We start from the raw sequence: 57671 nt of genomic DNA, 5'->3' as shown, positions 1-57671 counted from the left end.
TGTGTCTGGGTGATCACCACAATTGGTGTGGCCGTGCCGCTGGTAATATAATTGCCGACATCCACTTGTTTCAGGCCAACTCTGCCGGAGATAGGCGCGGTAATACGGCTATACGTCAGTTGCAACTTGGCGCTGTCGATAGCGCCCTGATCGGCTTTCACACTGCCCTCGCTCTGGCGTACCAGCGAAGATTGCGTATCCAGTTCCTGTTGCGAAATCAAGCCAGTTTTGGACAATTTCTGATAACGGGCCAGATCACGACGGGCGTTATCCAGCGTGGCCTGATCTTTTGCCAACTGCCCCTGAGCCTGCGTCAGTTGGACTTCGTAAGGGCGGGGGTCGATCTCTGCCAGTAAGTCGCCAGCCTTGACCTGCTGCCCTTCGGTGAAATGAAGGGCCATCAATTCACCATCAACTCGGCTGGTTACCGTGACAGTATTGGCGGCAATGACCGTCCCTAAGCCAGTGAGATAACGTGGTACTTCCTGCTCGGTTGCGGTTGCGGCTTGCACCGGTGCCAGCGGCATATTACGGCGGCTACCATGGCTAGTGTCCTGACCGCGGGCACTCTGCTGAGCGCCTGAGGTGCTATCAGAAGTGGTACTGAAGTAGTGCCAACCAAGCACCGCAACAATGATCGCCACCACTACCCCCACGAATACGAATAATCGGGAAGTGCGTTTGGATTGAGATTTCATGATGGCGAAGCGTCCTTTTTTATCGTGACTATCTGCACCACATGGGCGCAGTATCTGAGTTTTCGGATATGTTACTAGTTTAACGGGCAATTACCGGATAAAAATGGAGGAAATATGAAAGTAGTGTCAGGGTTTGTCTGACCCGCTTTACAAACGGCATGAAGGGAGAAGATAACGATAAGTCTATACCAATTTTTGGCTATTTCTCGGCAAAGACCTGAATATTATTTGTGCTGGATGAAGAGCGGAGAATGTACTGAAAATTTGCCCGCCGCTAGTCTTTGAAACGCAACATGCGGATATTTTCCTCAGTACCCTAGATCAAGTTCTGAGTGAGTTAACTGTGCACTAACGTTATTTTTTAATTAACAACTGATTGGAGGGATGTTCGGGGAGGAAACACCTCTCAGTGCGAGATAACTCACTGAGAGGTGAACAGAAGGGGGCGATTTATCGGTACAGGGTTTGGGCCCAACGGGCCAATCCGGCGGTTACCGAGCCGAAATCGTTCCCACCCACCAACGGGATCCCAGGCAATTGTTGCTGTAGCGCGGCACGCAGTAACGGAGAGCGGGCGCTACCGCCAGTCAGGTAAATAACATCGGGTTTGACATGGCTGGTGGCCAGTGCCAGGCTGACTTGCTCTTGAATGCGTTGTAGCGGTGGACTAATCGCTTCGGCCAGTTGCTGCTGGCTGATGATTTGGCCCAATTCGGCTTCAACAAAATCCAATGTTGTAGCAACCTGCTCTTGCTCAGACAGCGCAATTTTGCTCTCTTCTGCGGCACGAACCAAGCGGTAGCTCAGGCGCTGTTGATATACTTTCAGCAGCCGTTCAACTTGCTGTGGGTTAGCGGCATCACGGATAAGGTCACGCAGGAAACGGCCATTAACTGTGCTGTAGAAGTCGCTTTGTGCCGGGACATCATTGGTGGCAACCGCATTCCAATAAGGTAGGGACGGCATGGCGATCCCTTTCTCGGTTTCGCCGCCCATCCCAAACAGTGGCATCAATTGTTTGAAGGCCAGCATGATGTCGAGATCGTTACCCCCAACACGGCAGCCGCTATGCCCCAACAGGCTCTGTTGGCGATCAGCCAGACCTTGCCACTTTGGCCCCATCAATAATACTGAACAGTCGGTGGTACCCCCGCCGATATCCACGACCAGTACGGTTTTTTCTTCCGTTAATGTCGCTTCGAAATCCAGACCCGCAGCAACCGGTTCAAACTGGAAGGCGATATCACGGAAACCGGCACGTTGTGCGGCACGTAATAAAATCCCTTCCGCCTGCCGGTTAGCCTCTTCACCACCGGAACCCTGAAAGTTTACCGGGCGGCCAATGACCGTTTGACTGATTTCTGATGCCAGAACGGATTCTGCCTGACGCTTGATGTGAAACATCATGGCGCAGACTAAATCTTCAAACAGTGCCAGTTGCTGAGGTCTCAGGCCATTAGCGCCTAAAAAGGATTTTGGCGACTTTACAAAGTAAACCTCTTCGGGGTCTTCGATGTATTGAGCAAGGGCCGAGAGGCCGAACATCAGGCTATCGGCAGTGACCGGAATATCTTCTTCGCGATTGAACGCGATGGCCCGACGTAATAGTTGTTGGTTTTCGCCGCTACCCGTTGGTACTTGCCAGTGACGATGTAGACACTCACTCACGGCTTCGCGTGTTGGTGCACACAACATAGAAGGTAAATAGACGTCGTTATTTTCCAACGCCAGCAACTTGGGAGCATCATCCCGCATCACGGCAACTGAGCAGTTTGCTGTGCCGTAGTCAAATCCAATGAACATCAATTGCTCCCCAGGCCAAATAAAGGGGGGCGACTTTACCCCAGAGTGAACACGGGAGCAAGCGGATCGCTATCCAAATCAGGGCAGCGACCAGCCTACGGATTAAGGGGACTCCGATCATGGTGTAGGCAGAGAATGTCACTAGACTAAAAATAGGGTGGCGAGACCTAAAAAGATGAAGAATCCACCGGTATCAGTGATGGCGGTGATCATGACACTGGAACCAATCGCCGGGTCACGGCCTAAACGGGCCATGGTCATAGGGATGATTACGCCCATTACCGCCGCCATTAATAGATTGAGCATCATGGCTAACGTCATCACTGCCCCCATTGCTGGGTCGCCATACAGCAGGTAGGTGACAAGGCCCATAATCCCTCCCCAGACCAGGCCATTAATCAATGCCACCCCTAATTCTCTTAACATCAGGAAGGAGACACTACCTTGTTGAATATGGTGTAAAGCCAATGCGCGAACAATCATGGTAATGGTCTGATTGCCGGTATTACCGCCGATACCGGCGACAATCGGCATTAACGCCGCCAGCGCCACTAATTGTGAAATTGTATCTTCAAATAAGCCGATGACCCTGGAGGCCACAAATGCAGTACAAAGATTAATCGCCAGCCATGACCAGCGGGTGCGTACAGCGCGGCCTACCGGGGAGAACACATCCTCTTCCGGGCTTAACCCCCCCATGCGCCGTAGCGTGGTATCACTTTCTTCATTAACCACGTCAACAATCTCTTCGATGGTCAGGCGACCCATCAGCTTACCTTTAGCATCAATAACGGCGGCGCTGATTAAGTCATAACGTTCAAAGGCACCCGCAGCATCTTCGGCTTTCTGCTCTGGTTGGAACGTAGTCGGATTTTGATCCATCACCTCAGAAACCAAGGTGTTCGGTGCATTGAGCAGAATTGATGTCAGGGGTAATTCGCCGAGTAACGTATTTTTGCGATCAATAACAAACAGTTTATCTGTGGCGTCAGGGATACGTTTCCGATAGCGCAAATAGCGTTGCACGGTCGCCAGCGTAATATCCTTGCGGACGGTGACCAGCTCAAAATCCATCATTTGGCCGACACTGTCACGGCCATACTGAATCACTTCACGAACTCTGGCCCGTTGATCCGGATCCAATGAGGTCAGCAAGCGACCCATCAGGTTACGCGGTAAATATTCGGCCAGATAAGCCTGTTCATCCACATGCAAGGTGCGCATGGCTTTTAACAGATCTTTATCGCTCATCTCTTTGATCAGGGTATCCCACACGGTCTCAGAGACTTCAACCAGCGTTTGGCCGCGCTTCTCATTTTTAACCAAGCGCCAGAGCGCCAAACGTTCGTCGTTGGGCAATGCTTCCAGTAAATCGGCGAGATCCGCTGCATGTAGGTCATCGAGCAAGGTTTTTATTTCTGCGGTTTGGTCCAGCAGTTGTTCATCACTGAGATTTTCCCGCTCTTCCTGACGGCCCAAAATACCGTCAACCAATGCTCGATTATTTAATAAGAGGGAGAGTATTCTTTCGCGTATTTCGGCCAGTTTTTTAGTGTTGATTTTGGCATTCTTTTTGGCAGCGGCAGAAAGCGACACTGGAATAATAGGCACGGGCATAATGTGTCCTTGGATCTAAACATTCTAAGGGCGTAGGGGGGGCACCAAATCTACGGGCTAAGGTCTGTTTGATGCGGGCCAGGAGGCTCGCCCTCCACCGACAGCTCGACTTGTTGAGGCTGACGTTCTTGGTGATGGGAAATCGACGCGATTGCCGCATACAATAGGCGGCCAAACAGAATGAGAAAACTCACCAGCAAGATAATTTTCGTCAATTGAGTTGAAGGTCTTCTTCGCATAGTCTTTGTTTTATCGCTTAGCAATGATCGTTTAACTGCTGATCGTTTTAACGACGAATGATTTAACCGCTCATGCTGTCAATTGACGTACCGGGTGATGACAACCGCCCGGTGCGCGATTTGATAAGAGTCGAATCACTCTTTAGGGGCCACTTCCGCAGCTTCATCCGGCTCTTCTTCAATAATCAGCTTCCACCCCACAACATCATCCCAGTAGGCCTGTTCACGTTCGAAATCCAGTTGTACCAGGCTATTTTGCGTCAAATAACCCTGTGGAAAACGCAATGTCCAGTGACTGTCGTCGGTTATCAACCGCAGGCTTTCTGGTGTGGTGGTGGATTGGCGTTGATTATTCAGCAATGTGCTCAGACGTAATAATTGAATTAATGGCAAATAGTATTTCTTCTTGAATAAATTCAGGCGTGGCAATTCATCCAATTTGATAGCTTTACGGTGCATTCGGACCAACGTTGCCAACAGGGTTTGCTGCTCCTGATTGAAGCCCGGTAAATTCGTATTTTGCAAAATATAGGCCGAATGACGATGCATGCCGCTGTGATTAATGCTCAGGCCAACTTCATGCAGCATCGCCGCCCATTTCAATAATGCTTCCAGTTGGGGCTGCACCAGCTTGGTATTTTGTGCCAACCACTGGGTATACAGTTGCTCCGTGGTTTCCAGCACCCGACGGGCTTGTTCACGATCAATATTGTAGTGGTCTGCCAAACTCTTGGCGGTACGTTGACGGATATCCTGATGGCGGAAGCGGCCTTCCATTTCATACAGCACACCTTCACGTAGCGCACCGTCAGATAAACGTAATGTTTTGATGGCTAATGCGTCGAATACGCCACAGAGAATAGCCAGCCCCGGAACAAATACAGATTGGCGATCCTCCGAAAGCCCCGGCAGGCTCAGGGCTGAAAATTGCTTGAATTGCAGGACATTTTCAACCAGCATTTCCAGCCGTTCAGGCGTGATCAAACCGTCTTTTTCACCCATTTCAACCAAGACTTCATAGGTGGCTTTAATGGTGCCAGACGCACCCAGCGCATATTGCCAGCCTTGGATCCGGTATTGCCATGCCAGATTTTCCAACTTTTGTGCGGCGGCCAGACGCGCACGCCTGAAATTATTCTTGCTGATTTCACCACCAGGGAAAAACTGTTGAGCAAAACTGACGCAGCCCATACGGCGGCTCTCTACCAGCAATGGCTCAAAGTCTTCGCCAATCACCATTTCTGTCGACCCGCCACCGATGTCGATAACCAGCTTGCGGCCCTTCTCCGGTTGGGTGTGTTCAACGCCCATAAAAATCAGGCGCGCCTCTTCCTGGCCCGAGATAATTTCAATGGGATAAGGGATAACCTCAGCGGCACGTTTGAGGAATGTCTCTGCGTTGGCCGCTTGCCGCAGGGAGTGAGTCCCGACGATACACACGTTATCTGGGGAGAACCCCTGTAAACGTTCAGCAAACAGGGCCAGACAGGCCAGACCACGTTCGATAGCCTCTTCACTGAGCATATTATTGCTATCCAGGCCATCGGCCAGATGCACGCGTTGTTTCAGACGTCCTAAAACTTGCAAAGCGCCGTTGACGATACGGGCAATGACCATATGGAAACTGTTAGAGCCAAGATCGATGGCGGCAATTTCCTGCGGTTTGGTAGTCGAATTATTGGTTAGCGGCATAGTGTTAGGTCTACTGCTCCGGTTGTTCCAGTGCTTTTAAATAATCATAGATAGCAATCTGTGCACGTACCTTGCGCCGGTTTCCACGCGGTACATAACGATTACTCAGCTCTTTATCAATATAACGGGCTTTGACGGTGTCGTTGAATAATATCTCTAAGATATCCAGCACCCGCTGCTTCAATTTTGGATCCAACAACGAAACGGCTACTTCAATTCGGTAGTCAATATTACGGGTCATCCAGTCCGCAGAGGAGAGATAAACCAGCTTGTCGCCTTTATTCTCAAAAACGTACACACGATCATGCTCTAAAAAGCGATCAACAATACTGGTGACCTGAATATTATCGCTGATACCCGGCATATTCGGGATTAATGAACACATGCCGCGCACCAATAGACGTATTTTGACGCCAGCACTGGAGGCGCTATATAACCTATCTACCAGACCTTTATCCACTAAATTATTTATTTTTAGGGTAATACCCGCACTTTCACCGGCCTGTGCGTGGATAATTTCCTGATCAATCAACTGATATAACATTAAGCGCGAATTCTGTGGTGAAACCATCAGATTATCGAACTTAACCGGGCGATAGGGATTTTCAATAAAGTTAAATACCCGGCGCACTTCATTGGTAATCCGGGAATCTGCCGTTAGCAACGAATAGTCGGTATAAATTCTGGCGGTCTTCTCGTTAAAATTGCCGGTGCCAATATGGGCATAACGCACGATTTCATCATTCTCAAGGCGAGAAATCAGGAAAAGCTTGGCATGAATTTTGAGGCCTGGCGCAGAGAAAATAACGTGTACTCCGGCCGCTGTCAGACTTTTAGCCCAATGAATATTGGCCTCTTCATCAAAGCGAGCCTGCAACTCCACGACTACCGTTACCTTTTTGCCGTTATGAGCGGCATGGATCATCGATTCGATAATGCGCGAATCTTTGGCAACCCGATAAATATTGATTTTAATCGCCAATACGCTTGGGTCGAACGAGGCTTGCCGTAATAACTCCAGCACATGTTCAAAGGTATGATACGGGTAGTACAGCAGCACATCCTGTTCGCGGATGGCATCAAAACCGTTACGGAATTTATCAAACCAGACATGGCGCAGGCGTGGCATTGGCCGGTTAACCAGATTACTTTTACCTACATTGGGGAAGTTGATAAAGTCTTTAAAATTATGGTAACGACCACCGGCGATCACGGAATCATCGTTAGATATACCCAATTTATTACGCAGGAGTTCGACCATTTCATCGGGCATATCCCGCTGGTAAACAAAACGCACGGGTTCGGCTGTCAGACGTTGTTTTAGGCTGGATGACATCAATTCCAAGAGGCTTGATTCCATCTCGGTCACCAAATCATATTCGGCATCCCGCGTCATTTTCATTGAATACGCATTCAGCGCATCATAATCAAAGAAGCCTTTAAATATTTCATCCAGACAGAAGCGCAATATATTATCAAGTAATATCATTGGCTTGCGACGGCGAGGTGCTTCAGGCGGTAAATTAACAAAGCGCGGTACTTTATCTGATGGAATTTCCAGCAGGGCATAGGCAATATCCTGTCCGCGAATAATTTCTACCGCCAGATAGGTATAATCATCTTTTAAAAACTGAACCAGATTGGTGTCATGGTTAATCAGGATCGGTGTAATGTGTTGACGCAGATGCTGTTTAAAATATTGCTTCAGCCAAATTTGCTGATTCTCGGAAATTTGCCGCTCATTCACCAAAAAGATTTGATTACGGGCCATTTCCAGTAACAGGTCATTATAAAGCCCATCAAATTCTTGATCGGCTTTCACCACTTTGCTCTGAATTTTTTTCAGCAAATGGCGGGACGTCACGGCAGAGCCTTGCTCTTCGTTAATAAGAATACGCCGTTTCAGATCGGCGAAACGGACTTTATAAAACTCGTCCAGATTATTGGAGTAAATGCCAAGAAATCGCATCCGCTCAATAAGCGGGTTGCTCTTATCCGCCGCTTCCTGCAATACCCGCTCATTAAAAGATAACCAACTGAGTTCTTTTTCGGTATAGAGCTTTTCCTGACCCATTGCAACTCCATTAAGATTATTGTGGGAGTATTTAGTGTCCGTAAACATTATTGCGAAAAATTGACAAAAAAGTCCAACAGATATCATTAGTTAACATTGTCATGCAAACGCCACAAAACTGACATAAGATGCTCGGTCATTTGAACAGCTTATTTGAACAACTTATTTGAACAGATAGCTTGAAACGGTAGCATGTAAATGCCTGACAGATTAATCACGGGCAGTAACCATTGACGGAATATGGTGTAAGGCATGAGGCAATTAAACATTATGCGGCGAACAAGCATAGCGGCACCATCAGGGAGAGATAAGCGTCGGGCTTTTATTGATCGTTGGGTGCGCATGATAGTCACCAGTGGTGGTTTGCTGGTATTACTGACACTGATGCTGATATTTGTCTACTTATTGTATGCCGTATTGCCATTATTTAAACCTGTTTCTATCAGTTTGGATAATCAATTCGTGGTGAAGCGCAATGCGCCGGCGCTAGCACTGGGAATGGATATTCAAGGAAAAATAGCTTATCGCATTGATAATCAAGGTAAAGGTTCGTTTATCCTCCTTGGTGGACAAGGGAATGCGCCTGCTGGCAGTGTCATCAATGAACAGGCATTATCCGCGCCGCCAGTCTCATGGAGCCGTGCCATCGGCGGGCGGCCTTTATATGGTGCGGGTCTGAGTAATGGCCGCTTCATTTTGCTACAACCCGATTTTTCTGCCACCCCGCCTGGCTGGCAATTTCCATTGGACGATCAACCACGTGCGCTCGATATACAAGGCAAGCGCTTGCTGCATCTGGCGCTGGCAGAGCCGCAACCACAGCAGTTTTCCGTTGCTGCCATTACCGATGATAGCCGCTTGTTGGTGGGGCAATTCACCACGCAGGGGCAGCAGATAACCACTCTTGGCGCGGTGCCCGCCACTGTCGATCAACTGTTGCTAGCGCCAGATGGCCGCTTACTCTATGTGCTATCGGGCAATCAAGTACATATTTACCAACGGGTTAATGCGCAATTAGAGAGTGAAAAACTCGCGAGTGACCCACCAGATTCCGGCTGGCAGTTACGCGAAGTGGTTTCTCTGGTGGGTGAAAAGGAAGCGCTCAGTGGGCCTTTAACGCTCTCCTTATTGGCTGGAGGGAAATCGCTGTTGGTGCAATCACCTGATGGTGTGGTGACACAATGGTTTGATGTGCGAAAGGGGCAAAGCTCACAGTTCCATTTGACGCGGATCCACAGTTTTACACCAGCAAGTCAGGGGGTCCTCACCGCTGAGAACACCCGCCGGGTCTTTGCTTTGCTCTCGCCACAAGGTGAGTTATCACTTTTCACCAGCATCCAGTCACCGCCGTTACTGCAATCTACGTTGGTCGAAGGTATTAGCCATGCAGATTTTTCGCCGTGGGGCGATAGCCTGTTAGTGGAGAATTCCGCCGGGTGGTCGGTTTATCGGCTGGATAATCGTTACCCAGATATCACCTGGCGTGGCCTGTGGCAGCAATTGTGGTATGAAAACTACCCAGAACCAGCCTATGTATGGCAATCCAGTTCTGCCGAAGAGAGCTATCAGGCCAAATTTAGCCTGATACCGATTGTCTTCGGTACCTTAAAGGCAGCCGTTTATGCCATGTTATTCGCGGTGCCGTTGGCACTGGCGGGGGCCATTTACACGGCATATTTTATGTCTGCGGGTTTGCGGCGAGTGGTTAAACCGACCATTGAGATGATGGGAGCATTCCCCACGGTGGTTATCGGTTTAATTGCGGGGATCTGGCTGGCGCCGGTGATTGAACGTTATCTGGCGGGGATTTTGTTATTGCCGTTGCTACTGGCGCTGGCGATTTTATTGTGTGGTTGGGGCAGCGCTCGCCTGTCGGCTAAGACACAATGGCCATTGCCTGCAGGCTGGGATGTGATTGTATTGCTGCCGGTGATCTTACTGACCGGATGGCTGGCCCTGTGGTTGGGGCCATCATTGGCGGTGTGGACGCTGGGCCAACCGTTGCATGAGTGGCTGGGGGATGATTACGATCAGCGCAATGCGCTGGTGGTGGGCGTGGCAATGGGGTTCGCTTTGATCCCTATAATTTTCTCTTTGGCAGAGGATGCGCTGTTCAGTGTGCCCCCGTCATTAAGTCAAGGTTCGTTGGCATTGGGGGCAACCCCCTGGCAAACATTGCTTCACGTGGTATTGCCTTCAGCCTACGCCGGTATTTTCTCTGCGGTGATGATAGGTTTTGGCCGTGCGGTGGGTGAGACCATGATTGTGCTGATGGCAACCGGCAACTCGCCAATTATTGATGGCAGCATTTTCCAAGGGTTACGGGCGATGGCGGCCAACATAGCCATTGAGATGCCGGAAGCGGTGGTCGGCAGTGGGCACTACCGGGTGCTATTCCTGACGGCATTGGTCTTGTTCTGCTTTACGTTTTTGGTGAACACGCTGGCAGAAACGGTTCGCCTGCGGCTGCGTGAACGCTATCAAATGGAGCGGACAGCGTGATGAAAATAGGGTCTATAAAAACAAGTTATAAATATAGGTTTTATAAGCAAATGGGTTTTATAAACAAATGAGTTTTATAGACAAATGGGTTAAATCTGGCTCGCCGTGGATCTGGCTAACTGCGGCGTCAGTCAGTATTAGCTTGCTGGCGCTGATTGGCGTCATTTTGTTGCTGGCAGGGCAGGGGATGCGTTATTTCTGGCCCAGTCCGGTCTACCAATTTGAGTTGAAACAAGCCGCTGCCGGCCCGGTAAGACTGGTGGGGGAAATTTATCGGCAACAATCTCTACCGCGGCAGCAATTAGAACAGGCCGGGATTACCCTACCGCTAAATACGGGTGATTCAGTCACTCGCTTACTGATCAAGGCAGGTAACCGTGAGGTTCAGGGGCAGGATTTTTATACCTTGTTGGAGAGTGATATTCAACAGCGCAGCCTGCCTAAGGGGCTATTGGCTCTGGACCGCCATAACAATGGCATGGCGTACGGTTTACTCGCCGGTATGTTGGATAACGGGCAGCCATTAGTTGGCGATAACCTAAGACAAGAGCTGCAAAAACGCATTCCTATCGTGCAGGCGCTGGTTAGGCAAGCTAATGATATTCAGTTCCGTCAAATGAGTATGCTCAATCAACAATTTGAAGCATTGCGGTTACAAAAGAAGCGGCTGCAAATCGCCGGAGATTTAGACAGCAAATCGCAGGATCGTATTGCCGCAGAGCTGGGGGAATTACAACGTCGTCACCAGACTCTTATCGATAAACTGCGGAGCTTACAAACGGAAAAACACCGCTATACACTCTTGTGGCAAGATATGAATGAGCAAATACACTCACTGCCACTGAGTGAAATTAACCAGGCCTGGTATCCCAACGACATGAGTTTCGGGCAGAAGTTGCGGCACTGGGCGGCACAAACTAAGAAATTTTTGACCGAGAATCCGTACAATGCGAGTTCGGAAGGCGGTGTTTTTCCCGCTATTTTCGGTACGGTACTGATGGTTATTTTAATGTCTATCGTGGTGATGCCATTAGGGGTGATCGCAGCGGTTTATCTGCATGAATACGCTGGGAAAAACTGGTTGACTCGCCTGATCCGTATCTCCGTGGTGAACCTGGCTGGGGTACCCTCCATTGTGTATGGGGTATTTGGTCTGGGGTTCTTTGTTTATCTGATAGGTGGTTCGCTGGATAAGCTCTTTTATGCCGAGTCATTGCCTAATCCAACATTTGGTACACCGGGTGTGCTGTGGGCGGCGTTAACGCTGGCTTTATTGACGTTACCGGTGGTGATTGTTGCTACCGAAGAAGGGCTGGCTCGCATTCCAACCAGTTTGCGGCAAGGGTCACAGGCTTTGGGGGCCAGCAAGGCTGAGACACTGTGGCACATCGTGCTACCGATGGCGGCACCTGCGATGCTCACTGGGCTGATTTTAGCCGTCGCCCGGGCCGCGGGGGAGACTGCACCTCTGATGTTAGTGGGGGTGGTTAAATCCGCCCCGGTATTACCGGTCGATGGTATTTTCCCCTTCCTACATTTGGAGCGTAAATTCATGCATCTAAGCTTCCAGATCTATGATATGGCGTTCCAAAGCCCGAATGTGGAAGCGGCCCGCCCATTGGTTTTTGCCACCGCGCTGCTACTGGTGATCATTGTCGTTGGCCTTAATTTAGCCGCGATGGGGATTCGTCACCATCTGCGTGAGAAGTACCGTGGCTTAATGTTGTAATTGGATTCTTAACCTGCAGGACATGATATGGGACTTTTGACGCCGAATTCTTTGCCGCTACTTGATGTACAGCATTTGACTGATGAGCAAACTGCACTGGCGGTCGAGAGGCTCAATTTATTTTATGGCGATAAGCAGGTACTGCATGACATCTCATTCTGTGTCCCCAAGCATCGGGTCACGGCGTTGATTGGCCCTTCAGGTTGTGGTAAATCCACGTTGTTACGCTGCTTTAACCGGATGAATGACCTGCTGGATAACTGCCATTCTGAAGGAGAGATCCGGCTGGGTGATGAAATTATCACCGATAAAACCACCGATGTCGCCACATTACGTCGCCGAGTTGGTATGGTCTTTCAACGGCCTAACCCATTTCCTAAATCCATTTATGAGAATGTGGTATACGGTTTACGCCTACAAGGGGTCCGTGACCGGCGGGTCCTTGACGATGCGGTTGAGCGTTCGCTACGGGCGGCGGCGTTATGGCATGAAGTGAAGGATAGGTTGCGGGAAAATGCGTTTCGCCTCTCCAGCGGCCAGCAGCAACGGTTAGTCATCGCCAGAGCGATTGCCATTGAACCAGAAGTATTATTGCTGGATGAACCGACTTCCGCTTTAGACCCGATATCGACGCTAACCATTGAAGAGCTGATTACGACCTTGAAGCAGCAATACACGGTGGTATTAGTGACCCACAATATGCAACAGGCCGCGCGAGTTTCAGATTACACGGCGTTTATTCATCAGGGGCGTTTGGTGGAATATAACAATACCGATGCGTTATTCACCTCGCCACATCAGCGTCAGACGGAAGATTATATTACCGGCCGCTATGGTTAATAGAGTGCTGAATGAGGTTGGTTGTTCTGACGTGAGTTGTCCTGACGCTGGCTGTTACAAAACCAGTCATTACAAAATAAGGTATTTACTCAGACTGCTGACAAACCCCGATGACTCAATCTTGAACGGTGAGGATAGGCAGAGGAGTAAAGCGTCCGCGCCAAGGATGGCGCGGCTCGAGCCTACATGGATGTATTTACGGCGTCTTTACGATCTGCCTGTTCTCTCCGTCGCGGGCACTTTGTCAATAACCTCGTATTTACTGGATTTATCTTTCACGATTTAAGTTTCCATTTTTTATGTCGTTTGTTATGAGTGACTATTGAATGGAAACGTTAAGTGAAAGAACTACTGATAACCCAACCCGATTTTATGGAGACGTTTAGCTGTGTTGGTGCGGCTTGCCGTGAACACTGCTGCAAAGGCGTGAGTATTACGCTCGATAAAAACCGTTATCAGAGATACATCAAAAGCCCCTACTCCGATATTAAGCGTATCGCCATAAGCCATATTTCTGTTACTCAAGACAGCCTGGCATCCTGGGCTAATATCAACCCAGATAATCAGGGGAATTGCCCTTTTCTTGATGAGCAGCGTTTATGCCAAATTTATAAGCACACCGGTATTAATGCGTTGAGTACCTCTTGTGCCACGTATCCTCGCGTTGAGCATATTTATAAAAATCAAAAAATTAAAAGTATGTCGCTCTCCTGCCCAGAAGTGACTCGACAGGTATTATTTTCAGCAGATGCGTTAACACTGCGTTTTTCTATTATCAATCAATATGATTATTTTAAGGCGTCTGAGATTGTGACGGAGGAGCGGTTGGCTAATCGTGCCTGTGCGGCGCTAGCAATGAATCAACAGGACAATATTGAAGAAAATCTTTGGGCAATAAATCAATTTTTGCAGAGCTATCAGGCTTTCAATGGCATTAATAAAATTAAAATGGCTGAAATCGATAGCCTGCGTGACGAATTAATCAATGCCATGGTGGCAGGTGTTGCAGCGAACGAGTTACAGGCGGTTGTTCCTGATGCTGGCCCCGTTAAGGAATTATTGGCTTGCCTACGGCATTTTATGATGCAATTGCCTGATATCCGCGGTAAAAAAATGCTCGCTAATTATGCACATCCGGCACTGGCCTGTTTCACCGATGCGTATGCTGAACCGCAATGGAAAAATGCCTGGTCTCAACATGCATTGCCTTTTTTCTTACAGCACACGTCGGTATTGCGTAATTACATTCTCTATCGTATTCATCATGACCAATTGGCGATGGGTAACGAACTACCGGTGACCGCTGCATTTAATTTAGTAGCAATTGATTATTTTTATCTGAAAGTACTCATCAGTACTTACGCCACTAAAAACGGGCAACTGACGGAGGATGACGTCATTGATATTATTTATTCTTACCATGCCTGCCGTGAGTCAACAGATAGCTCGAGCCAACAGTTTAAACAGGAACTGACGGCTTTAGCGATGAGAGATGATTTTCCGTTGTTGTCTTTGCTGGCACTCAGTAAGTGATTCGGGTAATTGAACATAGCCAATGCATATATAGCTTGATGTATGACGGGTATAACGGGGAGAAAACAATTGGGGCCATATGACCCCAACGTATTAAGCATTTTTTATCGATGGTGTTTTATATTTAGCCAAATATTGTGGTTGGAAAATACACATACGGATAACAGTACGGTATTCACCATTGATAAAGAACTCTTGCTTCAATTCGCCTTCGATTTCAAAGCCTAATTTGCTGTAGATATGAATGGCTTTCTCATTTTCTTTATCCACAATCAGATAAAGTTTGTACAAATTCAGTACCGAAAAACCATACTCCATCGCTAATTTAGCCGCGGCACCGGCGTAGCCTCTACCTTGATGGGTTGGATCGATAATGATCTGAAATTCAGCGCGGCGGTGAATATGATTAATCTCAACTAATTCGACCAGGCCAATTTTTGTTCCCTGACTTTCAATAATAAAGCGGCGCTCACTTTGGTCATGGATATGTTTATCATACAGATCACACAACTCAACAAAGGCTTCATAAGGTTCTTCAAACCAATAGCGCATAATGCTGGCATTATTATCTAACTGATGAACAAACGGCAGATCTTCCCGTTCCAGTGGGCGCAATCTGACGCTGCTAGTGGTAGACATGTTGACTCCTCAGTGGCGGCAGCAATCGCTGTCGCCAGAATTATAACCTCAGCGCCAGTTTTGGGCGATTATATACAGGCAAAAACGCGAATATTAGATCGACATCACTTTTAATTAATGAGCATCCCCAACGTTATTGGAGAGTTGTAGGCAGCTGGTCACTGAGAGACAAATTAGTCGGGAAGCCGTTTGAACAGTATTTATGCTGCTTCAAGTACGAAGGGAAGGTTATTCGGCAGCATAACCCTGCAACGGCAAACGCTCCCCATCCAGCCAGGCCGCGTTGTCGTGCATTGCCAGGCGGCCATCGGTAAACCAACTGACAACCAATGGGTAAATGCTGTGCTCTTGGGTTTGCACCCGCTCCACCACATCTTCTTCGCTGTCATCGCTGAAAATCGGCACTTTGGCTTGCAGGATCACCGGGCCGCCATCCAACTCTTCGGTAACAAAATGCACAGAAGTACCATGCTCTTGATCACCGTTTTCGAGTGCCTGGCGGTGGGTATGCAGCCCTGGATATTTGGGCAACAGTGAGGGGTGAATATTCAACATTCGGCCAGCGTAGTGTTTAACAAACTCTGGACTGAGAATGCGCATATAACCTGCGAGGACCAATAAATCAGGTTGATATTGGTCGATGGCCTGTGCCAAAGCCAGATCAAAACTGGCGCGGTCAGTAAAGGCCTTGGCATCCAGTGCATGATGAGGGATCCCCGCGGATTCAGCACGTTTCAAACCATAAGCTGCAGGATTATTGCTGAATACAGCGCAGATCTTGCCAGAGATACGCCCTTGCTGCTGGGCATCGATGAGTGCTTGTAAATTACTTCCCTGGCCTGAAACTAATACGACAATTTTTTTCATATACCCTTCGTACTTGAAGCTGCAGGGGTGTTAGCTACGTTCACTTACCCGAATTACTTACCCGGATCATCGATAAGCCTCGCAGAGGCGAGGCCCACTTGCCGAACAACCCGATTAATCAGCAATATTACGGATTAATGATAACCTGCTCAGCACCCTCAGTTGCCGCAGCAATCACACCTATTTTCCAGGCTTTTTCGCCTGAGGCTGTCAACAGCTCAACCGCTTTATCGGCCAGTTCTGCAGGCAACACAACAACCATACCGACGCCACAGTTAAAGGTGCGATACATCTCGTGGCGGCTGACATTGCCAGCTTGTTGCAGCCAACTGAATACTGCTGGCCACTGCCAACTGGCTTCGTCGATAACGGCTTGCATGCCTTGCGGTAACACGCGCGGGATATTTTCCCAGAAGCCACCACCGGTCAGATGAGCAATGGCGTGGATATCTAATTGTTCAATCAGGCTGAGGATTGATTTCACATAGATTTTGGTCGGTTCTAGCAAATGATCGGCCAGAGATTTGCCTTCCAACGAGGTCTGTTCTGGATTGGTGTTACTGACTTCCAGAATTTTGCGGACTAATGAATAACCGTTGGAGTGTGGGCCGCTAGCGCCTAAGGCGACCAATACATCACCGGGTGTCACTTTACTGCCATCGATGATTTCAGATTTCTCTACGACACCCACACAGAAGCCAGCAACGTCATAATCATCGCCGTGGTACATGCCCGGCATTTCTGCGGTTTCACCGCCAACCAACGCACAACCCGATTGTTTACAGCCTTCGGCAATCCCGGTAATCACACTGGCTGCAGTATCCACATCCAGCTTACCGGTTGCAAAGTAGTCGAGGAAGAACAGCGGCTCTGCGCCCTGGACCACCAGATCGTTGACACACATCGCGACTAAATCGATACCGATAGTATCGTGACGTTTCAGGTCCATCGCCAGACGCAACTTGGTACCGACGCCATCCGTACCCGAAACCAGAATAGGTTCACGGTATTTTTGCGGCAACGCGCACAGGGCACCGAACCCTCCTAATCCGCCCATGACTTCTGGTCGACGGGTTTGTTTAACCACACCTTTTATGCGATCAACAAGGTCATTGCCGGCATCAATATCTACACCTGCGTCTTTATAACTGAGAGAGGTTTTGTTGGTCACTGCGAGGTCCCCACGGCGGTTGTCTGTTTGAGCTTATACCCGTAATACGTCAAGCTACATGTGCATTGGCTATGTGTAATCACCCGAATCACTTACTGGTTGTTGATCTTAAAATAAGTTGTTGACCTTAAAATAAGTCGTTGACCTTAAAATAAATAGACTCATCGGGATTATATTGCTTGCCGCCTTCCCGCAACTCGAATTATTTAGGGTGCAGGAAGAAAACGCGACAATTCTAACAGCGCAGGCAAACGTTTGCGAGTGGCTTGTGATATCACCCTGATTTTTAGCATTCTTGGCGTACAATTGATTCTCTATTGATCTGAATCAGGCTATTCATTATGGCGTTCAAAAAGAAAGGCGGTATAATCTCGCGATTTTTTTGGCCGTCGACCGCCTAACCAGGAGAAAAATAATGAAGATCGTTGAGGTGAAGCACCCGCTAGTAAAACATAAACTTGGTTTGATGCGTGAGAATGATATCAGCACAAAACGTTTTCGCGAATTGGCTTCCGAGGTGGGGAGTTTGCTGACTTACGTAGCAACCGCAGATCTGGAAACTGAAACAGTGACCATCGAAGGTTGGAATGGGCCGGTTGAAATAGAACAGATTAAAGGTAAGAAAATTACAGTGGTGCCAATTCTGCGTGCTGGTCTGGGGATGATGGAAGGGGTGCTGGAAAATGTACCCAGTGCGCGTATCAGCGTGGTAGGGGTGTATCGCGATGAAGAGACGCTGAAACCGGTACCGTATTTCCAGAAGTTAGTTTCCAATATCAACGAACGCATGGCATTAGTGGTTGACCCAATGTTGGCCACCGGTGGCTCTATGATTGCCACTATCGATTTGCTAAAGAAAGCAGGCTGCCAGAGCATCAAGGTATTGGTGTTGGTTGCGGCACCAGAAGGTATCAAGGCGCTGGAAGAAGCGCATCCGGACGTTGAATTGTACACCGCCTCCATCGATCAGGGTCTGAATGAACACGGTTATATTATCCCTGGCTTGGGTGATGCCGGGGATAAGATTTTCGGAACTAAATAACGATGATAGCCGACGCGAAAGTCGGCTTTTTTTTGAATTTTTTGTATGACCATTTTTATACCCCAAAGTCGTTGGCATCACTGTGGCTAATATTGCGGCAACGCCAAGCCCATAGGGTACATAACGCTAAACAAGACAACGCTAAACAAGACAGCGCTAAACAAGACAACACAATATAACCATGATTAAGAGGATCGAAATAATGAGCCGTCGCACCATTGGTGTTAGCGAGCGCCCACCGCTGCTTCAGACAATTCCCCTGAGTTTTCAACATTTATTCGCTATGTTTGGTGCCACAGTTTTAGTTCCTATTCTGTTTAAAATTAATCCGGCGACTGTGCTGTTGTTCAATGGCATTGGTACTTTGCTCTATTTATTTATCTGTAAGGGCAAAATTCCAGCGTATTTGGGTTCCAGTTTTGCTTTTATCTCACCGGTATTGCTGTTGTTGCCGCTGGGGTATGAAGTTGCGTTAGGCGGTTTTATCATGTGTGGCCTGCTGTTCTGTCTGGTGGCGCTGATTGTAAAAAAAGCGGGGACCGGGTGGTTGGATGTCATCTTCCCACCGGCAGCTATGGGGGCGATTGTCGCGGTTATCGGCCTGGAGTTGGCTGGGGTTGCTGCGGGTATGGCGGGGCTGCTGCCTGCTGAGGGCGTAACGGCAGATTCAACGACCATCACCATTTCACTGGTGACCTTAGGGGTAACCATTCTGGGCTCGGTGCTGTTCCGCGGCTTCTTCGCGATTATCCCTATTTTGATTGGTGTGTTGGTGGGCTATACCTTGTCATTCGTTATGGGGGTGGTTGATCTAACACCGATTCGTGATGCACATTGGTTCGCGTTGCCCACTTTCTATACTCCACGTTTTGAGTGGTTTGCCATTTTAACCATTTTACCTGCGGCGTTAGTGGTGATTGCCGAACATGTTGGGCATTTAGTGGTAACGGCCAATATCGTGAAAAAAGATCTGATCCGCGATCCGGGCCTGCACCGCTCCATGTTTGCCAACGGGATTTCTACGGTGATTTCGGGTTTCTTCGGTTCCACACCCAATACCACTTACGGTGAGAATATCGGTGTTATGGCGATCACCAAGGTTTACAGTACTTGGGTGATTGGCGGCGCTGCTATTCTGGCGATTATGCTGTCCTGTGTGGGTAAACTGGCGGCGGCGATCCAAGCCGTACCGGTACCCGTCATGGGCGGTGTTTCTCTACTGTTGTATGGTGTCATTGGGGCGTCGGGTATTCGTGTACTGATCGAGTCAAAAGTTGACTATAACAAAGCACAAAACCTGATTTTAACCTCGGTTATTCTGATCATCGGGGTGAGCGGTGCGAAAGTGAATATCGGCGCAACAGAATTGAAAGGCATGGCGTTAGCGACCGTGGTCGGTATCGGTCTTAGCCTGTTGTTCAAAGTGATCAGCTTGATTCGCACGGAAGAAGAAATTATTGATGCGCAGGACGAAAAGCCCACGCACTGATTTAAGTCTGTGTTGGCACGATCCCAGTTGTATCAATAATATGCTTGTTGCATAAATAATATCTAGCCGTATAAAAACCAGATAGGGCTGAACTGCGATCGCCAGTTCAGCCCATTTCTCACCAAATTCAGGTTTTTATGTTGTTATAAATTTTTGTGGTAAACTCATCACGTTTTCCCGCCCGTTTTGTTGGTTGAGGTGCTTCTGAATACGCCGGCACAGCTTTCACTGCCACTTTATCTTCCCGATGATGAAACTTTTGCCAGTTTTTATCCAGGGGAGAACCCATCCCTGTTAGCAGCGATCCAATCCGCCGTTCATCAGCCTCATGGCAGTTATATCTATTTCTGGTCGCGAGAAGGCGGTGGACGTAGCCATTTGTTACATGCCGCTTGTGCTGAGCTATCGCAGCAAGGTGAGGCGGTGGGGTATGTTCCGCTGGATAAACGCGCTTACTTCATACCTGAAGTGTTAGAGGGGATGGAGCAATTGGCACTGGTCTGCATTGATAATATTGAGTGTATTGCAGGTGACGAGCAGTGGGAAATGGCGATGTTCAATCTCTATAACCGCATTGTAGAAACGGGCCGTACCCGTTTATTAATCACCGGCGATCGCCCACCGCGTCAACTCAATCTTGGCTTGCCGGATCTGGCCTCGCGTCTGGATTGGGGGCAGATTTATAAATTGCAGCCGCTGTCAGACGATGAAAAATTGCAGGCTTTGCAGTTACGCGCCAAATTACGTGGTTTTGAATTACCAGAAGATGTTGGCCGCTTTTTACTTAAGCGGTTAGACCGAGAAATGCGCACTTTATTTATGACGTTGGATCAACTTGATCGGGCCTCAATTACTGCACAACGTAAACTTACCATCCCATTTGTTAAAGAAATTCTTAGTCTTTAACTATGCCCTTGGTCATTGGTGCTACCGCCCTGTTTGTATCCATTAATACTTGACCCATTAATGTTCGCTACTCGGCCCATATATGGCCTCGCCACTGCGAGGCCACTGCCAGCCGCGTTTAAATCTGCTCCCGGTAATTTTTGCCATTCGTTTGCTACTTAACTGTAACACCAATGACTTTGGGTATAGGTCGCGATCACTTCAATATCTCAAGCACTTGCTCTGGTGGGCGGCCAATGCGGGCTTTTCCCTGAGCAACCACGATAGGGCGTTCAATAAGCTTTGGATTATCCTCCATGGCTTGTAATAACTGATTTTGCGTCAGCCCACTGGCATCCAAGTTCAGTGTCTTGTAGAGATCTTCTTTGGTACGCATTAACTGGCGTGCGTCACTGAAGCCCAGTTGCTGCAGCAATTCCTTTAACTTTTCCACTGAGGGCGGGGTATCTAAATACAGCACGACCTGCGGTGTAATACCTTGCTGCTCTACCAATGCGAGTGTTTCCCGGCTCTTGGAGCAGCGTGGATTGTGATAAATAGTGACATCTTTCATGATAACTTTCCTTGCTGTGATCCTCTTAGCTAGCCTGCTGTTTATCAACAGGCTAGGTGCTATTTGCCAATAGACCGCTTGCCAAGCAATATTGCCCCGATCAGGACTTCTGATATTTACGAAAACGCTCGTTTAACTGCCGTAACTGGTCAATACGAGCATCATAACGGGCTTGTTCCAGGCTGCCTAACTTCACCCGCGCACTGGCATCGCTGAGTAAGCCAATGGCCTGTGTCAACTTGCCGCTCAACGCCAGACTCTCCGCCCGCGCCGCCAGTTCTTGATCGCGTAAACCTTGTGTGGCCGTTGCTTGTGCTAATAGATCCCAGCCATTCGGGTCATTCGGATAGGCAAAAGTATAACGATGTAGCAGTTTGATGGCTGCTGCCGGTTGCCCCCCCTGAACATAGGCGTTAGCCAGATTCAGTTGCAGTACCGGCTCATCATTCTGTTTTACCATCGCATTTTGTAAACGTGCGATGGCGGCAGCTGATTTATTCTGCCCCAGATCGATATCCGTCATGAGATCGAGGAACCAAATATTGCCGGGTTGCTGCGTCAGTAGAGGTTGTAGCAAGTTACGGGCTTCATCATATTTTTTTGCCTGATAAAGCTGGACTGCCTGACCGTATTTTGCCGCCAGTTGCTCACGTACCGTGCCTTTACTTAACTTATCCAGCAACTCAGGGGTCAGGCTATTTTCATCCGCGCCGTACATACCCAAAATACGCATTTTGGCAAAGAGATAATCTTGCGATGAGGCGATAGGGTGCGGTTTCATCTGATTTGCGCGGTTACGGGCATCAGATAAACGGCTGTCTGGTAAGGGGTGAGTCAATAACATTTCGGGTGGTTTAGAGACATATCGTGACTGATCGGCTAGTTTTTGCAGAAAATTAGGCATGGCTTGCGGATCAAACCCAGAACGTTGTAATACCTGAATACCAATTCGGTCAGCTTCTTGCTCATTGCCTTGAGTAAAACTGATAATGCCCTGCTGAGCGCCAGCCAATGTTCCACTTAACCCTGCCATGCCTGCTTGTGGGCTGGCCATTGTCAGCAGAATTGATCCTAACACTCCCACCCAGGTTAGTGGGGCGAGCCGTTGTTGTTCTTCCATCGCTCTGGCTAAATGGCGCTGAGTGACGTGAGAAATCTCATGGGCTAATACGGATGCCAACTCGCTTTCGTTATCGGTATAACGGAATAGCGCAGAGTGAAGCACCACGTTACCGCCAAAAAAGGCGAAGGCATTAATCTGATCGTTATTCACCAGATAGAAATGGAATGGGGTGCGCACTGAGTTAGCGTTGGCAACCAACCTGTTACCCAGTGTATTGATGTACTGTGTCAATAGGGGGTCATAAATCAACGGTGCGCTGGCACGCATTTGGCGGACATAAAAGTCCCCCATTGCCATTTCCTGATCAATACTGAGAGTGGCACCTGCCGAGGTACCTATATCGGGTAGTAGGTCTTGGGTTTCAGCTCCAGCAGATATTGGCCCGGTGAGCAGCAAGCTACTGAGTAGTGTGGTGATCACTGTCTTACTTAACCGACTTGTCATAAACGAGACTGCCCCTGCTATTGTAATGACAATTAGACTCCGTAATGTGTAAGAGTTCTTCTTCCTTGCGCAGCTCTCCAGTACAATCATCACGAAAGCGAGTTAGATCACAAAAATATGTTCAAATACGTCAAAGGCTAAGCTCATCATCCGTTGTTGAGGCTCACCACTATCTTAGCCAGCCTTTAGTTATAAAGAAATAATTATAAAGGAATGGTGATTAAGGGCGCTGATGGTAACACCTTACCTTCGGGTTCTGCCCCTGCTTGCCGGGGGGTTAAAGGGATCCGCCAATTTGTGGATTTCTCATCGTATTTAAGGAGCCATTTCGGATGCTAGAGCTGTTGTTACAATGGTATCGCCGTCGTTTTACTGATCCGCAGGTCATTACGTTACTGGTTATCTTACTGGCGGGTTTCTGTATTCTCTACTTCTTCAGCGGTATTTTAGCGCCTTTGCTAGCTGCTATTGTTCTGGCTTATTTATTAGAGTGGCCAACTGCCCGCTTGCAGCGTATTGGTTGTTCACGATCCTGGGCGGCCAGTATCGTCTTTGTGATATTTGTTAGTATCATGCTGTTAGCGGTATTTGTCGTGGCACCAACGGCTTGGCAGCAAGGGATTAATCTGGCGTCAGATATGCCAAAGATGATCAATAAATTCAATGATTTTGCTCATACATTACCGGCTCGTTATCCGGCACTGGTCGATGCTGGTATTGTCGATATGATGGCAGAAAATCTACGCAGTAAAATGTCGGGTCTCGGCGACTCCGTGGTTAAATTTTCCCTGGCCTCTTTGATTGGCTTGCTGACATTGGCTATTTATCTGATTTTGGTCCCATTGATGCTGTTCTTCTTACTAAAAGATAAAGAACAGATGCTCAATGCGGTGCGCCGTGTTTTGCCGCGTAACCGTGGTTTGGCCGGGCAGGTATGGGTGGAGATGAACCAACAGATTACTAACTATATTCGTGGCAAAGTGCTGGAAATGGTGATTGTGGGCATTGCCACTTATCTAGTGTTCTTTATCATGGGGATGAATTACGCCCTACTATTGGCGGTACTGGTGGGGTTCTCGGTGCTGATTCCTTATATTGGTGCAGTGATTGTCACCATCCCTGTGGTGTTGGTCGCATTGTTCCAATGGGGTATAGGGGCTGATTTTTGGACGCTTTTTGTTGCCTATTTAGTGGTGCAAGGGCTGGATGGCAACTTGTTGGTCCCCGTGCTGTTCTCTGAAGCCGTTAATCTGCATCCGCTAGTGATTATTCTGTCAGTGATCATTTTTGGCGGTATGTGGGGTTTCTGGGGCGTATTTTTTGCTATTCCGCTGGCAACGTTGGTCAAAGCGGTTATCCATGCCTGGCCAGAAGAATTCATTCCTGACGCGGATTAGTAAATACGTTGATAACAAAGTCCTGGCTTCTTGGTCGGGACTTTGAACTCATAGAAACAGGCTAAAAAAAATCTGCTCTGCAACAATATCAACTCTGCAACAATATCAACTCGAAATGGTCACCCTTGAAGAGCTGTCGCCGTAACATCATCTGGTTCACAAGGTCGATGCTGCCATCTATTTCGAGGTTATCCGCGATGAAGTCGCCCACCTTTACTGGCCAATGAACATCCAACGTTAGTGGTACACCGCAAACCGTCATTAATCCACAATATTTGGAGCCAGATGGCGGGAACCGACGAATAAATACTGAGTTGACCGGTATGTCAGTATTTAAGCGACTGATTGTGAGCGCCGGTACCGAAGAGATTACCTTGCTCTTCAGGGATAATTCATGGCATCTGGTGGTGTTTAATTTTTGAGAAGCAGATGGCTTTAATACTCAAAGAACGCAGAGGGAAATAAGTCACTAAAACGTAGACTTGTATTGAACGGGCCGTAAATTTGGGTTAAGTCGGAATTACTGTATGATACCTGTCAACACATAACTACCGATCACTATCATAGGGCATATTTTTAAGCAAAAAGGGATATCAGGGATGAGTAAACGTGAAGATATTTTAGATACATCCAGATTTGGTTCAGAAAACGGTATCCGAAAAGGACTTATTTATTCAGAAATTTTGGGCTGGATTGATATGGGGCATGCACGTGGTGATGATATTCGTGCGCTTATGACCCGGTTTTCCATTGGTGAATCAAGTGGTAAAGCCTATTACCAGGTGCGTTATGAACAAACGATGGGGTTAAGCCGGTTTGCTACCGGACGTTTTAACGTCTGGCAGGTAAAGAAAGGCAGAACACTCACTGAAAGACGGGGTATAGCTTTGGCTATGATGATGAGCACTGCTGTTGCATTTGAAAACTGGCAATCAATGTCTTTTTTCAGTTGGTATACTGACAGTGGGTTCAGTGGTGAAGATCTTATCTCTGATTTATTTGGCTTCTACAGGGCTAATTTTCCCCGAACATATTGGGGGGAGCTAAAGATTGTTAGTAAGGCGTCAGCGCTCCGCCGATGGGATCACTATGGATCTATTGGGCGTTATAAGAATACTGGTTTTTTACCTCTTTTATTTCCTGATCCTGCGGAGAAATTCATCTGTCCCAAACCCTATAAAGGACAACTTCCCCGATTTATGATGCAGGTTACACCCTATAAATGTCATCCAAATGATGACACTGTTATTCGCACCAGTAAGAAAGCTGGAATCATCACTCAATTGAGTAATTAGATAATGAAGATTTTGAAAAGACTCATTTTTATTTGTCTGGTCATTATTATTATTTTTTTTCTTATCGATTGCAGTATGCAAAAGGTGGCAGAGGGGAGAGACGGGTATACAAGGTCAAATATCTGGGCATATTATCTGTATACAGACAAAGATATTAGGTCTGCCCCAAGGGCAGCTGAATCTTATTATTTTATATTTACAGCTCAGGACGGGAGTCAGCCAAGAGAAAGTAGTATTGTCTATAGGGATGATGTTCGTTTATCTGACGTTAAAAATCATCTCACTACCTTAGGATACAGGGTATCAGATCATGATGGGCTATCTGAAAAGTGGATTAAAAAAGATGAAGTTATTCCTTATTTCTATATATCAATCGATAAGTACACACATACCGTGACTCTAAGTAAAGTCAGTTTGAGGTGATTTTTACAGAGTCAGATTTTTCATATCAGCTGATTGATAAATAATATAATGCTGTCATCGATATGATGAACAGTAATAAAATTTCATTTTGACCGCTGTATGGTGCTGCTACATATCTCAGAAGAAAACGCGGATAAAATAATTTCAGCGCTGAATTTGTCCTTCCCTGATAATGAATCTGAGTTTAGTCGATAAAATAATTAATTTTTAATTTCTGCCACTGGCACTTTGTCAATAACCTCAAGAGCGCCAGAGCGCTCTTGAGGTTAATTTTTTGACCAATAAATAGCCAGGAAACCTTAGGCATTTTGGCGTAAGTAGTCCATCACGATATCGTGATGATTATTAGTCTTAAAATTATCAAACACATGTTCCACTTTACCGTTAGCATCAATTAAGAAGCTGATACGGTGGATGCCATCATAGGTTTTACCCATAAAGCTCTTTTCGCCCCAAACGCCAAATTGTTCCGCAACTTCATGATGTTCATCAGATAGAAGCGTGAAATTTAAGAGTTCTTTTTCAGCGAAACGAGACAGTTTTTCGGGTTTATCGGTGCTGATACCCAGCACTTCCACTCCCGCGCTTTTCAGTTCATCCATATTATCGCGCAAACCACAGGCCTGAACGGTACAACCAGGTGTCATGGCTTTGGGATAAAAATAAACCAATACACGCTGTCCCTGGAAGTCGGCCAAACTAATTTGCTCGCCATCTTGATCGGGTAAACTAAATTTCGGCGCTATATCACCGGCTTTCAATGGGCTCATCACTAACTCTCCATTCGGTCATCATGCTGTGGATAGCTCACTACGCTAATACTGCCCTGCGCATTGAGTTCTGTACAGAGTTGATAAAAATCATGTTCAATTACCGAGCTGTTTTGGCTGGCGGGACTGTGTGCACTCATCTGTATATGCAGCAATGGCGGTGTCTCGCCGTCAGCCGGCTGAGTTTTGGAGACTAACTCCGCGATATTCATATTGTGGCAATGGAACAGGTTGGTAAACCGTTCAATAATGTGGGGGGAGTCATTCACTTCAACTTTTACCCAGACAGTGGTTGGCATGGCTTTCTGCCCCTGAGCATTGGTTCGCTTCATGACAATCAGCAAATCAAGCTCTGCGCCTTTTTGCGGCAGGGTCGATTCCAGTAGGGTAATGGCGTTCCAACTGCCTGACAGCAGCATAATAAATGTGAACTCCTCACCGAACATAGCCAGCCGGCTATCTTCAATATTACAACCGCAGCTACTGACATGGCGGGTGATGGTATTGACGATCCCTGGGCGGTCAGCACCGAGTGCGGTAATGACCAGATAATGTTCATCAAGCTGCGGCAAAATCACTCTTCCTGTCATGCTCTTTGGGGTTACCATGGTAAACATAAAAAAAACCTGCTGCCAAGCGCTTACAACACAGTTGTTTACTTGCTTTTGGATAGAGGTCAAAAGTACCATGAGGAACTTGTTTGAGGAGGTGATAGCCAATGTTTACGGGAAGCCCAATGTTTACAGGCAGCATAGTTGCGCTAATAACGCCAATGGACGACAACGGTGATGTTGATCGTGCAAGCCTGAAGAGTCTGATTGATTACCACGTGGCCAGTGGTACTGCGGCGATTGTCTCTGTGGGGACGACGGGTGAGTCAGCAACATTGAATCATGATGAGCATGTCGATGTGGTCATGCAGACACTCGAACTGGCTGATGGTCGGATCCCAGTGATTGCCGGAACGGGGGCCAATTCCACCTCCGAAGCAATTTCTCTCACTCAGCGGTTTAACGATACCGGTGTTGTGGGCTGCTTAACGGTGACGCCATATTATAACCGGCCAATGCAGGAAGGGTTATATCAACATTTTAAAGCGATCGCTGAAAGTACCGATTTGCCACAAATTCTTTATAATGTGCCTTCGCGTACGGGTTGCGATATGTTGCCGCCAACCATTGCTCGCTTAGCGAAAATTAAAAATATTGTTGCTGTTAAAGAAGCAACAGGGAACTTAAGTCGGGTTAGTCAGATCCAAGTGCTGGTTGATGATGAAGATTTCATCCTGCTCAGTGGTGATGATGCGAGTGGACTGGACTTTATGCAACTGGGTGGTAAAGGTGTTATTTCTGTGACGGCAAATATCGCCGCCCGTGAAATGGTTGAACTGTGCGCATTAGCGGCACAGGGCAATTTCGCCGAAGGTCGCCGTTTGAATCAGCGCTTGATGCCGTTGCATCAGCATTTATTTGTAGAAGCAAACCCAATTCCGGTTAAATGGGCCGCGAAGAGGCTGGGATTAATGGCGAATGATACTATGCGCCTGCCAATGACCCCACTGACTGATCCGGCCAAACGGATTGTGGAAGACGCGTTGAAAAGCGCAGGTTTGCTGTAACTTCTTAGGGAAATTTGATGGCAATATCATTGCAAAAATCGACGGTGGTAAAAGTTGTAGGTGTTTCGCTGGTAATGTTACTGGCCGCCTGCTCGACTGACCAACGCTACAAACGCCAGGTGAGTGGTGACGAGTCTTATCTTACAGCGCCAGGGCTAAAACCACTCAATGCTCCATCAGGTATGATCCTGCCGGTGCAAAATGGTGAGTTTGATGTCCGTACCGTCAATTCGCAAGGCGCTGTGGGCAAACAGTTGGATATTCGTCCACCGGTACAACCACTGACATTGTTAAGTGGCTCCCGCGCCGAAAATGCGACCGATACCAGCAAGCTATTGTTAGAGAATAGCCCGCAAAACCGCGATCTGTGGGTCCAGATTACTCGTGTTCTGCAAGATCATAACTGGCCGATAGCCAGCCGTCAGGATGCCAGCCAAACGCTGACTACTGATTGGATCAAATGGAATCGGGCAGATGAAGATGTACAGTTCGAAGGCCGTTACCAGATAAGTGTGCAGGAACAAGGCTATCAGTTGGCGTTAGTGGTGAAATCCCTTGAGTTACAACAAGGGGGGAAAACCGTCACTCAGTATAGCGAGATCCAGCGCTATAACAGCGCAATGCTGAATGCTATTATCGAAGGTTTGGATAAAGTGCGTACTGATAGCGAGAGTAGTCAGGCCTCCCGTAAAGTCGGTACGCTGGATGTACAAAGCGGCAGTGACGATACTGGCTTGCCTCTGCTGATTGTCCGTGCCCCTTATGCGGTTGTCTGGGAACGTCTGCCTGCTGCGCTTGAGAAAGTTGGCATGAAAGTGACTGACCGCAGCCGTCCGCAAGGTACTGTCAGCGTTACCAGTAAATCAATGAGTAGCAGTAGCTGGGACGCGCTGGGTGCCAAAGATCCTGAATTGCCAGAAGGCGATTATAAGCTACAAGTCGGTGACCTTGATAACCGCAGTAGCTTACAGTTCCTCGGTCCGAAAGGGCGTACCTTAACCCAGGCGCAGAATGATGCGTTGGTGGCGGTATTCCAGGCGGCGTTTAGCCAGACTAGCGCAACCGCGATAAAATAAAACTAAAGGGGCTTCGGCCCCTTTAGTTATTTCATGACGACTAAAATGGTCACATCACTGGAGTAATAAGATGCAAAAGCTAGCTGAGTTGTATCGTGGGAAGGCGAAAACCGTCTATACCACCGAAAATCCTGACCTACTGGTATTGGAGTTCCGTAACGATACGTCAGCACTGGATGGTCAGCGCATTGAGCAGTTCGATCGTAAAGGCATGGTCAATAATAGATTTAACCATTTCATTATGGCGAAATTGGAAGAGGCGGGTATTCCTACCCAAATGGAACGCCTACTGTCAGATACCGAAGTGCTGGTGAAAAAACTGGAGATGATCCCGGTTGAGTGCGTTATTCGTAACCGTGCTGCAGGTTCTTTAGTCAAGCGCCTGGGGATTGAAGAAGGTTTGTCACTGAATCCACCGTTGTTTGACCTCTTTTTGAAAAATGACGCAATGCATGACCCGATGGTTAATGAGTCCTACTGTAAAACCTTTGGTTGGGCGACAGAAGCGCAATTGGCTCGAATGAAAGAACTGAGCTATTTGGCGAATGATGTGTTGAGCAAGTTGTTTGATGATGCCGGTTTAATTTTGGTGGATTTCAAACTTGAGTTCGGTCTGTTTAACGGTGAAGTGGTATTAGGGGATGAGTTCTCTCCTGATGGTAGCCGTCTGTGGGACAAGAAAACCCTGAACAAGATGGATAAAGACCGTTATCGTCAGAGCCTGGGCGGCTTGATTGAAGCCTACGAAGAAGTTGCGCACCGTATCGGCGTAAAATTAGACTAACTGCGCAATCGATTACGCTCCTCTGTCGTGAGCGTTATCGGGGGAGGTGGCCTCTATCTCCCCCCAACTCTTTATCCTTTGACTCTGCAGTGTCACCTGTATTCAGTCTATATTTGAATGAAATCCCACCAGTTATATCAATCACCGCTATTTTTAATGGTATTCGATCTATCGATTTCCTACGATACGCGTAGAAAATCTGTCTGGGAGTCGTGCTATGCGTTGGCAAGGTCGTCGTGAAAGTAACAATGTGGAAGATCGTCGCGGGAATGCTTCCGGCGGTGGCGGTGGGTTCCGGCCTCCAATAAGGGGCAAGGGAGGGATCGCTATTCTGATTATTGTATTGGTCGCGGGCTACTACGGCGTTGATCTGACGCCGTTATTGAATGGCAGTGATTCGATGTCACAAACCCAGACGCAGCCCCGTTCTCCTAAAGCTTTCAGTATGCAAGATGACCAATATGCTAAATTCACCTCGGTCATCCTGGCCGATACTGAAGATACCTGGAAACCTATCTTCCAGAAGATGGGTCGGACTTATCAGGATCCAAAACTGGTCATGTACCGTGGTGCAACCCGGACCGGTTGTGGCACAGGTCAGTCAGTAATGGGGCCGTTTTATTGCCCGGCAGATGGCACCATCTATATCGATCTCTCTTTCTATGAAGATATGAAGAATAAGTTAGGTGCGGGCGGTGATTTTGCTCAGGCGTATGTTATTGCTCATGAAGTCGGCCATCACGTACAACATCTAATGGGCATTGATGCTAAGGTTCGTCAGCAACAGCAGGGCGTTTCTCAGGCGGAAGGTAATCGCTTATCGGTAAAAATGGAGCTGCAAGCCGACTGTTTTGCCGGGGTTTGGGGCAAAGCGATGGAAGAGCAACAGGTGTTGGAAGTGGGGGATTTACAAGAAGCGCTCAACGCGGCACAGGCCATTGGCGATGACCGGCTGCAACAGCAAAGCCAAGGGCGTGTCGTACCGGATAGCTTTACCCACGGTACCTCTCAGCAACGTTATACTTGGTTTAAACGTGGGTTTGACAGTGGTGATCCTAATAGCTGTAATACGTTTGCCAGCCGTTAGGCTAGATTGATCCGTTAATCGATAATCATAAGACCTATTCTTCTCTGATTGGCACGCTTGTGCCGACATTGATTGCAATACAGGGATAAAGTAATGGCCGCTCTTGATCCAACGTTATTGATCCTTTTGGCGCTGGCCGCGCTTGGGATCATCAGCCATAACATGACAGTGACATTGGCAATTCTAATATTGATCGCTATTCGTATTACGCCACTGAACTCATTTTTCCCGTGGGTGGAAAAATATGGGTTAACCATCGGTGTCTTGATTTTAACTATCGGCGTAATGGCACCAATTGCCAGTGGCAAAATCAGCGCCAGCGAGGTATTGCACTCATTTGTTCAGTGGAAATCTATCTTAGCCATTGTTGTGGGGGTGGCGGTATCGTGGCTCGGCGGACGAGGTGTCTTATTGATGACACACCAACCGTCGGTGGTTGCGGGGCTGCTGGTCGGGACGGTGTTAGGGGTTGCCTTGTTCAAAGGCGTCCCTGTTGGGCCATTGATTGCCGCCGGTTTGCTCTCACTGGTCATAGGCAAGTCGTAATATGACCAACCCCATCGTTGCCAGTCAACCGCAGATGGCGCAGCAGGGGATCCGGCGTTTGCTGATCCTCAGTGGTCAGGCCGATTGGTCACGGCAGCAGGCGGTAATGTTACGCCAGCATCTGGCAGGCGATTGGCTATGGTTGAGCGAGCACCCTCCCGAAGGTGTCAATAGTATCAGCCCAATAGCGGCAAGAACTCTGTTGGGGCAGGAAAACTTACACGGCGTATTTGATGCAACCGATGGGTTAAATATAGAGGCACTGGCTATATTGGCAGGGACCTTGCGTGCGGGGAGTTGGCTGCTATTGCTGGTGCCGGAATGGGGGAGCTGGCCGCAGTGGCCAGATAAAGACAGTTTGCGCTGGAGTGAGCAGCCCGCTCCGATTGTCACTGAGAACTTTATCCGCCACTTACAGCGCCAGTTTTTGGCTGATCCCGATGTAGTTTTGTGGCAGCAAGATCGGCCACTCATATTGCCAGCGATGGGTTCTCGCCCATGTTGGCGTCTGCCAGATGGTTCACCAACCGCACAACAACAGCATATTCTTCAGCGTCTGATGCAGGCAGATAGCGGCATTTGGGTACTGACAGCCGCTCGTGGGCGCGGTAAATCGACACTTGCCGGGATGTTAGTCGCCCACTGGCAAGGGGGGTGTTGGGTGACTGGGCCGGGTAAGGCGGCTACGCAAGTGCTTAATCAACAAGCAGGGGAGCGGGCCAGATTTTGGGCACCAGACGCACTGTTGGATTATTGCCAGCGGCATGATGTTAGTGATATCGACTGGTTGTTGATTGATGAAGCGGCGGCGATCCCGACACCGCTGTTATCGGCACTATTGGCGTATTTCCCCCGGGCATTATTGACCACCACGGTGCAGGGATATGAGGGCTCGGGGCGTGGCTTTTTACTGAAATTCTGCGCGACACTGGGCGATTGGCATCATTTGACGTTGACGGACCCTATCCGCTGGGCCGCGGATGATCCCTTGGAGCGAGTGATAGATAATGCCATGTTGTTCCATGATGAATTATCCAGCGATACGTTGTTTAATAATAAATTGTCCAATAATGAATTATTTAATAATAAATCGCTTAACAATGAATTACTCGGCAATCAGTCCCTACTAAAACGGCCACCTGTGGCGCAGATCGAAATCACCCTTTATGAACAACGCGATTGGCGAGATAACCCGGAGTTACTGCGGCGTTTTTATGGCTTACTCACTACAGCTCATTACCGCACTACACCGTTGGATTTACGCCGTCTAATGGATGCACCGGGTATGCATTTCTCTGCCGCCAGAGTGGCCGATGCCGTGATTGGTGCATTGTGGCTGGTGGATGAAGGGGGATTGAGCGATGCACTGGCCCTTGATGTCTGGGCGGGTCGGCGGCGGCCCAGAGGGAATCTGGTGGCACAATCACTGGCCGCTCATAGCGGGCAGTGGCAGGCTCCAACGCTGTTATCGCGGCGTATCAGCCGGGTTGCTGTCATGGCAGCATGGCGGCAGCAAGGGATTGCCCGCCGGATGATTGCCGCAGAACAGGCCCACGCCCGCCAGCAGCAGTGTGATTTTCTTTCGGTCAGTTTTGGCTATACTGCCGAGTTGGCTCATTTTTGGCACCGCTGTGGTTTTCGTTTGGTACGTATTGGTAGCCATAAGGAGGCCAGCAGCGGTTGTTATACCACAATGGCGTTGTTACCTCTTAGCCCTGCGGGGGAAGCACTCTGTCAGTCGGCGGAGCAGCAGTTAAAACGTGATTGGTATTGGTTACAGCCATGGATTGACATACCAACCCCGCTGTTTTTACGGCTGCCTGAACCGCCGGAGGTCACGTTAACTGACGACGATTGGCGGGAACTGGCAGGATTTGCTTTTGCTTTTCGCCCATTAGAGGCCAGTTTACCGGCACTACAGCGGTTGTTATTACACACCGAGTTGCCCCTTTCGGCGTTACGACACTATTTGCAGTTACGTACTCCTCAGGCTGAGATTATCAACACCCTTGGTTTGACAGGGCGTAAGGCATTGGTGGCGCTTTGGCGTCAGGAAGCCGCTGAGGGGATGGCAATGATTGATGTGGATAAAATGATCATGTCTGCCAAACCATAGGCGCTGTGTAGCACTGTCCGGTTACCCGGTAGAAAAAACCTTACAATATGCCAATGCCAGCGGTGCGTTAGCGGTTTCGCACAAAGGCCCAATGGAAGGTTTATCCAGTCTTACGCAAATCGAGCAGTTCATCCTCGCGCAATCCCACGCAGGTTCTCTTTCTTGAACACCGGTTCTTTTCTTGAAAACAGGTTCTCTTCTTGAACAAGAGCGCGGGATTGCCACGGTTACACATTTCGCCATGTTCAGTTGGCGAATAAGGTGGTAGCGCTGTATGGGATATTATTTGCGGCTTGCTTACTTTTTCTTATTTTGATCCGGCCAGTCATCTTCATCATCCCACTGGGCATTATTGTCACGGTGGGGCGGTAGCTCCGGTTTATTGTCCAAAAAACGCTTATGATCAAGACGGCGTAACTCTTTAATGCCGTTTAATATCATCCCTACTAACAAGATGAGAATGATCCACCAGTAATCTGCTAACCATTGCATGGTTAAGTTCCTTTGGTTGTGGCAATACCCGTCATACTGCAAGTTGTCTGCGCGTTAGACGCTTTCCGGCAACTCGCCTTATTTAAGGCATATAAATCGTGAAAAAATCATCGGTAAATGACTTGCCAGCCATTCACTGCCTGCCACATCTTGTGATTGCCAGGCCGCCAGTAGAATCTCGGGGGTCAGCAAATGTTCCGCCTGTTCTGCCAAAGGGCGGTAACTCAAATGCCAGGGTTCTACCGCGACCCCGCCATTATCTTTAGCGAATGGTCGGTAAAAACCAAATTCTGCCATATGGGCACTTAACCATTGGGTGAGCGGATAGAAGTAGCCACCCGCGTCGTACTCCCATGGCTCTAACTGTAATTTCTCACCGGCTGGCAGCAGCGATGGATCGTAAATATCCAGGTCACTACCCCAATGATGGCGGCTGGTTCCCGGCAGGGCAGACCAGCGCAATATCGCCTCACAACGGGCAGCGGTATCTAACGAGAAAATATCTATCGGTTGACTATCTTTATCTAATACTGGCCGCTCACCGCGAAATTTGCCATTCCAAATAGCCAATTGGCGGCCAAAATCGCGAAAAGTACTGGCCGGTTGTAAATCGAACCCCGCAACTTTAGCGGCTTGTTGCATCGCGTGAAAAGCCGCTACCGCCTGTGGCTGTAGGTGATGATTGCCACTTAACACCACCAAATGATCCGTCGAAAGGCCAGTAAGCATCTGCGGCGTTAATATATTATCGGTCATGCGATCAGTTGTTCCATGATTCTCTGGTACATACGGCTGAGCAGTTGTAAATCAGCCGCGCTAACACATTCATTAACTTTATGAATGGTGGCATTGACTGGCCCCAACTCAACCACTTGTGCTCCCATTAACGCGATAAAGCGGCCATCTGACGTCCCCCCGGTGGTTAACAGTTGCGGTGTGATTTCAGTGTAATGCTTAACGGCATTAACCACGGCATCCACCAACGCCCCTTTGGCGGTCAGGAAAGGTTGACCAGACAATACCCATTCCAGGGTGTAATCAAGCTGATGTCGATCCAGCAATGCGGCTACCCGTTGCTTGATCAGGCTGTCAGTCAGTTCAGTACTGAAACGGAAGTTAAACTGCACATAAAATTCACCGGGAATAACATTATTGCTGCCCGTACCGGCCTGTAAATTGGCGATTTGCATACTGGTGGCAGGGAAAAATGCATTGCCTTCATCCCACTGGGTGGCGACCAATTCATTCAGCGCTGGCATAGCACGATGAACTGGATTATCCGCCAGATGAGGATACGCCACGTGCCCTTGCACTCCATGAATACGCAAGTTAGCGGTGATGGAGCCACGGCGGCCATTTTTCACGATATCGCCAACCCGGTCAGTACTGGATGGTTCGCCCACCAGACAATAATCCAGCCGCTCGTGGCGTGCCATCAGGGCTTCAACCACTTTTACTGTACCGTTGGTGGCTTTGGCTTCTTCATCGGAGGTTATCATAAAGGCCAGGCGGCCTTTATGGTCCGGGTGCGCGGCGACAAAACGCTCTGCTGCTACGATCATTGCCGCCAGTGAGCCTTTCATGTCTGCGGCACCTCGGCCATACAACATGCCGTCACGAATGGTGGGTTCAAACGGTGGGCTGTTCCAGTGGCTCTCGTCACCGGTAGGCACTACATCCGTGTGACCAGCAAATGCCAGCGTTTCTCCTTCGCCACGCCATGCCCAAAAATTAAGCGTATCACCAAAATTCATGGGTTCGATGGTAAAGCCGATGGCGGCTAGGCGCTGGATCATGATCTCTTGGCAACCCGCATCTGAAGGGCTGAGCGATGGGCGTTTAATTAACTGCTGGGCCAGTTCGATTACCGGACAGATCATGTTATTGCACCTCAGTAGCGGGTTGGTTATGAATAAATTGTTGATAGCTTTCAATTTTGAAGCCTAGCAGCATCTCACCATTCGGGCCTTCCAGCAGTGGCCGCTTGATTATGGCAGGCTGCGCTAGCATCAGGGCCTTGGCTCTTTGGGCATCGGTTATTGCATCGCGTTGCTCAGGGGGCAGCTTACGCCAGGTGGTTCCACGGGTATTCAGCAACGGCTCCCAACCCAGTGTATCGATAAAGCCCTGTAGGCATTCGTCACTGAGGCCATCAGCCCGGTAATCGTGGAACTGATAGGCAATGCCTTGTTCTTCCAACCAGCGGCGGACCTTTTTTATGGTGTCACAATTTTTGATGCCATAAAGGCGCAATGCGGGCGTTACAGGGCGGTCTGACATGGAAAAATAGTACCTCGGTTAAAATAGAGAATCAGGCCAGCCACTCATGCGAAGGCCAGCCCCAAGGGAGCGATTAGCCCATAATGCGGGAAAAGCGTGTTTGAATCCAGATGACAGTGGGCGGTTTAGCACAGAGATAAATAGAGGCGGCCTGAGGATTTAGTCAATGCGATCGAGATCGGCGGCATATTGCCGGATAGCTTTCTGATAGAGGCTGGTGTCCTGATGATGTGATGTGTCAGCCAGTAATGTCAATAACGTACTGACGGCCTCTTTGGTTTCGCTGAGGTTGTACAGCGTCATGACTCGGAACAACGTTATCTCTTTTGCTTGCGGGAAACGGGCCAGAGCGCGGTCAAATGTCTCTAACGCTGCCTGATACAACCCAAGTGTGCGGTAGGTGCTGCCTAGCCCCAAATAGGCAGCCTGTAATTCTTTACCCACCAGATTATGTTCGATAGCGGCGCGATAAAAGGGAATTGCCTGCAACTCCAACCCTTGCACATCATAAAGTGAGGCAATTTTATAGAGCAAGCTGGCGTTATCTGGCGAACGGCTGAGTAAATCTTGTGCCATTACCAGCGCATCGCCATAGCGGCCAAGCTCTTTTAGCGAGTTGATGGAGTGTTTCATGCATTTCACACCGTGGCTTATCAGCAAACTGTTTGCTGCTTTAGATAAGGAGCACGCTACTCCGGAAATGTTTCACTGGCAAGTTGAGCTGGGGGGATAGTTTACAAATAGTGTCGTTTTACACCATAAGCTAACCTTTCCAGAGGATTTTAATGAGGGGGAACCAGGATAGAAAAGTTTAAATAACGAGCGACATCACAAAACAAGAAGACAAAGAATTAACTTCGTTGCGTAGGAACTGATATTAACTATATGTTAATTTTTCGTTTCATAAATGAAGCAAGAGGTTAACAGTATGTTAAGGAAAATTAAAGTATTTATGTTCGCGATGGCAGCATTAACCACTCTTCCTGCATTCGCTCAACTCCCAAGCTATTACCCTGCCGATTATCAGAAGATTGTAGATGGTGCAAAAAAAGAGGGCAAAGTGGTGGTGTATTCTGCAACGGATATTAAGGCGGCAGCCCCGTTGATTAAGGGGTTTGAGTCGGCTTATCCGGGTATTAAAGTTGAATACAACGACATGAACAGCACGGAGTTATACAACCGCTACATCAGTGAACAGGCATCGGGGAGCACCAGTGGTGACGTTGTATGGAGTTCCTCCATGGATACCGCACTCAAATTGGCTACCGACTATGCGCTGGAATACCTCTCTCCTGAGCAGGGGGCGTTGCCAAAATGGGCAATATGGAAAGACAAAGCCTACGGCTCTACTTACGAACCTGTGGTCTTTATTTATAACAAACGCCTGATACTCCCGACCGAGGTTCCTGATACCCACACCGCACTGGCAAAACTCATCGTTAGCCAGCCTGATAAATTCAAAAGGAAAGTTACAACCTATGATATTGAAAAATCAGGCTTAGGGTTCATGTTGTCGGTACAGGACTTCAAGGCTGATCCCAATTATTTTGCGACATTGGCTGATATCGCGAAAGGTGGCCTGACCGTGCAATCCTCCACCGGTACGATGATGGAACGGGTGTCATCCGGTGAAAATCTGATTGGTTTTAACATCCTCGGTTCTTATGCTGAAACCCGTGCCAAAACGGACCCTTCTCTTGGAATAGCCTACCCGAAGGACTACACACTGGTGCTATCACGGGTGACCTTTATCAGCCAAAAGGCTCCCCACCCAAATGCAGCCAAGCTGTGGGTTGACTATCTTCTATCAGAAAAAGGCCAAAACATTCTGGCCAATCAATCAGATATTCCTTCCATCCGCAACGATATTGACGGTAGCAACGATATTGATGGTCTGACCAAAAAACTGGGCGGCGCGCTGAGACCCATCCCGGTTGATGAGAGCCTACTGGAATATATGGAACAGGCTAAACGTCTGGACTACATCAAACAATGGCGTACTGCAGCAGCAAAATAGTGGCTTTATCTGGGGGCGCTTGCCTTATGGGCACGCGCAATCCTTGGTTTTATCGGCTTGATCATACATGGATCTTTAACCAACAGGGCTCACTATGAAAGCATTGCGCAGAAAATGGCAGAGCTTGCCGCGCGGCTTAGTTGTGTTGATAACCGCATTGGTTATTTACATACCGATATCATTTATTATCATTCAAAGCTTCCTGTCTGCTCCTTTTTTCTCCCCTTCAAAGGTATTCAGCCTTGATGCCTTCAGATTTATTTTTGCTGATCCCGATTTTTACAAGGCGCTGAAAAGTGGTTTTATTTTGGCGACAGGGCTGGTGGTGATCGCGATTCCGCTTGGGGGGATCCTGGCCTTTCTGATGATAAGGACTGACTTACCTGGCCGGCGGATAATCGAACCGTTGATTCTGGTGCCTATCTTTGTCTCGCCCATGGTCTTGGGCTTTGGTTATGTGGTGGCGGCAGGGCCAGTAGGCTTCTTCTCTTTGTGGGCAGAATCCTTACTGGGCTTTGTACCTTGGAATATTTACGCCATGTCTAGCATCGTGGTGATTGCGGGCCTGACCCATGTTCCTCATGCCTATCTCTATATTTCATCGGCACTACGCAGTGTCGGCTCTGATGTTGAAGAGGCTGCACGTACGGCAGGGGCTTCGCCTTTACAGGTGATGAGTGCGGTCAGTTTGCCAATGGTGCGTCCGTCGATCCTCTATGCCACCGTGTTGCTGTTCTTCCTTGGTCTGGAAGTATTTGGGTTAATGTTGGTACTGGGTGATCCAGAAGGGAACCTGGTGCTGGCGACCTATCTCTACCAATTGACCAATAAGCTGGGTACGCCGTCTTATCATTTGATGGCTGCGGTTGCTGTGGTGCTCATCTGCATCACTATTCCGCTTGTGATGTTGCAACGCTTACTGATGCGAACTGCCCACCGTTTCGTTACGGTCAAAGGCAAAGCCTCACAGGCACGGGCCTTGCCACTGGGTAAATGGCGTTGGGTTGCCGGTGCGGTGGTGGCATTTTGGTTGACGGTGACGATTGGCGTACCGCTGGTGGGTGTCGTGCTGCGCGCCTTTGTATCTAACTGGGGGGTTGGGGTGTCCCTTTGGGATGAACTGTCCCTCAGTACGTTCTATACCATTTGGCAACAGCCGAATCTACTGCGGGCTATCGTCAACTCGATGGCTATTGGGGTGTTCGGCGGAGCGTTGGCTGTTATCTGTTATCTGTTTATCGGTATCGCGATGCACCGCAAGCCCGATGGTGTGACTCGCTTCCTCGACTACAGCGTATTGGTACCGCGTGCCGTACCGGGTTTGCTCGCGGGGCTGGCGTTTCTTTGGGTCTTCCTGTTCTTGCCTATGTGGTTGGATAACTCCCTGAAAGAGGGCTGGCTAGCGGCATTACCCATGACCGAATGGTTACAGGATAATCTGGTGGTATGGCTACGCTCTTTGCGCAGCACCATCTTCAGTGTCTGGCTGGCGTATACCGTGGTGTGGATGGCGTACGGGTTGCGGTTGATTTCCTCGACCCTGTTGCAGGTTGGGCCTGAACTGGAAGAAGCCGCGCGTAGTACTGGTGCCAGCCGTGGTCAGGTTACCCGTCATGTCACCATTCCGTTATCCCGCTATGGCCTGATTGGTTCATGGTTGCTGATGTTCTTGATTTTTGAGCGTGAATATTCCACCGGTGTTTATCTCCTTTCACCGGGTACGGAAACCATAGGTTCGATGCTGGTCTCGCTGTGGGCGGCGGGTGCCATTGATATCGTCGCCGCACTCTCCTTTATCAATATCCTTCTGGTGGTGTTAGGCCTCGGTATCGCACTACGTTTTGGAGTCAAATTACATGATTGAATTATCGGTAGATAACCTGCATTTAACCTATGGTGACAATCCCGTATTGAAAGGGGTATCCATGGAATTAAAACGGGGCGAAGTGGTCTCGCTGCTCGGGCCATCGGGGAGCGGTAAAACCACCTTACTGCGCGCGGTTGCCGGGTTGGAGAAACCAAGCCAGGGCCGCATTATTATTGGTGAAAAGACGGTTTATGATGGCTCATCCCGTAGTGAAATACCCGCCGAAGAGCGCAATCTTGGCTTAGTATTTCAGTCTTATGCTTTGTGGCCACATAAAACGGTATCTGAGAACGTTGCCTATCCACTGAAATTACGCAAAATCTCAACGTCGGAAATCAGCCAGCGCGTACAAGCAGTGCTCGATCAGCTTGGTCTGGGGGCGCTTGGCAATCGCCACCCCCATCAACTTTCGGGAGGGCAGCAACAACGGGTCGCTATTGGCCGTGCGTTGGTCTATAACCCGCCGGTTATTCTCTTGGATGAACCTTTATCGAATCTGGACGCCAAATTACGCGAAGAAGCGCGGGTATTTCTACGCGAACTGATCATGAAACTCGGTTTGTCAGCGCTGATGGTAACCCACGATCAAAACGAAGCTATGGCAATCTCCGACCGTATCTTATTGCTGAATAACGGTAAAATTGAACAGCAGGGGACGCCGCAGGAAATGTACGGCTCGCCATCAACGTTGTTCACCGCCGAGTTTATGGGCAGTAACAACCGCTTACATGGCAAGATTATCGACGTCCGTGATGGTAAGGCGCGTATAGAAGGTAAAGATTGGGGGTTGTGGGGATGGGCGGGGGAGGGCGTTACCGCGGGTCAAGAAGGAACGGCGGTTATCCGTGTGGAGCGTGTTCGTTTAGGGGATAACCTGGATGGCAATCAGCTTGAATTACCTCTGCTGACCAGTATGTATCTGGGGGACCGCTGGGAGTATCTGTTCCGTACCGTCGCTGACGATTTTGTGATCCGTGCTTATGGTCCTGAGGTTCGTGGTAAAGAGTCCTGTCATCTCTCTTTACCGACTGAACATCTGTGGATTTTTCCTAAGCTATAAAAACCTCAGGCATAGAATATGCCTGAGGTTATTGACAAAGTGCCCGCGACGGAGAGAACAGGCAGATCGTAAAGACGCCGTAAATACATCCATGTAGGCTCGAGCCGCGCCATCCTTGGCGCGGACTCTTTACTCTTCTGCCTATCCTCACCGTTCAAGAGTGAGTCATCGGGGTTTGTCAGCAGTCTGAGGCATAGAATATGCCTGAGGTTATTGGCCGATCTGTTTTATCGTACAGGGGAAGAATTTATCGCATCTGGATACCGTTTGCCAACGCTCTGGCAAGCGGTATACCCGTTACAAATGACTGACTCAATTTCTATACACCATAAGCTAGCTGCCACCGTTTTTCATTGTTGCCCCTTTCTGGCGCACTCATCTTGCTTATTCTCACCGTTTAATATCGCATCATTGTGTTTTTTCAGTGGCTTTAATAATTCTTTAAGAGAATTATCTTCCTGATTTGGTTTTTTTTGTTCCGGTAATTGTAGCGATTTAATTTATATCTATATTTAGTTCCTGAAATCTATATTTAACGATATTTAAAGTTGTATTCTTTGCAATATTCATATCTTTTTAATCCACCAGGCCGATCACATTAATCCTTATTTTTAGCCGTAAAATATCAATTTGACGATAACCAGTAGAGAACTAAAAATGATGAATTTAAAGGTTAACAGGAGCATTATTAGTGCTTCGATAGCGGTCATCTTAGCTGCGGGCGTCATGGGTGGCCCCGCATATGCTGATGATGTCAAACTCAAAGCAACAAACACCAATGTTGCTTTCGCTGATTTTACGCCAAAAGAATACAGCACGAAGAATAAGCCAAATATTATTGTATTAACCATGGATGACTTAGGTTATGGGCAACTCCCTTTTGATAAGACCTCCTTTGACCCTAAGTCGATGGAAGATCGGGACGTTGTTGATACCTACAAAATAGGCATTGATAAAGCCATTGAAGCCGCCAAAAAGTCCACGCCAACATTACTCTCGTTGATGGATGAAGGGGTTCGTCTGACGAATGGCTACGTTGCTCATGGCGTATCAGGGCCTTCGCGGGCGGCCATTATGACGGGTCGGTCCCCTGCAAGGTTTGGTGTTTATTCCAATACCGATGCTCAGAATGGGATCTCATTAGAAGAGACATTCCTGCCTGAGTTATTGCAAAACAATGGCTATTACACGGCGGCAATTGGAAAGTGGCATCTTTCAAAAATCAGTAATGTTCCTGTTCCTGAAGCGGAGCAAACGCGCGATTACCACGATAACTTTACAACTTACTCAGCCGATGAATGGCAGCCTCAAAACCGAGGCTTCCAGTATTTTATGGGTTACCATGCCGCGGGAACGGCTTATTATAATTCCCCGTCTCTTTTCCATAATAAAGAGCGGGTGAAAGCCAAAGGTTATATCAGTGATCAACTTACCGATGAGGCTATCGGTGTTGCCAATAGAGCTAAATCCTTAGATGAGCCATTCATGATGTATTTGGCTTACAGTGCTCCCCATTTACCTAATGATAATCCAGCGCCGGATGAATATCAGAAACACTTTAATACAGGCAGCCAAACCGCTGATAACTTCTATGCCTCTGTCTATTCTGTTGACCAGGGCGTAAAACGGCTTCTTGAGCAGCTTAAAAAGAATGGTCAATATGACAATACGATAATTATGTTTACCTCTGATAACGGTGCCGTTATCGATGGGCCATTACCGTTGAACGGTAATCAGAAAGGGTATAAAAGCCAAACATTTCCTGGCGGAACCCATACTCCAATGTTTATTTGGTGGAAGGGGAAATTGCAAACAGGAAATTATGACAAGTTGATCTCTGCAATGGATTTCATGCCTACAGCGCTTGAAGCCGCTGAGATTGATGCTCCAAATAATTTAGATGGCGTCTCACTGCTTCCTTATTTGACGGGGAAAAGCAAAGCTGAACCTCATAAATATCTTACCTGGGTGACATCCTATACCCATTGGTTCGATGAAGAGAATATTCCATTCTGGGATGGTTACCATAAATTTGTGCGTAATGAGTCCAATGAATATCCTAAAAACCCAAATACCGAAGATCTTAGTCAATTCTCTTATACCATCCGCAGTAATGACTACTCTTTAACCTATACCTATGAAGGCAATAAGTTAAATCTGTATAAACTGAGTGATTTAAATCAAAAACAAGACCTTGCAAGTACCCATCCTGATGTTGTTAAGGTGATGCAAGCCGAGATGAGGAATTTCATTAATCAGAGTCAATCTCCTGTTAGTGAAGTTAATCAGGATAAATTTAATAAAATTAAGCAATCACTTGGCATGAATTAAGCCCCAAAGGCGGCAAGTATTTTTTCTTGCCGTCTGTCTATCTCCATGAGGAAAACTATGCATATCACGGCTAAACCAACCAGCTACCAGTGTAATTTAAAGTGTGATTACTGCTTTTATCTCAGTAAAGAAAACATTTTTCAGCACAAAGGTTGGATGACTGAAGAAACCCTTGAAACATTTATCGAGCGATATATCAGTGTATCGGGGCATGATGTGTATTTTACTTGGCAAGGGGGTGAGCCTACCATGGCTGGGCTGGATTTCTTTGGGAAAGCGATACAGTATCAGAACCGCTATAAAGGGACTAAAAAAATACACAACGCTTTGCAAACTAACGGTATTTTATTAGATGATGCATGGTGCCTCTTTCTAAGAGAAAATCATTTTTTAGTCGGTGTGTCTATCGATGGCCCTAAAGAGTTACACGATCGCTACCGTGTGACTCGCTCAGGCAAAGGATCGTTTGATAAAGTGATGGCAGGTATTGAGCAACTCAAAAAATATCAGGTAGAATTTAATACATTAACCGTGATAAATCGTATCAATGTAAAATACCCCCTTGAAGTTTATCGAACGTTAAAATCTATCGGTGCTAAACATATCCAATTTATTGAACTGTTGGAAACAACCGAGCCTAATATTGATTTTTCAAATCAAAAAAGCACGTTTGAACTTATTGAGTTCACTGTCCCTGCGGTTGATTATGGCCATTTCATGGCGGAGGTCTTCAAAGAATGGGTTCGCCATGATGTAGGAACTCTCTTTATTCGCCAGTTTGAGTCTTTTGTCAGCCGATTTATTGGCAATGGGCACACGAGCTGTGTTTTCCAAAAATCGTGCAAAAATAATTTTGTGATGGAGTCCAATGGTGACATTTATGAATGTGATCACTTTGTCTACCCTGAGTATAAAATAGGCAATATTTATCACGATAAATTGGATTCGTTGGCGAGCGATAAATTATCCGCGCAAAAAGAGGTGCTATCTGAGTCATGCCGTAAGTGTATGTATAAAACCATTTGCTATGGCGGTTGCCCAAAACATAGGATTGATCAGGACAGCGATGGGATGAAATCCTATTTTTGCGCAGGGTATAAAATACTCTTCTCGATTATGGTGCCTTATATGAATGCGCTGGCTGAATTAGAAAAAAATGGTATTCCATTGAATAAGATCATGAGTATCGTCGATGACATTGAATGTGGAATAAAATCACAACAGCAGCATTAATTATGGTCATTGACCTACAAGATAGAGGCTCACTAATATAAAAGATGGTGTATTAGTGAGCGAACACGGGGTCCAAGCTAATTGGTATTGTTACAAACAGCACCCATCCCAGCAATTCAGTGAATTTAGGCATCTTTCCCGTTGGTGAGTTTTGTACTGGAAACTGTCTAAGGCTGACTTCTTTAGCATGGGATAATATTCGCTGGTGTTACTGAAACCATCAGCGCTAACGGTTTCTGGTGAATCATTTTTTCAGTCTTTAAGCCATTTTTGAAGAGAAAAACTAGAATTATGGTTTCATATGTAACAATATCAGTAAAATCATCCCTTTTCTAATTAGCTTGCTCATTATTTTGACTGTTCAAAAAATAGGCGTATAATTAGTCGCGATTATTAGAGAGGATTTTATGGTTGAGGTTGAGTTAAATACTTGGAAAGCGTTTATCGATGCGATGCTGCGTAAGGCATAGCCAGATAAACCTGTTGTGAGCGTTAAGTATCATTCTGGTTTTAATGAGTGATTTGTTTTATCCCCAGGGGAGTAATTCTCGCAGAAAGGCAGAGCCGTAGAGGCACTGCCTTTTTTATTGCCCGCTTTAAACCACCATCTTGTGCAAAAAAATCACACTTAATAATCGCCAGTAATTACTTGTTAATAATGAAGAATAAATATTATCGCCTTGGTAACCCAGGGCATGACGTAATAGTGACTTTCTGCGTTCTTGGGCTGTGTATCAGGTATTTTAATTCCTAATACTGGTTTTTGCGCCAAATGACTTTCTTAATAGGATTAACAACAACATCAATAGTGTCGCGGGTAACCAGACCCAGAGCAGTTCAGAAATTATCACCGCATGTCCTGCAGGTGTTGCGTATTTCGCGAGCTGAAACGGTGCGACTTTAATGACTTGCCACGGTAAAAAGAATCGCTCGCTACTCCATGGCCATAGCCATCCAACGCCTTTACCTCCGGTGGTCAGTGAATCCAGTACGCTATGTGATAGCAGTGATACAAATAAAAATAGCCAGATACGGCTAAGCGAAGTATTGAAGAATCGATAGAACACCAGTAGTAGCGTGGGTAAGGCGAAGGCGAATAGCAGGGAGTGCGTAAATCCACGATGGCCGAAAGCATGGCCATAGGCGACGCCAAATTTAAATGCCAATACATCGGCATCAGGTAGCATCGAAATCGCTATTCCTGCCAGTAATAGGCGGGGTGGAATAATTTTTGTCCCTAATCCAATACCGAGAGTTAAAGGAATAGCCGCATGTGTAATGATGGTTGGCATTATAAATCAATCGCTCCTGAAGCATTAACGTGCTTCGATAAGTAAATTCGGGATAAAAATATAACTCTCTTAGTTCCCACTCACTTTTATGGTTGGGATTAATCCTATTTATTATAAGTTGATTTTGAGGGAGAGATAATCAGACTCATCTGCATTTTTTGTAGGATGTTTCTTTATATTATGATGCTGAGATGAAGGAACGAGAAAATAGCCAGGAAGTAGGGCTGGGATGCCCTAGGGTGAATATGCGTAGCTAATCCCAGAGGGACTTCAAGTAAAAAGGGTATGAAGAGTGAATCTGATGCAATAAAGCGGCATGGCTTTTTCGTCATGCCGCAGGGGAGAACCTATTTTACTTCAAGTTGCCTGTTATTGGCTGCCTTTGTGACTTGCCTTCCTGTAGCTTGAGCTATTTAGGGTTTATAGCTTTGCTCGGTATTATTCTGCTGGGGAAGCGGCGACGTACTAAAACAAAGAACAGGGGCACAAAGAAAATAGCCAGTACAGTGGCTGAAATCATCCCGCCCATTACGCCGGTTCCCACGGCATGCTGGCTACCGGAACCCGCGCCCTGGCTGATTGCCATCGGCAATACACCAAAAATAAAGGCCAGCGAAGTCATCAAAATAGGCCGTAATCGCTGGCGAGAGGCCTCCAGTGTTGCCTCAACCAGATCCCTACCTCGGTTATTCAGTTCATTGGCAAACTCAACAATCAAGATGGCATTCTTGGCCGATAGCCCAATGATGGTTAATAGACCGACTTGGAAGTAAACATCATTTTCCAGCCCACGCATCCAAGTGGCTGCAACGGCACCTATTACTCCTAACGGGACCACCAGCATCACGGAGAACGGAATTGACCAGCTCTCGTACAATGCAGCCAGACAGAGGAAAACCACCAGTAGCGAGATGGCATAGAGGGCGGGTGCCTGAGAGCCGGATAAGCGTTCTTGATAAGACATGCCAGTCCACTCTAAACCAAAGCCATTGGGCAATTGGCTGACCAGTTTTTCCATCACATCCATCGCGGTACCGGTACTGACTCCAGGAGCCGCTTCACCAACAATTTCCAGTGCTGAATAGCCGTTGTAGCGCTCCAGGCGGGGAGAGCCGTATTCCCATCGGGTAGTAGAGAAGGCGGAGAAAGGCACCATGCCGCCATTTTTATTGCGCACATACCATTTGTTGACGTCTTCCGGCAGCATACGGGCCGTGGCTTCTGATTGAACATACACCTTCTTCACCCGTCCACGGTCAACAAAATCATTGACGTAGGTTGAACCCCAGGCGGTTTTCAGCGTACTGTTAATGTCATCCAGAGAGACGCCCAGTGCTCGCGCTTTGCGTTGATCAATATCAATCTGCAACTGTGGGCTATCATCCAGCCCGTTATGCCGTATTCGGGTTAAAAGGGGTTCTTGCGACGCCATCTGCAACAATTGGTTGCGGGCTGCCATCAATTTATCGTGGCCATGGCCGCCATGGTCCTGTAATTCCATATCGAAACCTGACGACCCACCTAAACCTGAAATTGCTGGAGGGCTACTGACCGACACCTTCGCTTCAACAATTTTACTGAGTTCTTTAGTCGCTCGTTCAATAATAGCGAATGAGGAGTCTGTGCTGGCGGTGCGTTGATCCCAGTCGGCAAGGCGAATAAACAGGCGCGCTACGTTCTGCCCATTCCCTCCAGGGCCAGAGCCGACAGTAGAGAATACTGACAATACGTTGTTTTTCTCTTCTGTCAGGAAGTAACTCTCAACTTTCTCAACCACTTTCAGTGTCTGTTGCTGAGTTGATCCAACCGGAAGCTGCACCTGAGCCATAAAGACACCGCGGTCTTCCAACGGCAGGAAAGAGGTGGGTAATTTAAGGAATAGTAAGGCCAGACCGCCGAGCAACAGTAAATACAGTAGCATGTAACGTAAGCTGTGATGCAATACGCGCGCGACACCTCTTTCGTAACGGTGAGAATTACGGTCAAACATGCGGTTAAACCAACCGAAAAACCCCCGTTTAGCGTGATGATGCCCCGGTGCAATGGGTTTAAGCAGGGTGGCACACATGGCAGGTGTCAGGATCAACGCGACCAATACCGACAGCACCATGGCCGAAACGATAGTAATGGAGAACTGACGATAGATAGCCCCGGTAGTGCCGCCAAAGAAGGCCATTGGAATAAACACGGCGGACAGTACCAGCGCTATCCCGATCAGTGCGCCCTGAATTTGCCCCATCGATTTTCGCGTGGCCTCGCGCGGATCCAGCCCTTCTTCGCTCATCACCCGTTCGACGTTTTCCACCACCACAATGGCGTCATCCACCAACAGCCCGATAGCCAGAACGATGGCAAACAGGGTTAACGTATTAATACTAAAGCCAAATGCCGATAGCACGGCAAAGGTTCCCAATAGCACCACAGGTACGGCAACCGTTGGGATCAATGTTGCGCGGAAGTTCTGTAAAAAGAGATACATGACCAAGAAAACTAACAGAATGGCTTCCAGCAGCGTTTTCACCACGTCCTTAATGGACGCTTGTACAAACGGTGTGGTTTCGTAGGCGATTTTGGCTTCTAAACCATGAGGGAAGAACGGTGCCAATTCGGCAAGCCGGGCTTTGACCAGTTTATCGGTTTGTAATTCATTGGCGCCGGAAGCCAGTTTAATCCCCATACCTGAGGCGGCTTGGCCGTTGAAGCGGCTGAGATAATCATACTTCTCGGAACCCAGCTCTATTTTTGCGACATCGCCAAGGGTGACCAGTGAACCATCCTGATTGACCCGTAGCGTAATTTCCTGAAACTCTTCGGGTGTTTGTAGCTGGGATTGGGCGTTGATGGTCGCGTTTAATGCTTGATTATCAACGGCGGGAGTTCCGCCTAGTTGACCTACGGCGACCTGAGTATTCTGGGATTGAATCGCACTGACAATATCACTCGTGGTCAGCTGATAGTTAGTGAGCTTATTCGGATCGAGCCAAATACGCATCGCATATTGTGAGCCAAAGGCATCTACGCTGCCGACCCCTTCAATTCTGCTGAGTGGGTCTTGCAGATTACTGGCGACATAATCGGAGATATCTTGTTTATCCATACTGCCGTCAGTGGAGACAAACGCCACCATCATCAAGGTATTATCACCCGACTTCGAAACAGAAACCCCTTGTTGTTGTACGTCTTGGGGCAGTCTCTTGATAGCTGATTGCAGTTGATTCTGTACCTGCTGCATCGCTTCGTTAGGGTTAGTACCCGCCTGAAATGTGAGCGTGACACTGGCACTACCTGAATTGCTGCTTTGTGATGACATATACAACAGGTTATCCAGGCCGGTCATGCTTTGTTCAATCACCTGGGTAACGGTATTTTCCAGTGTTTGAGCAGAGGCTCCGGGGTAGCTGGCGCTGATACGTACATTCGGGGGGGCCAAATTCGGGTATTGCTCGATAGGTAGTGTCGAAATTGCCAATGCGCCGGTGAGACACAAAATTATCGCCAATACCCAGGCAAAAATCGGGCGGTCGATGAAAAAATTTGCCATGTAGTGCCAACCTTTATTCAGAAAATGAGTACCCTTTGTCCTCGACGTCGCAGCGGCTCTCGCTCAGTTGCTGCCTTGCTGCTGCGTCAAGGACGTTAGGTAGATGCAGCAGAATCCACCCTGCACTCTACGCGGGAATGTAGGATAAAACGTGGAGAAAAAAAGGAGATCGTGCAAAAAGCTCGATAAAACTGAGTTTATTCAGGCTGAGAAGAGAATGAAATGATAAACGCGTTATTTTTCTGGCATCGAGTAAACTGATTATACTCAACGTCATTGGTGTGGCTGCGGTATTAGCGACGTCCGCGCACCAAGATCACTGGCCTGAGTTAACTCATCAGGAGGCGTTCGCTTGCCACCTGGCCGCAACATCATGTATGAAGGCGATAGTCGCTACTTAACACAGGAACTTGTTATGGAACTTAACCCAGTATTCGCCCGTCGTCTCTATCTTTGCTGGCTAATCAGTAGTGCTGAAGCGCTAAACGTACCCCGCTTGATGACGCTAACCGGCTGGCCACGGCGAACGTTACAAGATGTCTTGAAGGCGTTGCCCGGTCTGGGGGTTACGCTGACGTTTGTACAGCATGGGGTGCGCAATAATGCGGGTTACTACCGGTTGGATAGTTGGGGGCCACTGAATAAAAGATGGATACAAGAAAACCATGATTTTATTTTAGCGGCCATTAAATAGTGACAACGGATGTCAGTATTTTTTATTTTCCAAATACATAATCGTTGCGGCAACCCGTGAGCGCACATTTAATTTACGTAATAAATTACGGATATGTACTTTCACGGTTTCTTCTGAAATGTACAGTTCGAAGGCAACTTGTTTATTAGACATCCCACGTGCCACCTCTTGCAATACATCTAACTCGCGTTCAGTTAATTCAGAGAAAGGAGTCACTTGTTCATGACGAGATGATAAATACTGTATCACCTCGTCGCTGAAGACATTTTCCCCGCGCGCCGCCTGGCGAATATTCTCCAGTAATATTTCTGGCTCGCAATCTTTGAGTAAATAACCATCAGCACCGGCATCAATCATCGCGTACACATCGCTGCGCGCATCGGAGACCGTCAAAATAATGATCCGTGCATCACTGCCGTTATGTCGTAGGGCTTTTAACGTATCCAGCCCGGACATACCTTTCATATTCAGGTCGAGCAAAATAATATCTGGTTGAAATTTGGCCGCTTCGGTAATGGCATCACTGCCATTGTTAGCTTCAGCAACCACCTCAAAGCGGCTATCTAGCCCCAACAATTGTTTAATACCCCGGCGCATGAGCGGATGGTCGTCAACGATCAGAATAGTGTGACTTTTCGTCATAATGAATAATTCTCCCTGTAACTCAAAAAGCACACAGTAACGTACTTAATATGCCGCTACTGATGGCAAGACTCATACCTTTTTACGTGACGTCGCAGTGCTGCGCGCGGTTTTTACTCACCTGACTCCCCAGATAGTCAAGATCCGTCATTTACCTGGCTATACCCGTCATACTTCAAGTCGCAGGGGGTTGGCTGCCTTCTTGCCACTCGAATTATTTAGCGTATATCACATCAATATATTGGGTATAAAATAACCTAAAAAGAGTGTCTACACTTTCAGTCATACTGAATACTGATGATTTCCATAGTGATAGCTTATTTCACTGACTATGACATCCATTGCAGTGAGTTGAACTGCATTCTCAGTGTATCGTAGTCTCACTGATTTGCTGCTGTAATTTTTTTGCGTTAAAAAGACTTTTATCGCAAGCGATTTTTAACCACTAGTGAGAAAGTGTCATCCGATAGCTCAAATACTAATATATTTAGTAGCATAGATTATCTGAAAAATAATTATCAAAGCATCGTCTTGTTTTGATAATTATTCCCGTTAAATGAATCGTTATATATATTATGTGATAACGCAAATTGATTTAACTGGACAAAAACCTTTAAATAATCACTAAATTAATTGATCTTGCGCAATGTCTACTATCAAATAACTCTAAAGAGTAATTATTTTATTACTCATTATTCGGTATTAAACACAGTGAACCAAGAAAATTCACTTCAATAATATAAATAATAATCATTATCATCATTCTGCCTGGTTAGGCTTTAAATGAACGATTTATACACGCATACGCATGCGCGGGCACGCCAGAAGATATTAAGGATATCGGCATGACTGATTTATCGCGGCGTAAATTGCTGACGGTTTTTTGGCAAACCGGTAAACAATCGAACATTATTATCCGGCCTCCCTGGTCGGTACCCGAGGTTGACTTTATTGCGGGTTGCACCCGTTGCCATGCTTGTGTCAGCGCCTGTGAAACTGGCGTATTGATTGCGGGCAGTGGTGGATTCCCCGAAATAGATTTTCAACGTGCTGAATGCAGTTTTTGTCAGGCTTGTGTCCAGGCGTGTGATGTGGCCATTTTTACCTCGCCAGAGCAGACGGCTTGGCAGATTAAAGCCAGTATCTCTGACCGTTGTTTGCCTTATCACCATGTTGAATGTCGCAGTTGCCAGGATAGCTGTGAAACCCGTGCAATTAAATTTCGCCCACGCTTGAGCGGCATTGCTCAACCTGAATTAGACCTTCCTGCCTGTACCGGCTGCGGCGCTTGTGTGCCGGGTTGTCCAGTGCAGGCGGTAACCCTTACCCGGAGTGAAGATGGACGATAACGAATGGCATGTTTGTGGATTGGTGCTGCAAGCCAAACCGGCACGTTTTGTGCAGCTTATGGACCACCTGCTCGCTATTCCGGGAACAGAAATACCCACCAGTGACCCTGCTTTGGGCAAGTTGGTGGTGGTTATGCAGGCAGTGCGCTCAGACACGCTCCTGAATCATATTGAGTCAGCACGTAATCTGGATGGTGTGCTGGCTGTATCGCTGGTTTATCACCAGCAGGATTTGCAAGGTGAGGAAATGCCATGAAACTCAGTCGCCGGGACTTTATGAAAGCGAATGCAGCCGTTGCTGCGGCAGCCGCTGCCGGAATGACCATACCTACTATCGCTAAAGCGGTGGGTGAGACAACCAATGCGATCAAGTGGGATAAAGCACCTTGCCGATTCTGTGGCACCGGCTGCGGTGTACTGGTAGGAACGCAAAATGGCCGTATCGTGGCCTCACAAGGTGATCCTGACTCACCGGTTAACCGTGGGCTGAACTGCATCAAAGGCTATTTCCTGCCAAAGATCATGTACGGCAAAGACCGGCTGACACAACCATTGCTGCGTATGAAAGACGGTCAATACGATAAAGAAGGTGATTTTACCCCAATAAGCTGGGAGAAAGCCTTTGATATCATGGAGCTGAAATTCAAAAATGCGCTAAAAGAGAAAGGTCCGACAGCGGTCGGTATGTTCGGCTCCGGGCAATGGACCGTGTGGGAAGGTTATGCGGCGTTGAAGTTGCTAAAAGGGGGGTTCCGCTCAAATAACCTTGATCCTAATGCCCGCCATTGTATGGCTTCCTCGGTTGTTGGATTCATGCGTACCTTTGGTATGGATGAGCCGATGGGATGCTACGATGATATTGAAGAAGCCGATGCTTTCGTGCTCTGGGGCTCCAATATGGCGGAAATGCACCCGGTATTATGGTCGCGTATGACCAGCCGCCGCCTGACCAATGAACATGTCAGAATTGCCGTCCTCTCCACTTACGAACACCGCAGTTTTGAATTGGCAGACAACCCGATCGTCTTTACCCCACAAACCGATCTGGTCATCATGAATTACATCGCCAATTACATCATTCAAAATAATGCCGTTGATAAAGATTTTCTGGCTCAGCACGTGAATTTCCGCCGTGGTGCGACCGATATCGGTTATGGCTTACGGCCAACCCATCCGCTGGAAAAAGCGGCGAAGAATCCCGGCAGTGATGCGTCTGAACCGATGAGTTTTGAGGATTTCAAAGCCTTTGTCGCTGAATACACGTTAGAAAAAACCGCCAAAATGAGCGGCGTACCGGAAGATCAGCTTGAGTCGTTGGCCCAGTTGTATGCTGATCCGAAGGTGAAGCTGGTCTCTTACTGGACCATGGGCTTTAACCAGCATACCCGCGGTGTTTGGGCCAATAACATGTGCTACAACTTGCACCTGTTAACCGGCAAGATCTCCAAGCCGGGGTCTGGACCTTTCTCTCTGACGGGCCAGCCTTCCGCCTGTGGCACCGCCCGTGAAGTGGGGACATTCTCCCATCGCCTGCCCGCAGATATGGTGGTTACGAACGAAAAACATCGCCAGATTGCTGAAACCACATGGCAGTTACCGGCAGGAACCATCCCGGAAAAAGTAGGTTTACATGCAGTGGCACAAGATCGGGCGTTGAAAGACGGCACCCTCAATGCCTACTGGGTGATGTGCAACAACAACATGCAGGCCGGACCGAATATTAATGAAGAGCGTATGCCGGGCTGGCGTGATCCGCGCAACTTTATTGTGGTCTCCGATCCCTATCCCACCATCAGTGCGCTGTCTGCTGACTTGATCTTACCGACCTCGATGTGGGTCGAGAAAGAGGGCGCATACGGCAATGCTGAACGCCGTACTCAATTCTGGCGTCAGCAAGTCCCCTCACCGGGGGAGGCTAAATCGGATTTATGGCAAATCGTCGAGTTCGCCAAACGCTTTAAAGTCGAAGAGGTCTGGCCCGCTGAGTTGGTGAATCAAAAACCCGAGTATCGCGGTAAAAACCTGTACGAGGTGCTGTTCGCCAACGATGTGGTTAGCAAATACCCCCTGAGCGAGATCCCTGATGATCAATTGAACGACGAAGCGCGCGATTTCGGTTTCTACATTCAGAAGGGATTATTTGAAGAGTACGCCAGTTTTGGTCGTGGACACGGTCATGATTTGGCTCCTTTCGATGTTTATCATCAGGTACGGGGCCTGCGCTGGCCGGTAGTTAATGGTAAGGAAACGCTTTGGCGTTATCGTGAAGGTTTTGATCCCTTCGTACCGAAAGGCGAAGAGGTGCGCTTCTATGGCAAACCAGACGGTAAAGCAGTAATTTTTGCCCTGCCTTATGAGCCTGCAGCAGAAAGCCCGGATCAAGAATATGACCTGTGGCTCTCTACTGGCCGGGTGCTGGAACATTGGCACACCGGTTCAATGACCCGCCGGGTACCTGAATTGCACCGTGCTTTCCCTGAGGCAGTGTTGTTCATTCATCCATTGGATGCTAAAGCGCGTGGTTTACACCGTGGTGACAAAGTGAAAATAATTTCACGCCGAGGTGAGGTTATTTCTCTGGTTGAAACCCGTGGCCGTAACCGCCCACCACGAGGGCTGGTGTACATGCCGTTCTTCGATGCCGCACAGTTGGTCAATAACCTGACCTTAGACGCGACGGACCCACTTTCTAAAGAAACTGACTTTAAAAAATGTGCAGTGAAATTGGAGCGGGTAGTTGCCTGATGACTCACAGATAACGCGCATTCACGGATAACGATCATCCGGGGATGCCAAGGAAAAAGACGGTGTCTTTTGGGAGCAAACAATGAATAACACGATGCTTAAGTTAGTAAAGCGCAGGGTTTCAGGGGTGATATCGTTACTGGCAATATTGCTGGTCATGGGCGGGGTAAATGCGGCCAGCAATGTTGAGATGGACTTAACGCAATCACCCGAAGTTTCTGGCACCGCCGAAGGGAAGGTAAAAATGCCTAAACAGCAACAACGGATGGCGCTGAACTATGTTAACCAGCCACCGATGGTCCCACATAGCGTGGATGGCTATCAGGTCAGTAAAAATACTAACCGTTGTCTGCAGTGCCACGGGGTTGAACACTATATTACTACTGGTGCGCCACGGGTCAGCTCAAGTCACTTTTATGATCGTGATGGCAACGTCTCCAGCGAAGTATCGCCGCGCCGCTACTTCTGCCTACAGTGTCATGTGCCGCAAACCGACGCAGCACCGATTGTTGGTAATAGCTTCCAGCCAGCACCTGGCTTTGGTCAGTAACCGAGATGAATGATAAGCGAGGGCATGATGAGCGAGACTAAAAAACCCGGTTTTATCCGTCGGTTATGGCAGTGGTGGCGTAGACCAAGTCGTCTGGCACTCGGTACCTTACTGCTGATTGGTTTTGTCAGTGGCATTATCTTCTGGGGCGGTTTTAATACCGGCATGGAAATGGCGAATACTGAGAAATTCTGTATCAGTTGCCATGAGATGAAAGATAACGTCTATGAGGAATACATGAGTACCATTCACTACAGCAATCGCAGTGGCGTAAAAGCAACATGCCCTGATTGCCACGTTCCCCATGAATGGGGGCCTAAAATGGTACGTAAGATTAAAGCCAGTAAAGAGCTGTATGCCAAAGCATTTGGTTTGATTGATACGCCGCAGAAATTTGACGCTCACCGCCTGACGATGGCAGAAAGTGAATGGGCGCGGATGAAAGCTAATGATTCGCAAGAATGTCGCAACTGTCATAATTTCGATAATATGGATTTCAGCGCACAAAAAACGGTGGCGGCGAAAATGCACAGTCAAGCCATTACCGAAGGCAAAACCTGTATTGATTGCCATAAAGGGATTGCCCATAAGTTGCCAGATATGAAGGATGTACCTATTGGTTTTTAGGACTCCCTTCTCTCTGATGCTGAGGTGGCGTTAGCCGCACGATTTTGGGTATACGACGGATAGTGATGATTAACGCCCTGTGGACTTTGCGTCGACAGGGCGTTTTTACTGCAGTAGGAAAAAGTATCACCGTGAGGTGTATGCTAAATTACGTTAATGATTATCCGGGCCACAGAAGGGTTTATGTCCGTCAAAATTGAAAATATACAGTGTGAATTGTTATCCAAGAACTGGTTTAAATTACACAAATACACCTTTGATTTAAAAACAGATGAGGGAACCGCGGTACAACAAATCCGTGAAGTCTATGACCGGGGTAACGGGGCAACTATCCTGTTGTATAACCGGCAAAAGGGCACGGTGGTGTTGATCGAACAATTCCGGATGCCAACCTATGTTAACGGCAATGCCAGCGGTATGTTGCTGGAAGCATGTGCCGGTTTACTGGATAACGACTCGCCGGAGGAGTGTATCCGCCGTGAGGCGATGGAAGAGACGGGCTATCAGGTTGATAAAGTACAAAAGCTGTTCGAGGCTTATATGTCACCGGGGGGCGTGACTGAATTAGTCTATTTCTTTGCGGCTGAATATCATCCAGATCAAAAAATAACCGACGAGGTTGGGGTAGAAGACGAGGTTATTGAAGTCGTCGAATTGCCGTTCCACGATGCTATCGCTATGGTCGCTGATGGGCGAATTAAAGATGGTAAGACGATTATGTTGTTGCAGTATGCGCAGATTCATTTTTTCCCTTCGTCCTTGACGCCACAGCGGTGTTAGCTGCGCTCACTTACCCGAATCACTTACTGGAGTAAGCTCATCGGGATGCGTTCGCTTGCTGCCTTGCTGTGACGCCAATGACTTTGGGAAATCCCTTC

General features: G+C 47.9%; 51 protein-coding genes and 1 pseudogene (1 of these 52 running past the window's edge). 30 read left to right on the top strand and 22 right to left on the bottom strand.

Annotated elements, in window-relative coordinates; genetic code table 11:
* The 6 genes from AC971_RS13480 to ppk1 form a co-directional block, all read right to left on the bottom strand.
* Nucleotides 1-698: the 5' portion of an MdtA/MuxA family multidrug efflux RND transporter periplasmic adaptor subunit gene (locus AC971_RS13480; protein WP_025380826.1), read on the bottom strand. Its footprint begins 634 nt before the window's first position; 698 of the gene's 1332 nt are visible here — the first part of the coding sequence; the start codon lies at nt 696-698; the stop codon falls past the left edge of the window.
* A gap of 450 nt (nt 699-1148) precedes the next feature.
* Nucleotides 1149-2501, bottom strand: a complete 1353-nt coding sequence (gene yegD / locus AC971_RS13475) for a molecular chaperone (protein WP_025380825.1) — start codon at nt 2499-2501, stop codon at nt 1149-1151.
* Nucleotides 2502-2642: 141 nt separating this feature from the next.
* Nucleotides 2643-4118 carry a magnesium transporter gene (gene mgtE, locus AC971_RS13470; RefSeq protein ID WP_025380824.1) on the bottom strand — a complete coding sequence of 492 codons (1476 nt, stop codon included), beginning with the start codon at nt 4116-4118 and terminating at the stop codon, nt 2643-2645.
* A gap of 50 nt (nt 4119-4168) precedes the next feature.
* Complete coding sequence (locus AC971_RS22085; protein WP_038401964.1) at nt 4169-4357, bottom strand: YfgG family protein; 189 nt, start codon at nt 4355-4357, stop codon at nt 4169-4171.
* A 135-nt stretch (nt 4358-4492) separates the two neighbouring features.
* Nucleotides 4493-6049, bottom strand: a complete 1557-nt coding sequence (ppx, locus tag AC971_RS13465; RefSeq protein ID WP_025380823.1) for an exopolyphosphatase — start codon at nt 6047-6049, stop codon at nt 4493-4495.
* A gap of 10 nt (nt 6050-6059) precedes the next feature.
* The gene (ppk1, locus tag AC971_RS13460) at nt 6060-8123 is read right to left on the bottom strand and encodes a polyphosphate kinase 1 (RefSeq protein ID WP_025380822.1); all 2064 of its coding nucleotides are present in this window, start codon (nt 8121-8123) and stop codon (nt 6060-6062) included.
* A gap of 270 nt (nt 8124-8393) precedes the next feature.
* Here ppk1 and AC971_RS13455 point away from each other — a divergent pair, with 270 nt between their 5' ends.
* The 5 genes from AC971_RS13455 (at nt 8394) to fliB (ending at nt 14727) form a co-directional block, all read left to right on the top strand.
* Nucleotides 8394-10625: an ABC transporter permease subunit gene (locus AC971_RS13455; RefSeq protein WP_025380821.1), complete on the top strand. Its 2232-nt coding sequence runs from the start codon at nt 8394-8396 to the stop codon at nt 10623-10625.
* A gap of 67 nt (nt 10626-10692) precedes the next feature.
* Nucleotides 10693-12354, top strand: a complete 1662-nt coding sequence (pstA, locus tag AC971_RS13450) for a phosphate ABC transporter permease PstA (RefSeq protein ID WP_038401963.1) — start codon at nt 10693-10695, stop codon at nt 12352-12354.
* A 27-nt stretch (nt 12355-12381) separates the two neighbouring features.
* Nucleotides 12382-13194: a phosphate ABC transporter ATP-binding protein PstB gene (gene pstB / locus AC971_RS13445; RefSeq protein ID WP_025380819.1), complete on the top strand. Its 813-nt coding sequence runs from the start codon at nt 12382-12384 to the stop codon at nt 13192-13194.
* A gap of 186 nt (nt 13195-13380) precedes the next feature.
* A complete protein-coding gene (locus AC971_RS24340; protein WP_071825415.1) occupies nt 13381-13509 on the top strand; it encodes a gluconate 5-dehydrogenase in 129 nt (42 codons plus the stop codon).
* A 24-nt stretch (nt 13510-13533) separates the two neighbouring features.
* On the top strand, nt 13534-14727 hold the full coding sequence (gene fliB / locus AC971_RS23145) for a flagellin lysine-N-methylase (RefSeq protein ID WP_071825414.1): 1194 nt from the start codon (nt 13534-13536) through the stop codon (nt 14725-14727).
* Nucleotides 14728-14820: 93 nt separating this feature from the next.
* On the opposite strand, the gene speG is transcribed toward fliB, so the two are convergent.
* The 3 genes from speG to purM form a co-directional block, all read right to left on the bottom strand.
* Entirely contained in the window at nt 14821-15366 is a 546-nt protein-coding gene (gene speG, locus AC971_RS13435) for a spermidine N1-acetyltransferase (RefSeq protein ID WP_048677689.1), read from the bottom strand.
* 228 nt (nt 15367-15594) lie between these two features.
* Entirely contained in the window at nt 15595-16233 is a 639-nt protein-coding gene (purN, locus tag AC971_RS13430; protein WP_025384487.1) for a phosphoribosylglycinamide formyltransferase, read from the bottom strand.
* A 127-nt stretch (nt 16234-16360) separates the two neighbouring features.
* On the bottom strand, nt 16361-17404 hold the full coding sequence (gene purM, locus AC971_RS13425; RefSeq protein ID WP_025384486.1) for a phosphoribosylformylglycinamidine cyclo-ligase: 1044 nt from the start codon (nt 17402-17404) through the stop codon (nt 16361-16363).
* A 415-nt stretch (nt 17405-17819) separates the two neighbouring features.
* On the opposite strand from purM, the gene upp reads away from it, so the two are divergent.
* From upp to hda, 3 genes are all read left to right on the top strand, one after another.
* Nucleotides 17820-18446, top strand: coding sequence for a uracil phosphoribosyltransferase (gene upp / locus AC971_RS13420; protein WP_002209776.1), 627 nt, complete (start codon nt 17820-17822; stop codon nt 18444-18446).
* A gap of 202 nt (nt 18447-18648) precedes the next feature.
* Nucleotides 18649-19935: a uracil permease gene (gene uraA, locus AC971_RS13415; protein ID WP_025384485.1), complete on the top strand. Its 1287-nt coding sequence runs from the start codon at nt 18649-18651 to the stop codon at nt 19933-19935.
* A 198-nt stretch (nt 19936-20133) separates the two neighbouring features.
* The gene (gene hda / locus AC971_RS13410; protein ID WP_002228401.1) at nt 20134-20841 is read left to right on the top strand and encodes a DnaA inactivator Hda; all 708 of its coding nucleotides are present in this window, start codon (nt 20134-20136) and stop codon (nt 20839-20841) included.
* Between the two features lie 196 nt (nt 20842-21037).
* On the opposite strand, the gene arsC is transcribed toward hda, so the two are convergent.
* Both arsC and bepA read right to left on the bottom strand, forming a co-directional pair.
* Nucleotides 21038-21394 carry an arsenate reductase (glutaredoxin) gene (gene arsC, locus AC971_RS13405; protein ID WP_025384484.1) on the bottom strand — a complete coding sequence of 119 codons (357 nt, stop codon included), beginning with the start codon at nt 21392-21394 and terminating at the stop codon, nt 21038-21040.
* Between the two features lie 100 nt (nt 21395-21494).
* A complete protein-coding gene (gene bepA, locus AC971_RS13400; RefSeq protein WP_025384483.1) occupies nt 21495-22961 on the bottom strand; it encodes a beta-barrel assembly-enhancing protease in 1467 nt (488 codons plus the stop codon).
* 332 nt (nt 22962-23293) lie between these two features.
* Between bepA and AC971_RS13395 the strand changes: the two genes are divergently transcribed.
* From AC971_RS13395 to AC971_RS25640, 3 genes are all read left to right on the top strand, one after another.
* The gene (locus AC971_RS13395) at nt 23294-24358 is read left to right on the top strand and encodes an AI-2E family transporter (protein ID WP_025384482.1); all 1065 of its coding nucleotides are present in this window, start codon (nt 23294-23296) and stop codon (nt 24356-24358) included.
* Nucleotides 24359-24957: 599 nt separating this feature from the next.
* On the top strand, nt 24958-25653 hold the full coding sequence (locus AC971_RS13390; RefSeq protein ID WP_025384481.1) for a hypothetical protein: 696 nt from the start codon (nt 24958-24960) through the stop codon (nt 25651-25653).
* A gap of 3 nt (nt 25654-25656) precedes the next feature.
* The gene (locus tag AC971_RS25640; RefSeq protein WP_025384480.1) at nt 25657-26076 is read left to right on the top strand and encodes a hypothetical protein; all 420 of its coding nucleotides are present in this window, start codon (nt 25657-25659) and stop codon (nt 26074-26076) included.
* A gap of 299 nt (nt 26077-26375) precedes the next feature.
* Here AC971_RS25640 and bcp read toward each other — a convergent pair whose 3' ends face one another.
* Nucleotides 26376-26846 carry a thioredoxin-dependent thiol peroxidase gene (bcp, locus tag AC971_RS13380; RefSeq protein ID WP_025384479.1) on the bottom strand — a complete coding sequence of 157 codons (471 nt, stop codon included), beginning with the start codon at nt 26844-26846 and terminating at the stop codon, nt 26376-26378.
* Between the two features lie 2 nt (nt 26847-26848).
* The gene (locus AC971_RS13375; protein ID WP_025384478.1) at nt 26849-27418 is read right to left on the bottom strand and encodes a glycine cleavage system transcriptional repressor; all 570 of its coding nucleotides are present in this window, start codon (nt 27416-27418) and stop codon (nt 26849-26851) included.
* A gap of 164 nt (nt 27419-27582) precedes the next feature.
* Between AC971_RS13375 and dapA the strand changes: the two genes are divergently transcribed.
* From dapA to AC971_RS13345, 6 genes are all read left to right on the top strand, one after another.
* Nucleotides 27583-28464, top strand: a complete 882-nt coding sequence (gene dapA, locus AC971_RS13370) for a 4-hydroxy-tetrahydrodipicolinate synthase (RefSeq protein WP_002227834.1) — start codon at nt 27583-27585, stop codon at nt 28462-28464.
* 17 nt (nt 28465-28481) lie between these two features.
* A complete protein-coding gene (gene bamC / locus AC971_RS13365; protein ID WP_025384477.1) occupies nt 28482-29540 on the top strand; it encodes an outer membrane protein assembly factor BamC in 1059 nt (352 codons plus the stop codon).
* Between the two features lie 70 nt (nt 29541-29610).
* A complete protein-coding gene (gene purC / locus AC971_RS13360; protein WP_025384476.1) occupies nt 29611-30324 on the top strand; it encodes a phosphoribosylaminoimidazolesuccinocarboxamide synthase in 714 nt (237 codons plus the stop codon).
* A 217-nt stretch (nt 30325-30541) separates the two neighbouring features.
* Nucleotides 30542-31411, top strand: coding sequence for a KPN_02809 family neutral zinc metallopeptidase (gene ypfJ, locus AC971_RS13355; RefSeq protein WP_025384475.1), 870 nt, complete (start codon nt 30542-30544; stop codon nt 31409-31411).
* Nucleotides 31412-31504: 93 nt separating this feature from the next.
* Nucleotides 31505-31957 carry a DUF441 domain-containing protein gene (locus AC971_RS13350; RefSeq protein ID WP_025384474.1) on the top strand — a complete coding sequence of 151 codons (453 nt, stop codon included), beginning with the start codon at nt 31505-31507 and terminating at the stop codon, nt 31955-31957.
* 1 nt (nt 31958) lies between these two features.
* The gene (locus tag AC971_RS13345; RefSeq protein ID WP_025384473.1) at nt 31959-34073 is read left to right on the top strand and encodes a tRNA(Met) cytidine acetyltransferase TmcA; all 2115 of its coding nucleotides are present in this window, start codon (nt 31959-31961) and stop codon (nt 34071-34073) included.
* Nucleotides 34074-34370: 297 nt separating this feature from the next.
* Here the strand turns inward: AC971_RS13345 and AC971_RS13340 are convergent, their stop codons facing one another.
* The 5 genes from AC971_RS13340 to AC971_RS13320 all read right to left on the bottom strand — a co-directional run bounded on the left by AC971_RS13340 (nt 34371) and on the right by AC971_RS13320 (nt 37478).
* Entirely contained in the window at nt 34371-34565 is a 195-nt protein-coding gene (locus AC971_RS13340) for a YpfN family protein (RefSeq protein WP_002208551.1), read from the bottom strand.
* A gap of 78 nt (nt 34566-34643) precedes the next feature.
* Nucleotides 34644-35321 carry a M15 family metallopeptidase gene (locus tag AC971_RS13335; RefSeq protein ID WP_025384472.1) on the bottom strand — a complete coding sequence of 226 codons (678 nt, stop codon included), beginning with the start codon at nt 35319-35321 and terminating at the stop codon, nt 34644-34646.
* Nucleotides 35318-36445 carry a succinyl-diaminopimelate desuccinylase gene (gene dapE / locus AC971_RS13330; protein WP_025384471.1) on the bottom strand — a complete coding sequence of 376 codons (1128 nt, stop codon included), beginning with the start codon at nt 36443-36445 and terminating at the stop codon, nt 35318-35320. Before dapE ends, AC971_RS13335 begins: the two co-directional genes overlap by 4 nt.
* A 1-nt stretch (nt 36446) precedes the next feature.
* Nucleotides 36447-36845 (bottom strand): ArsC family reductase, encoded by a 399-nt coding sequence (locus AC971_RS13325; RefSeq protein ID WP_025384470.1) that lies wholly within the window; start codon nt 36843-36845, stop codon nt 36447-36449.
* Between the two features lie 159 nt (nt 36846-37004).
* Nucleotides 37005-37478, bottom strand: a complete 474-nt coding sequence (locus AC971_RS13320; protein WP_025384469.1) for a tetratricopeptide repeat protein — start codon at nt 37476-37478, stop codon at nt 37005-37007.
* Nucleotides 37479-37773: 295 nt separating this feature from the next.
* Here AC971_RS13320 and AC971_RS13315 point away from each other — a divergent pair, with 295 nt between their 5' ends.
* The 3 genes from AC971_RS13315 (at nt 37774) to AC971_RS13305 (ending at nt 41789) form a co-directional block, all read left to right on the top strand.
* Nucleotides 37774-38862, top strand: coding sequence for an ABC transporter substrate-binding protein (locus AC971_RS13315; RefSeq protein WP_025384468.1), 1089 nt, complete (start codon nt 37774-37776; stop codon nt 38860-38862).
* A 94-nt stretch (nt 38863-38956) separates the two neighbouring features.
* The gene (locus tag AC971_RS13310) at nt 38957-40726 is read left to right on the top strand and encodes an ABC transporter permease (protein ID WP_025384467.1); all 1770 of its coding nucleotides are present in this window, start codon (nt 38957-38959) and stop codon (nt 40724-40726) included.
* Nucleotides 40719-41789 (top strand): ABC transporter ATP-binding protein, encoded by a 1071-nt coding sequence (locus AC971_RS13305; RefSeq protein ID WP_025384466.1) that lies wholly within the window; start codon nt 40719-40721, stop codon nt 41787-41789. The genes AC971_RS13310 and AC971_RS13305 overlap by 8 nt, the downstream gene beginning before the upstream one ends.
* Here AC971_RS13305 and AC971_RS24715 read toward each other — a convergent pair.
* Complete coding sequence (locus AC971_RS24715; protein WP_197090731.1) at nt 41784-41882, bottom strand: gluconate 5-dehydrogenase; 99 nt, start codon at nt 41880-41882, stop codon at nt 41784-41786. The genes AC971_RS13305 and AC971_RS24715 overlap by 6 nt on opposite strands.
* Nucleotides 41883-42002: 120 nt before the next feature.
* Between AC971_RS24715 and AC971_RS24710 the strand changes: the two are divergent.
* The 3 genes and pseudogenes from AC971_RS24710 to AC971_RS13295 all read left to right on the top strand — a co-directional run bounded on the left by AC971_RS24710 (nt 42003) and on the right by AC971_RS13295 (nt 45353).
* Nucleotides 42003-42190, top strand: a pseudogene (locus tag AC971_RS24710) (hypothetical protein).
* A gap of 259 nt (nt 42191-42449) precedes the next feature.
* Nucleotides 42450-44120 (top strand): sulfatase-like hydrolase/transferase, encoded by a 1671-nt coding sequence (locus AC971_RS13300; protein ID WP_025384465.1) that lies wholly within the window; start codon nt 42450-42452, stop codon nt 44118-44120.
* A 57-nt stretch (nt 44121-44177) separates the two neighbouring features.
* Nucleotides 44178-45353: an anaerobic sulfatase maturase gene (locus tag AC971_RS13295; protein WP_025384464.1), complete on the top strand. Its 1176-nt coding sequence runs from the start codon at nt 44178-44180 to the stop codon at nt 45351-45353.
* Nucleotides 45354-46096: 743 nt separating this feature from the next.
* Here the strand turns inward: AC971_RS13295 and AC971_RS13290 are convergent.
* Together AC971_RS13290 and acrD are read right to left on the bottom strand one after the other, a co-directional pair.
* A complete protein-coding gene (locus AC971_RS13290; protein WP_025384463.1) occupies nt 46097-46645 on the bottom strand; it encodes a metal-dependent hydrolase in 549 nt (182 codons plus the stop codon).
* Between the two features lie 409 nt (nt 46646-47054).
* Entirely contained in the window at nt 47055-50186 is a 3132-nt protein-coding gene (gene acrD, locus AC971_RS13285) for a multidrug efflux RND transporter permease AcrD (RefSeq protein WP_025384462.1), read from the bottom strand.
* Nucleotides 50187-50601: 415 nt separating this feature from the next.
* On the opposite strand from acrD, the gene AC971_RS13280 reads away from it, so the two are divergent.
* The gene (locus tag AC971_RS13280; protein WP_025384461.1) at nt 50602-50880 is read left to right on the top strand and encodes a winged helix-turn-helix domain-containing protein; all 279 of its coding nucleotides are present in this window, start codon (nt 50602-50604) and stop codon (nt 50878-50880) included.
* Between the two features lie 12 nt (nt 50881-50892).
* Here the strand turns inward: AC971_RS13280 and narL are convergent, their stop codons facing one another.
* Complete coding sequence (gene narL / locus AC971_RS13275) at nt 50893-51522, bottom strand: two-component system response regulator NarL (RefSeq protein ID WP_025384460.1); 630 nt, start codon at nt 51520-51522, stop codon at nt 50893-50895.
* Between the two features lie 845 nt (nt 51523-52367).
* On the opposite strand from narL, the gene napF reads away from it, so the two are divergent.
* From napF to nudK, 6 genes are all read left to right on the top strand, one after another.
* Complete coding sequence (gene napF / locus AC971_RS13270; RefSeq protein WP_025384459.1) at nt 52368-52871, top strand: ferredoxin-type protein NapF; 504 nt, start codon at nt 52368-52370, stop codon at nt 52869-52871.
* Complete coding sequence (gene napD, locus AC971_RS13265; RefSeq protein ID WP_025384458.1) at nt 52861-53127, top strand: chaperone NapD; 267 nt, start codon at nt 52861-52863, stop codon at nt 53125-53127. The genes napF and napD overlap by 11 nt, the downstream gene beginning before the upstream one ends.
* The gene (napA, locus tag AC971_RS13260) at nt 53124-55616 is read left to right on the top strand and encodes a nitrate reductase catalytic subunit NapA (RefSeq protein ID WP_025384457.1); all 2493 of its coding nucleotides are present in this window, start codon (nt 53124-53126) and stop codon (nt 55614-55616) included. Before napD ends, napA begins: the two co-directional genes overlap by 4 nt.
* 82 nt (nt 55617-55698) lie before the next feature.
* Nucleotides 55699-56166, top strand: a complete 468-nt coding sequence (gene napB / locus AC971_RS13255; RefSeq protein WP_025384456.1) for a nitrate reductase cytochrome c-type subunit — start codon at nt 55699-55701, stop codon at nt 56164-56166.
* A gap of 24 nt (nt 56167-56190) precedes the next feature.
* Complete coding sequence (gene napC, locus AC971_RS13250) at nt 56191-56793, top strand: cytochrome c-type protein NapC (protein WP_002208531.1); 603 nt, start codon at nt 56191-56193, stop codon at nt 56791-56793.
* A gap of 183 nt (nt 56794-56976) precedes the next feature.
* Complete coding sequence (nudK, locus tag AC971_RS13245; protein WP_025384455.1) at nt 56977-57573, top strand: GDP-mannose pyrophosphatase NudK; 597 nt, start codon at nt 56977-56979, stop codon at nt 57571-57573.
* The last annotated feature ends 98 nt before the right edge of the window (nt 57574-57671 follow it).

The sequence above is a fragment of the Yersinia similis genome (assembly GCF_001053095.1).
GTDB classification, from domain to species: Bacteria; Pseudomonadota; Gammaproteobacteria; order Enterobacterales; family Enterobacteriaceae; genus Yersinia; species Yersinia similis.
The sequence above is the reverse complement of the archived record's forward strand: the minus strand, read 5'-3'. Positions and strand labels throughout refer to the sequence as shown.

Bases quoted from the DNA above. Each gene is read 5' to 3' on its own strand.
- AC971_RS13290 (WP_025384463.1), bottom strand. From the start codon at position 46,645: ATGCCAACCATCATTACACATGCGGCTATTCCTTTAACTCTCGGTATT.
- narL (WP_025384460.1), bottom strand. From the start codon at position 51,522: ATGACGAAAAGTCACACTATTCTGATCGTTGACGACCATCCGCTCATG.
- AC971_RS24340 (WP_071825415.1), top strand. From the start codon at position 13,381: ATGGATGTATTTACGGCGTCTTTACGATCTGCCTGTTCTCTCCGTCGC.
- AC971_RS22085 (WP_038401964.1), bottom strand. From the start codon at position 4,357: ATGCGAAGAAGACCTTCAACTCAATTGACGAAAATTATCTTGCTGGTG.
- AC971_RS13350 (WP_025384474.1), top strand. From the start codon at position 31,505: ATGGCCGCTCTTGATCCAACGTTATTGATCCTTTTGGCGCTGGCCGCG.
- pstA (WP_038401963.1), top strand. From the start codon at position 10,693: ATGAGTTTTATAGACAAATGGGTTAAATCTGGCTCGCCGTGGATCTGG.
- ppk1 (WP_025380822.1), bottom strand. From the start codon at position 8,123: ATGGGTCAGGAAAAGCTCTATACCGAAAAAGAACTCAGTTGGTTATCT.
- AC971_RS13280 (WP_025384461.1), top strand. From the start codon at position 50,602: ATGGAACTTAACCCAGTATTCGCCCGTCGTCTCTATCTTTGCTGGCTA.
- AC971_RS13310 (WP_025384467.1), top strand. From the start codon at position 38,957: ATGAAAGCATTGCGCAGAAAATGGCAGAGCTTGCCGCGCGGCTTAGTT.
- AC971_RS13395 (WP_025384482.1), top strand. From the start codon at position 23,294: ATGCTAGAGCTGTTGTTACAATGGTATCGCCGTCGTTTTACTGATCCG.
- nudK (WP_025384455.1), top strand. From the start codon at position 56,977: ATGTCCGTCAAAATTGAAAATATACAGTGTGAATTGTTATCCAAGAAC.
- AC971_RS13325 (WP_025384470.1), bottom strand. From the start codon at position 36,845: ATGTCAGACCGCCCTGTAACGCCCGCATTGCGCCTTTATGGCATCAAA.
- AC971_RS13320 (WP_025384469.1), bottom strand. From the start codon at position 37,478: ATGAAACACTCCATCAACTCGCTAAAAGAGCTTGGCCGCTATGGCGAT.
- napC (WP_002208531.1), top strand. From the start codon at position 56,191: ATGATGAGCGAGACTAAAAAACCCGGTTTTATCCGTCGGTTATGGCAG.
- AC971_RS13300 (WP_025384465.1), top strand. From the start codon at position 42,450: ATGAATTTAAAGGTTAACAGGAGCATTATTAGTGCTTCGATAGCGGTC.
- dapE (WP_025384471.1), bottom strand. From the start codon at position 36,445: ATGATCTGTCCGGTAATCGAACTGGCCCAGCAGTTAATTAAACGCCCA.
- acrD (WP_025384462.1), bottom strand. From the start codon at position 50,186: ATGGCAAATTTTTTCATCGACCGCCCGATTTTTGCCTGGGTATTGGCG.
- AC971_RS24715 (WP_197090731.1), bottom strand. From the start codon at position 41,882: ATGGATGTATTTACGGCGTCTTTACGATCTGCCTGTTCTCTCCGTCGC.
- pstB (WP_025380819.1), top strand. From the start codon at position 12,382: ATGGGACTTTTGACGCCGAATTCTTTGCCGCTACTTGATGTACAGCAT.
- arsC (WP_025384484.1), bottom strand. From the start codon at position 21,394: ATGAAAGATGTCACTATTTATCACAATCCACGCTGCTCCAAGAGCCGG.
- napA (WP_025384457.1), top strand. From the start codon at position 53,124: ATGAAACTCAGTCGCCGGGACTTTATGAAAGCGAATGCAGCCGTTGCT.
- dapA (WP_002227834.1), top strand. From the start codon at position 27,583: ATGTTTACAGGCAGCATAGTTGCGCTAATAACGCCAATGGACGACAAC.
- bcp (WP_025384479.1), bottom strand. From the start codon at position 26,846: ATGAGCCCATTGAAAGCCGGTGATATAGCGCCGAAATTTAGTTTACCC.
- AC971_RS13345 (WP_025384473.1), top strand. From the start codon at position 31,959: ATGACCAACCCCATCGTTGCCAGTCAACCGCAGATGGCGCAGCAGGGG.
- AC971_RS13335 (WP_025384472.1), bottom strand. From the start codon at position 35,321: ATGACCGATAATATATTAACGCCGCAGATGCTTACTGGCCTTTCGACG.
- purC (WP_025384476.1), top strand. From the start codon at position 29,611: ATGCAAAAGCTAGCTGAGTTGTATCGTGGGAAGGCGAAAACCGTCTAT.
- AC971_RS13315 (WP_025384468.1), top strand. From the start codon at position 37,774: ATGTTAAGGAAAATTAAAGTATTTATGTTCGCGATGGCAGCATTAACC.
- AC971_RS25640 (WP_025384480.1), top strand. From the start codon at position 25,657: ATGAAGATTTTGAAAAGACTCATTTTTATTTGTCTGGTCATTATTATT.
- yegD (WP_025380825.1), bottom strand. From the start codon at position 2,501: ATGTTCATTGGATTTGACTACGGCACAGCAAACTGCTCAGTTGCCGTG.
- napB (WP_025384456.1), top strand. From the start codon at position 55,699: ATGAATAACACGATGCTTAAGTTAGTAAAGCGCAGGGTTTCAGGGGTG.
- uraA (WP_025384485.1), top strand. From the start codon at position 18,649: ATGAGCCGTCGCACCATTGGTGTTAGCGAGCGCCCACCGCTGCTTCAG.
- napD (WP_025384458.1), top strand. From the start codon at position 52,861: ATGGACGATAACGAATGGCATGTTTGTGGATTGGTGCTGCAAGCCAAA.
- bepA (WP_025384483.1), bottom strand. From the start codon at position 22,961: ATGACAAGTCGGTTAAGTAAGACAGTGATCACCACACTACTCAGTAGC.
- mgtE (WP_025380824.1), bottom strand. From the start codon at position 4,118: ATGCCCGTGCCTATTATTCCAGTGTCGCTTTCTGCCGCTGCCAAAAAG.
- AC971_RS13295 (WP_025384464.1), top strand. From the start codon at position 44,178: ATGCATATCACGGCTAAACCAACCAGCTACCAGTGTAATTTAAAGTGT.
- speG (WP_048677689.1), bottom strand. From the start codon at position 15,366: ATGTCTACCACTAGCAGCGTCAGATTGCGCCCACTGGAACGGGAAGAT.
- AC971_RS13305 (WP_025384466.1), top strand. From the start codon at position 40,719: ATGATTGAATTATCGGTAGATAACCTGCATTTAACCTATGGTGACAAT.
- ppx (WP_025380823.1), bottom strand. From the start codon at position 6,049: ATGCCGCTAACCAATAATTCGACTACCAAACCGCAGGAAATTGCCGCC.
- AC971_RS13390 (WP_025384481.1), top strand. From the start codon at position 24,958: ATGAGTAAACGTGAAGATATTTTAGATACATCCAGATTTGGTTCAGAA.
- napF (WP_025384459.1), top strand. From the start codon at position 52,368: ATGACTGATTTATCGCGGCGTAAATTGCTGACGGTTTTTTGGCAAACC.
- upp (WP_002209776.1), top strand. From the start codon at position 17,820: ATGAAGATCGTTGAGGTGAAGCACCCGCTAGTAAAACATAAACTTGGT.
- AC971_RS13340 (WP_002208551.1), bottom strand. From the start codon at position 34,565: ATGCAATGGTTAGCAGATTACTGGTGGATCATTCTCATCTTGTTAGTA.
- purN (WP_025384487.1), bottom strand. From the start codon at position 16,233: ATGAAAAAAATTGTCGTATTAGTTTCAGGCCAGGGAAGTAATTTACAA.
- bamC (WP_025384477.1), top strand. From the start codon at position 28,482: ATGGCAATATCATTGCAAAAATCGACGGTGGTAAAAGTTGTAGGTGTT.
- AC971_RS13455 (WP_025380821.1), top strand. From the start codon at position 8,394: ATGCGGCGAACAAGCATAGCGGCACCATCAGGGAGAGATAAGCGTCGG.
- ypfJ (WP_025384475.1), top strand. From the start codon at position 30,542: ATGCGTTGGCAAGGTCGTCGTGAAAGTAACAATGTGGAAGATCGTCGC.